Genomic DNA, 44499 nt, shown 5'->3' with positions numbered 1-44499 from the left:
GTCCCGTCCATGGTGACGAGGATGGCCAGGACCGCTAGGTCGGCCACGCCGAGCGCCAGGCCGAGCAATGCCCGGATCGGCCTGCGCGTCCCCCGGGCGAGCGCCAGCGTGGCCATCACGATGGCTGACGGGCCGAGGAAGATGTTCCCCACCAGGAGTCCGGGGAGGCCGAGCACGAACGCCGCGATGGCCATGCTGTCGGCGTCGCCGTAGCCGCGCTTCTTCTTGTCGGTGGCGCCGGGACGTGCGATCTGTTTCTGCGTGGTGAGAGACATGGTGTGTCCTTCAGAAACGTTGCCCGGCGCGGCGTTCGCGGGTGATGAAGGCGGTCAGCCAGGCGACGATCAGTGCTCCCGTTGCCAGGCTTGCGGGAACGGGGAGGTGGGCCACGGCGCCGACCATGACTCCGAAAAGGAGGAGTACGAAGACGATCAGCATGGTGTTGTCCTCATTCGTGGTCGTGCCGGGGATCTCACCGGCTGACGGGGTCGAGGGGCTCTGATGATGTGTCGGTGTGTCCTGTGGCCGCTGCCGGCTGCGGCGTGCGGCGGCCCGGGAGCCACCAGTTCCAGCGGCCCATGAGCCGCATGGTGGCGGGTACCACGATGAGTCGTACGACGGTGGCGTCGAGGAGGACGGCGACGGCCAGGCCGAAGCCGAGCTGCTGAATGGGGACGATGCCGGCGAAGCCGAACGATCCGAAGACCGCCACCATCAGCAGTGCCGCGCCCGAGATGAGGGGAGCGGTGCGGGTGAGGCCGCGGGCGACGGACGCGGTGTTGTCCCCGGTGCGTGTGTACTCCTCGCGGACCCGGTCCAGGAGGAAGACCTCATAGTCCGTGGAAAGGCTGAACAACAGCGTCAGCAGCACCACGGGCACGAAGTTCTGCAGGTAGTTGGTGCGCTCGAAGTGGAGCAGGCCGGTGCCGATGCCGTCCTGGAAGACCAGGACGAGGATGCCGTAGGTCGCCGCGATGGACAGCAGGTTCATCGCGATGGCCTTCAGCGGCAGCAGGAGCGACCGGAACGTCAGCAGCAGCACCAGATAGCCGGCGGCCAGCATCACCATGACGACGCTCGGCAGTCCGCTCTGGATGCGGTCATTGCCGTCGATGCCCACCGCGGTCTCACCGCCGATGGCGACCCCGTAGGAGGAGGGGAGCCTGGCGGCCTCGTCGTGGACGCGGTCCAGGAGGCTCCGTGCCTCGTCGCTGGATGCGTTGACGTTGGGGACCACCTCGAAGACGATGCGGCGGTTGCCGTCGGCGACGTAGTGCCGGACGGTGTCCTGTGCGTCCTTGGGCAGCCGGCCCATGGCGGGGGCGGCGAGAGCCGTGAGGGGAGCCTGAGGTGCGGCGGCCTTCAGGATCGGCAGCGGGGACTGAACGCGAGCGACGTGGGGCAGGTGCTCCAGGCGGGTGCTGAAGTCCACGAGGCCGCCCGTCCCATCGAGCTTGTCCAAGGGCTCCGGTGTGGTGATGACGGCCTGGATCGGGGACGTCGTGCCGATACCGAAGGCGTCCCGCACGTGTTCGTAGCCCACGCGGACCGGTGAGGACTGCGGGAGGATCCGCGCATCCGGGGAGAAGGTGCGCAGCCAGGTGGTCGGCACGGCCAGCGCGAGAAGGGCGACGGCTCCCACCACGAGGAAGACCACGGGGCGGGCCATGACCCTCAGCGCCAGGCGGTACCAGCGGCTGGCCTCCTCCCCGGTCGCGTTCCCCTTGCGGGTCTGAAGGCGCTCCCGTAGCCCCTTGGGCAGTCGCACGCGGCCGGCGTTGATCCGGTGTCCCACCATGTGCAGCAGGACCGGAAGGAAGAAGATCGCCGTGAACACGGAGAAGGCGACGACGAGGACGGCGCCGACGGCGATGGAGAAGATGACGTTCAGGTCGATGAGGAACAGCGTGCACATCGCCAGGAGGACGGTCACGCCGGAGGCGATGACGGTGTGCCCGGACCTGCGCAACGTGGTCGCGACGGCGGCCTCGACACTGTCTCCCCCGGCCAGCTGCTCCCTGAACCTTGTGATCATGAACAGCGAGTAATCGACTCCCACACCGAGTCCGAGCATCGAGGCGGTGTTCTGAGCGAAGATCGACAGCTCGTGGTGCTGTGCGTACGGTTCGATCACCCCGAGCGTGAAGACGATCGCCGAGACACCCACCGAGAGGGCGACCAGGGATGCGGTGACGCTGCGGAACAGCAGCAGCAGGATCAGGATGATCAGCGGCAGCGTGATCATCTCTGCCTTGGCCAGGCTCTCCTGACTGAGGACGTTGGTCTCTCCCCAGAACGAGGCCTCGCCCACCAGGGACACGTCCAGACCCTGATCGCTGTAGCGGTCGGAGAGGTCCCGCTGGATACGGGGAAGCTCGCGGCGCGCGACGCCGTCTTCCAGGTCCATGGCCACGGCGTCCATGACCGTGCGGTGGTCGTCTCCGGTGTAGGGGGCTCGGTTGCCGGGCTGGACGGTGGACCAGCCGAGCATGCCGGCGACCTTCAGATCGTGGTCGTCCCTGACGGCGGTGGCGACGCGGCGCACCCGCTGCTCGAAGTGCGGGTCGTCGTCCTTGTAGCGCTTGTCGTGGATGACGAGGGTCGTCGTGGTCTTCCCGCGGGCCACGAAGCCGTGCTGGAGCTGGTGCAGTGCCGTGGTCGACGCGGTGCCCGGCGGGTACCAGCCGCCGCCGCTGAGGACCTTGGCGACGTTCGTCGCTCCCATGCCTGCGACGGCGAGGGCGACCAGCCACAGCGCAAGGAGCGGCCAGCGGCCTCGCCGGATCAGGCGGGAGGCGCGCTCTGCGACGCCGCCATCGGCCGGCGGGGTGGTGGATCGTGGCTGCATAAGCGGGCCCCCAGGGCGGAGAACTCGGTTGAAAGCCTGATGCGGAGAACTCGGTTGAAAGCCTGATAATGACTGGAGCAGAGTTGCTCACCGACTTACAGTCGGTCGCCGACTCTTGGTCGGTAATTATTCTCGGGAGGTCACATGGCAGTCAAGTCGCGACGTGAGGAATACGCTGCGCTCACCCGTGCAGCGCTGCTGGAGGCGGCAGCGGACCTCTTCGCGAGGGACGGGTTCGATGTCACGTCCGTCGACGACATCGCGTCCGCGGCACGCGTCAGCAAGGGCGCCGTCTACCATCACTTCCCGGACAAAAAGGCCATCTTCGACGAGGTGTTCCGCGTCAGCCAGAAGGAGGTCCTCGCCGGCGTCGAGGACGACCTCTCGGCCGGGCCCGAGGGCACGGACCGGCAACCCCAGCTCGCTGCGGTCAGCGCCGTCCAGGGCTTCCTCGACAGCTATGTGAAGGACGAGCGCAAGAGGTCGCTCCTGAGGCAGTCCGCCGGTGTGCTCGGTGCGCAGCGCTGCCGGGCGATCGACGAAGACCTGGCCCATCCCCTCGTCATAGGTCTCCTCGAGGAACTCGCCGAACGGGGAGAACTCCAGGACGTCTCGATCAAGATGGCCGCCTCCGTCATCTTCGGCACGCTGTGCGAGGCGGCGACCTCGCTGGCCCTTGCCGACGATCCCGAGCAGGCCGGGCACGAGGCGTCACAGGTCGTGATCTGCATGCTGCTGGGGCTCATCAGGCCCGGTTCCTGAAGGAGGCACGTCGCCCGTCACGCGCGGGCTGCGCGGCCCCTGGTTCCCGAACGCCCGAAGCGTCCGAACCGACAGGCCGTGCAGCCCGCGCCCCGCGCTCTGCCCCGAATCGTGATCAGGCACCCGCCAGAGCCACCGCGGGCACCATCGCGCACGCGGTGGCGGTACCGCAGGCCCGCTCCCCCTGATCACGACCGGAGCAGCCCCTAGCCGACCTCCTCCACCGTGGCGACCACGTGGAACGGTGCCGCCCCGGTCCCGGTGATGCGATAGCGGCCCCACAGGTCGGGCTCGGCGAGCTGGGTGTCGACGGGACCGGTCGGCGTGGTCAGCGTGCAGGGAGCCTTGGCGCGGTTGCCGACCGCGTCCTTCAGGGCACCGTGTGCGCCGACGCGGCCGTACCAGTGGTAATGGCCGTCGATGGGCTGGAAGTGGCCGGAGAGCCTGACCTCCACGGAGTACTCGACGCCGTCCAGGGTGATCGTTGCCGGGCCGGCGTAGCCGTCGTCGTCATCTTCGTGGTGTGTCATGGTCAGCTCCCGAGGAATCCGGCTTTGGCCCAGATCTTCTCGCTGGCTCCCCCGATCACGCCGATGGACTTGTAGTAGCCCGTGATCCGCTTCGCGGCCCAGCTGAAGGTCTCCCGTACGTGCGGGTTGGCCATGGCCTCCTTGCGCACGCTGTCGGGCAGGCCGGCCCGCTTGTACATCATCGGGTTGAAGAACTCCGTGGCGAACGTCTGGATCGACAGCGCCAGCATCATGCGCAAGGAGCTCAACTGCACCTTGTTCAGCGTCGGAACGAACCGCTCCAGCTCGCTCCGGGCGAAGCTGATGTGCCGGGCCTCCTCGACGACGTGGATGCGGGACATGGTACGCACCAGCGGTTGGACGGTCTCGTCCCCGGCGACCTCCCGCTGCACGTGGTCGAAGATCTCCTCGGTGAGCAACAGCAGGGCCCACAGTCCCGCTACGGGAACGGCCGCCTTGAGCAGGCGCCCGCTCTCGCGGATCTTCCAGGGTGTCTTGTAGACCTCGCTGCCGATCCGCTCGACCACCTTCGCGAACATGATCATGTGTCGGACCTCGTCGGCCATCTCGACGAGGGCGAACTGCACCTGCGGTGACGCCACGCTCTTGTCGTAGACGTAGCGGGACACCATGTGGAGCAGCATGTACTCGGTCCACACACCGAGCGCGATGGACGACGCCATCTCCTCACGGGAGAGGATGATCTTCTGCTCGGTCGTGAGCCGGCCCCACGTCTCGGTGCCGTACAGGGTGCAGCGCTTCTCCGGGAGGAACCACTTGCCCTCTTCCAGAGGTGCGTCCCAGTCGATGTCGAGGCGTGGGTCGTAGGAGTGCCGGCTGGAGGAGACCAGCAGCTGACGGGCCTTCTTGGTCTGCTTCGCGACTGTGTCGGCGACGATGTCGGACACGCGCTTACCTTTCTGTCGGGAGGGGAGAGTGCTTGTCGGCCCCCTGCCTGCCGGAGCGTGCGAGGGCCGCGAGCTCGCGCAGGCCGCCGAGGAGTGTGAACGGCCACTGGACCGCTGTCGTCCACCGGCCGCCGGCCCGCCGTATCTCGTGGTGGACGTTGACCACCACGTTGCGCCGTACCGGTTCCCCGGCGAGGATCTCGGCCGTCATCCGGGCGCTGAGCGCGCCGAACAGCAGGGACGCGTAGACGAGTTGCGGGACGCTGTAGTCGGCCTCGCCCAGGTGCTCACGTGCGTTACGCAGCATCTCCAGAGGGACGAAGCGCAGCGGCATGACCCTCAGGAGCAGGGACCACACCATTGCCTCGTCGACCGAGGCCGCGGTGATCTTCCCGTCGAAGGGCCGGCTCGTGGCCCTGCGGTAGTCGTAGAAGCGGATGTACTGGGTGCCGGCCATGTCGTACCCGGAGAGCACGGGCCGGCGGTGCTGTGCCGCCGCTTCGTGGAGGCGGAACTTGGACTGCCAGCCGGACCGCTCGGTGACGTCCACACCGTCGATGATCACGGAGCAACCACCGGTCAGGTCGGCCGCGTTGCCCGGTGTGACGCCCTGGGTCACCACCTCCACACGGGCGTGCGGATTGATCGACACGATGCGTTCGGCGGCGACCTCGGCCTTGTGCCGGCCGATGTCGTCGACGGTTGCGTGCTGCCGGTTGAGGTTGTTCAGTTCGAACTCCCCCACGTCGGCCAGGACGAAGTCCTGTACCCCGATGCGGGTCAGGGGCTCCACCGCGGCGCCTCCGGTCGAGCCGCAGCCGGCTATCAGGATCCGGGCCCTCGACAGTGCCTGCTGTGCCTGGTCCGTGATGAAGCCGCGGTTACGCTCGGTCAGCTCCGCGTAGAAGTCCTGCCGAGCCGTGCCGGTCATGCCGCCGCCCCTTCGTCGAGCCTCTCGGGCGCGTAGATGTACTGGACGTTGCCGGACAGCTCGGCCATCAGGCCGCGCAGCCCTCGTATCGGCGACTCGTGGGCCAGGGCCCGTTCGATCGCCGCCACGCGCTCGGCCACTCCGCCCGCGTCCGGAATCCATGCGTAGAAGGGGAGGACCTTCTCGCCCATGTCGTACCGCGGGTACAGCACATCCTGCCGGGACAGTTTCGGTTTGGTGCCCTGGACCAGGCGGACGGTGAGGCCGAGCAGGACCAGGTGGCGCAGGGCGATGTGTTCTTCCACGTCGCCGACGAGCAGCCTGAGGCCGGGGTGCTCCGTCTGTACGGCCATGCTGATGCCGGCCAGCAGCTCGAGCGTGATCGCCAGGTGCATCTGCCGGTCGGTGACGGAGTGCGCGTGGACGAGCCGCTTCACCTCCCGGATCTGGTGGGTGGTCACGGTGGAAGGGTCGTCCAGCAGCTTCTGCAGCCGGATGTCGTGCACCTGCTCCGACGAGAACGGCAGGCGTGCCGGGTCGGTCAGCAACTGTGGCTCCGGATCCTGGCTGTGGGCCAGCGCCACATAGCCGACGATCCGTCCGCTGTCGGTGTGGGTGGTGACGACGTGGATGTCGCGGTGGTGCATTCCCTGTACGGGCTCGCAGAACAGGGAACGGTCGAAGACGATTTTCCGGCTGGCGAATCCGGCGTTCAGGTACTCCGCGAGGCGGAAGCCGGCCAGTCCCAGGAGATAGCGCTCGGGAATGGACTCGGAGTACGCCACCGAAGTGGTGAGGCCGCGCGCCTGGTCGAACTGGTGGAGCGCCGCGCCGCTCTTGCGCAGTTCGTCGGCCAGGCCGCCGAAGGTCAGTCGGCTGTTGAGGCGCAGTACGTCCTCGATGTAACGGTCCTGGACCCCGTTGACCGGGGTGTCGTTCGCCTCGCCGGCCGACAGGCCGCTCGGCACGCTCCACGGACGGAGCATCGGCGCGGGCCCAGCCGCGGTCCGAGGTGCGCCCATCTCGTTTCCCCCTTTTATTACTGCGGTATTTCTTGTGGTGTCGTGCTGCCCGAGCCGGTCAGAAGTCATCTTCCTCGTACAGCGATTGGGTGATGGCAAGCGCGAGGACCTCAGGCGTGCCCTCGTAAATACGGGCTCCCAGGGAGTCCCGGACGAACTTCTCCATGCCGTTCTCACGGAGGTAACCGCGGGCGCCCATCAGCGACATGGCCTCCTGGGCCACCTCGATGGAGACCTGGTCGGCGAAGAGCTTGGCCGCGGCCGGCTGGAACACCGGAGCGGGGATCTCGCTGTCCGCGGCCTGGGCGGCACTGAGGTACATCAGGCGGGACGCCTCGATCTTGGCGGCCATCTCGGCGAGTTTGCGCGCAGTGAACTGGTGCTTGTAGAGGGGGACACCGCCCTGCACCCGCTCCTCGCACCACTTCTTGGCGATGTCGAACGCTCCGCGGGCGACACCGGTGGACAGGGCCGCGACGGTCGCGCGGGCCATGTTCATCTGCTGGATGTTGATGTGCACGCCGTTGCCCTCGCCGCCGACCACGTTCTCGACGGGGACGCGCACGTCCTCGAATACCAGCTCGCTGCCGAGGCAGGTGCGGTAGCCCATCTTGTCGGCGACGGGGCCACGGACGATGCCCGGCGTGTCCAGCGGGACGATGAATGCGGTCATGCCGGTGGCGCCCGGGTGCCCTTCGATGTTGGCGTAGACGGAGCCGAACTCGGCGACCCTGGCGTTGGTGATGAACCGCTTGCGGCCGTTGAGGACGTACACGTCGCCGTCCCTGCGGGCCCGCATCACGTCGCGGGCGTGCTCGGCGTTCTCGGGGATGAGCAGGTCGCAGCCGGCCTGGTCCTCGGTGATGGCGTTGCAGGCCAGGACGGGTTCGTCGCCGGAGAACAGAGGCAGGAAGCGGGACATCAGAGGCAGATCGCTGGAGAGCAGGACCGGCGCCTGCCCGAGCAGCGTGGCGCCGAAGATTAGCGCCGTGCCGGCGCAGGCGGCGGCGATCTCCTCCAGGGCGACGGCGACACCGAGGACGCCAAGGCCGAGGCCGCCGTACTCCTTGGGAACGACGAGCCGCATCAGGTCGGCCTCGTGTCCCTTGCGGACCAGTTCCCAGTCGAAGTCGTCAGCGGCCGCACGGTCGTTCTCGGCGGCGCGGGGCCGTACCTCCTTGTCCACGAACTCGCGGACGCGCAGGCGGAACTCCTGGATTTCGAGCGGCTCGGTGAGGAAGTCGACGGCCTCGGTGGTGGTGGTACTCATGACGCGTTGAGGATCCTTTCGTGAACACACGATCTGGCTGTGCTGTGACGCGGGAGACGCAGGTCAGACGGGCAGCCCCGCGTTGGCGGCGATCTCCGGGTACCGGTCGAACGCGGGCTGCAGCAGGGGTACGAACTCGAGGACCCTGGCGACGCTGCCCTTGATGCGGACCTTTCCGGTGGCGAGGGCCACGGGCATCAGGAGCCTGCCGAGCCACAAGGAGTGAGCGGTGTCGCAGCTCATCTTGATGCGGATGGCCGCCGGCTTCTCGGGACCGCCCTGGTGGACGCCGTCGGGGGTGACGTACAGCTCGACGTCGGGCTTCGTCTGGATCAGGTGCAGCGTAATTCCGGCCTCGCGCATCCGCTCGGTGAACTTCTCGTCCTTCAGCAGGATGCTGAACAGGTCCGTGAAAATACGACGTGCCGTGTCGCTGGACTCGAAAACGGCCATGACGGTTCCCTTCATTCGCGTGTGGATTCGCATGGAGACGCACGGAGGCACAGCACTGCCCGAACATGACAGTGCGTCTAAACACGGTGGTTTCGAAACACGGCGGTTCCGGAAATCGTCCGTGGTGAACCATCAGGGCATGCTGCGTACTCGCGCATCGGCATACCGCACGGCATGCCGGCGCCATCGATCGCGCGCTGTGGCGTCAGACCTGCTGCGTGCCCAGTGTGGTGGGATTCAGTGTCCTGCTGCGGATCTTGGGGCTTCTCTGCCCGTCTCGTCCGTCGTCTTCGCAGGTAGAAGTCGCTCTACAAACATCTACAGCACCCCCGTGCTCCCCGTTCAATGCGCACCGAGCCCCACGGCGTCGACGGCGCGACGGCGTGGGGCTGGAGTCGCCATCCTGGGCCGAGTTACCCCCGTTGCGTACCCAAGTCTGTTATCCGACTCCAAGTCGGTGCAAATTGACTCTCGCAGAGCCACTGCATCAGCGTCAAGTGATTCCGGCTCGCGCGTGGCGGACCCCAAGTCGTTGAAGATCCTTCTATGGTTGGCCGAACTCCGCTGGCCACCGCCTCTGTCGAAACGTTTCCGTCCACTGCCCGTCGGTGTTCCGCAGAACCGGGTGACCACGCAGCGGAAGGCCTTCCGCAGAGACTTCAGGAAAAGTGCGGGGTCGTCGGAGGATACGGGATATTGGCTTCCGTTTCCGCGAAAGGGCCCGCGACCGGCGGGAGGACCAGTGGCCGCATGGGACGGCAGCAGTAGTCCTGCGGCCGGTGCCACGGCGGTCCCTGCTGCGGCCCGAGCGTGATCGTCGGCACCCACCTCCGCACCGCTCTCCGCCCGCCCCGCCGGTATCGCCCGGCCGCCGCGGGAAGAGCTGGGCGCCGACTTGCCGAATCTGTCGTTGCGGAGCACTCACCGTGCAACCTCCCAGTGTCACAGCCAGAGGCGCCGTGGTTACCCAGTTGGCTCCCGTCCGGGCGGCGCTCTCGTCGGCCCACGGTCCGGCTCGGCGTGCCCAAGGAAGGCCGCCTTGTCGCCGGGCAGGCGCAGACGGCCCTGCAGGGTGATCCAACCTCCTCGCCGCCGGCACCCCTGCGATTCAGCATGACCTCACATCTGGCCTGCAGGGAGGACACCCCCAACCGGACACAGGAATCGAGGACGCGACCCTCGCAACATCTGGCGTGGCCAGTGACGGTCGCTGCCGCCCCGTCGGTGTGCGTTCGCATCTCCCCACGACCGGGCCGGCGCCACGACAGCCGGCCAGCCAGCCAGCCACGGCAGTATCCGTATGTGCGCGGAAAATACCGACTCCGCAATCACCACAACCGCCACTCGGTTCCGATCCGCTGCACAAACGGCCACCCTTCTCGCTATTCCTTGCATTGGCGACAGTGGCAGCGGTTGCAGAACTGTGAAATTTCTTACTGTATTGGATCTTTTTCGGCTGGAAGAATCTCCCATCGGGTGCCCCTCCCGGGGAGCCCTGGAACAACTGAACGCCAGGGGGAATTATGGCAGGAGTGACCGATCGCGACGAGTGCGAAGTCGAACGGGATGACGATTCATGGACAGTCCCCGGCTATATCGATTTGAAGAAACTAGGCAAAGGCGGTAGCGGCCGGGTGGTGATCGCCCGTCATGCCGCGACCGGCCGGAACGTCGCGATCAAGTACCTCAACGAGGAACTGTGTTCAAAGGCAGAATTTCGCACCGTCCTGCGAACCGAGGCCCGGCTTCTCAGCGGCCTGACATCGCCTCATGTGACGCGACTCTACGAGTACGTCGAAGCCGAGCAGGGCGCGGCCATCGTCATGGAACTGGTTTACGGCGCCGCACTCCGCGCGCTGCTGAAAAGGGAGGGACCCACCGATACCGAGGCCGCACTCGTCGTGCTGAAAGGATCCCTGCTCGGGCTGGCCGCCGCACACGGCATCGGCGTGGTACACCGCGACTACAAGCCCGAAAACGTGCTGGTGAACTGGAACGGCCAGACCAAGCTGGTGGACTTCGGAATTTCGGCGCGCACTGGAGACCGTCACAACCGGCGCGGCACCTGTGCGTACATGCCCCCGGAGCAGTGGAAAACGGAGGCCGCCACCCCGGCCGGCGATGTGTACGCGGCGACCGCCACCCTCTACGAGTGCCTGACCGGCATGCGCCCCTTCGAGGGGCCGGAACCACTGGACTTCCAGCGCCAGCACGTGCACGAGCCGGTGCCGATGGACCGGGTACCGGAAGAGGTGCGCGGGCTGGTACTGCACGGCATGGCCAAGGACCCGGCGCTCCGGCCCCCGAGCGCCCTCGACTTCCTGCGGGAACTGGAGTGGGTGGCCGAGAACGCGTACGGACCCGACTGGGAGGACCGCGGCCAGAGTCGGCTGGCCGCGGTGGCGGCGGCCCTGATACCGCTGGCGATCTCACGCCTGGACGCCCGTCTGGTGGGCTCCTCGGCCGAACTGGCCCGCACCGTGCTCACCACACGGCGCCGCAGCCGACTGCGCGGGCGGGGCGATGTACTCACCGGCACGGCCGCCGTGGCGGTGGCGGGGCTGCTGAGCCTGATGCCCAGCGGCTGGGCGGGCGGGGCCGAGGCACACGCCGGTGATCACACCCAGGCCGTCACCAGGCTCGACGCGCGGAAAGACACCGGCCCGGCGACGGAGACGCGGGGCACCGAGCACGGCGACACGACCGGGTCGGTCTCGGACTCCGACAGGGCCGGCACTTCTGGCGCTCGGGGCAGCGGCGGCCACGGAGACGCCGGCGCGGACAACGCACCCGCCGATGGCGGCACCCGTTCCGACTCGGGCTCCGGCGGTGTTGACGGGGACAGCGGCACGGATTCCCGCACGCACACGGGTGATACCGGCCCCGACACGGAGAAGGGCACTGGGCAGGGCGACACCGGAACGAACACCGACGGGGGCACCGGCACGGAGAACGGCCACGACCAGGGCGACACGGAGTCCCACACCCGCGAGGGCACCGGCACGGAGAACGGGACCGGTAACGACGACAGCGAGGACCACGACCACGAGGACACCGGCACTCAGGACACCGGCACCCAGGACGACACCGACCACACGCAGGAGAACACCGGCACGGCGAACGACACCGACCACAGCCACACGGACTCCCACGACGACGGGAACACCGGCGAGGGGAACGGCGGGACGGACAACACCGGCAACGAACACGCCGGCGGTGATGGGGGCATGGACTCCCGGACAGGAACCGCGGGCGACGCCGGATCCGACCAGGGTGGCAGCAGCACCGGAGGGAGCACCGACCCGGGTGCGAGGCACGGCCACTCGGACGCGCGGACCGGCGACGGTGATCCCGGGTCGGCGGGCGGCACTGGGTCCGGCAAGGACGTGGGCCCGGGCGGTGGCACCAGCTCGGACGCCAGTGCCGGTTCCCATGGGAACTCGGGCCCCGACTCCAGCACCCTGTCACACAGCACCAGCGTTCAGAGCACCACCGTTCAGAGCACCACCAGTCAGAGCAGTACCAACTCCGGCAACTCCGCCGGCGGCACCGGCACCGCCTCGGATTCGACGCCGGCCGTAACCCCGCGGCAAGGGGTTCCGGCAACCGTGGAAGGCGAGCCCGGCTGACGCGGGGTCTGTTACAGCGAGCCGAACGGAGGGGCGAGGATGACGGACCGCGGCGAGCGCCCGGTGGTGGCGTGGGAATTACCGGATCCGGACCTGCAGCCGACCCTGCAGGACCCGGATGTGCAAACGACCATCAGGGACGTCGGCGACGACACCTACATCCCGACCGTCCTCGACGCCCACTGGACCGATGCCGAGCCCGCGCCCGAGTCTGAGGTCCTGCATTTCGGACCGGGCGTCCCGCCCCTGGGGCTGACGGACACCGCCGTCGACGTCTGGCGCGGCACGGCGAAGCGCAAGAGCCGGAAGAGGCCCCGCGGCCGACTGCACCGGCTACGCAGATACCGTCTGGCGGCGGCCGTCCTGGCCATCGTGCTGGCCTGGTTGTTCTGGCAACGGCAGACGGCGGACCTGCGGATCACCCAGGTGACGGTGCGGACGAGCAGCGTCCTCGGATGCGACGGAACCGCCGAGGTGGTCGCGGTAGTGAACACCAACGGGGCAGCCGGCGCGTTCACCTACGAGTGGAACCGCAGTGACGGCACCTCCTCGGGCCCGCGCGAAGAGCGGCTGGGCAGGGGGCAGGACGAGACGCACCTCCGCCTGCTGTGGACCTTCCACGGCAAGGGCACCAGCAAGGCGACAGCGAGGCTGGTCATCGAGTCCCCCAGCCGGCACACGGCGTCCGCGTCCTTCACCTACACCTGCCGCTGATCCCGGACGGCCGGCCGGTCACCACGCCGGACGAAGGCCCACTCGCCCACCCCGGCCGTGCGGATCACGCCGGATCCCCGGTCCGCATCACGACGTGACGCCCGGCGATCCAGCCGAACGGGCCCAGACGGCTCGTGCCTGCCGGTCGGCCTCGCTGATGTCGGAGCGCACGGGAGGCATCTTGGGGGCGGGCCAGAGCTGCCGACTCCACCCAAGCCCGAGGCCCGAGTGCACATGGACGAAGCGGCCACCATCGCCACGGTCGTCCAGCGCCGCCTCTTCCGGGTCGAGTCGGCCCATCCCCGCTAGCCTGCCAGGCGCCCGGGGTGGGCCATGGCGCCGTCGGTTGCCAGACGTGCATGCAGTTCGACGTCGTAGCGCACGCCGTCGTACTCGAGCTTCTGAAGTTGAACTCCCTCCACAACAAAGCCCGCAGCGTCGGCCACCCGACAAGAAGCCGGATTGTTGACCCGGTGACCCAACTCCAAACGGAACAATCCGGCTTCGTCAAAGGCCCAGTGGACCAGTGAACGGCAGGCGGCTGAAGCGACGCCCTGGCCGCGAGCGGCTGCCGTCGTCCAGTACGACACCCACCCCGTCCGGTGACGCCGATCCAGCGCACCGACCGCCACATTTCCCAGCACGGTGTCCGCCTCGTCGACCACGGCAAACGCAAAGCCCGAGCCCGAGTCCCACTGCCCGGTTCTGGCTGCGAGCCATCGCTCCGCCGCAGCCGGTGACGAAATCGACTCGTCGGCCTGCCATGCCATCAACGGATCGGCGAACGCGGTCAACACCGACCCCGCGTCCGCGGACGACCAACGCCGTAGCCAGAGGCCCTGGGCTGCTTCCAATCGATCACGCATCTGCTGGAGTCTTCCTCAGCCGCGTGGTCTCCCGCCGGCAATTTCGGATCTGCGACCGCCACGACTGCGTGGGCCAGAGCCAGACCGAGTCGGTCACCGCTCACTGCGTACACCTGGCGGATCAGGCGCCGGCGATCCTGTCGAGTTTTCCGCCCTTCGCCTCCTCCACCAGGGAGGCGAACTGGTCGGCGCTCATCTGGACACGCTGCCCGAAGTCGTCCGTGAGCAGGACGCGCCGCTCCGCGGGCGCGTCGGGGTCGACGAACAGTTGCGGGCAGCCGCAGTCGCAGTTGCCACAGAAGGTCGCCACCGGCTCCAGACCGTCTGTCTCGCTCATCATCCACGTCCTTCCTGAGAGTTGTGCGGCCCAGCGACCGCGCCATGCTGCTCCCGGGATACCCGCCGACCAGCGGGGCTACGCAATGTCAGTCGCGAGACGCGGGGCACGGACCGACGGCGCCACGCACCCGTTCACCCTCGTGCTCCTCGTGCACCGCATCCGACGGGAACCAATGACGCCTGCTCTACGACTACCTGAGGGGACACTCTCCGTCGTCCAGGGTGTGGTCGTGACCGACACCCTGACCCTCGGTGTGCTGCTGTTCGAGGACGTCAAGGACCTCGACTTGGTGGGTCCGTGGGAGGTGCTCGGCTTGTGGGCCTCCCCCATCGCGTCGTCTCCCGGGCAGCTCCTGGCCGTCGGGCCGGACGCGGGTGCGGTGGTGGTCTGCTCGAAGGGGCTCCGCCTCGCCGCCGACTGCGGCACGACCACGGCGCCGCCGCTCGACGTGCTCGTCCATCCCGGTGGCCTCGGCACCCGAACTCTGGTGCGCGACGACCGGCATCCCAACTGGCCGCGGGGCCTCCACGAAGGCGGCACAGTCCTGGTGAGCGTGTGTACCGGCTCACCGGTGCCGGCCGCCGCGGGTCTGCCGGCCGGTCGGCCGGCCACCACGCACCACCACTACCTCGACGACCTCACCAAGATCGACGGCTTGGTCGACGGGCGTGCGCGGGACCGGTATGTGGACGACGGCGACGTCATCAGCAGCGCCGGGGTGTCGGCCGGTATCGACATGGCGCTGCACCTGGTGGCCCTGCCCGGCGGTGCAGAGGCGAGCGGAGCGACGCGTGCCGGGATTCAGTACGGGGCCCCTGCCGGCAGGGGCATCTGACCGGGTATCAGCGATCCCCGGACTTCACGGTCCGGCCCTCCTCCGCTCCGGTGTCCTCGCGCGCCACGTGACCGCGCTCCTCTCCACTGCCGCGGGCGAGTGGCTGAGCCGCGTAGGTGATGCGGACGACGCCGTCGGCGTGCTGTGCGGCGCCCGCGCCCCCGCCGAAGACGTCGGCCAGGAGCTGTGGGGACAGCACGTCCAGGACCGGTCCCGCCGTCACGACGGCTCCCTCGTGCAGGACGACCAGGTGGTCGCAGAGGCGGGCGGCCAGGTCGAGGTCGTGCAGAACCGCCAGGGTGGTGACACCAGTGGCCCGGATCAGGTCCAGCAGCTCGAACCGGGCACGGATGTCCAGGTGGTTGGTCAGCTCGTCGAGCACGAGCAGCTGGGGCTCCTGCGCCAACGCCCTTGCCAGCAGCACGCGTTGGCGCTCGCCGCCGGACAGGGAGGCGTAGTCCCGGTCCGCGTAGGGACGTACCCCGCAGCGGTCGATTGCGTCCTTGACGGCCCGGTGGTCCTCGGCGCCGTCGCGCCCCAGCAGCCCGTGGTGCGGGGATCGGCCGAGGGCGACGATCTCGGTGACGGTCAGGCCGGTGGTGTTGCCGGTGGCGTCCTGGAGGACGGCGGCGGTGCGCCGGGCCGCGGTGCGCGCGGACAGGGCCCATACGTCGTCGTCGCCGACTCGGACCGCGCCCTGCGCAGGGCGCAGCGAGCGGTAGACGGCGCGCAGCAGGGTGGACTTGCCGCTGCCGTTGGGGCCGACGAGGCCGACGATGTCGCCCTTGCGGGCTTCCAGGCTCACATCGTGGAGGATCGGGCTGCGGTCCAGGGTGATGTGGAGCTGGTCGACGGTGAGTTTCATGCTTCAGTCCAGGCCCTTGTTGCGGCGCAGCAGCCACAGGAAGAAGGGAGCGCCCAGCAGGGCGGTGAGGATGCCCAGCGGGAGTTCGTTGGGGCGGTTGAGGGTGCGGGAGAGCAGGTCGACGAGGACCAGGTAGAGGGCGCCCAGCAGGGCGGTCAGGGGCAGGAGGCGGCGGTGGTCGGCGCCGAGGGTGAGCCGGACCAGGTGCGGGATCATCAGGCCGACGAAGCCGATGCTGCCGGCGACGGCGATGACGGTTCCGGTCAGCAGCGCGCTGAGCACCAGGAGGACCGCGCGCAGGCGGTTGACGTCGACGCCGAGCGCGGTGGCGGAGTCGTCCCCGGCCAGCAGGACGTTGAGCCTCCGCCCGAAGAGCGTGAGGAGGGCAGTGCCTGCCAGCACCACCACCGCCACCGTGGGCAGTTGGTCCCACTGGGCGCCGGCCACGCTGCCCAGCATCCAGAACATCACCGTCCGCAGCTCGGTCGGGGTCGCCTGCAACTGGACGTAGCTCGTCGCCGAGAGGAAGACGTAGCCCACCGCGACCCCGGCCAGGACCAGCCGCGTGGGGGCCATCCGGCCGCGCTTCTGCCCGAGGGCGAAGACCAGCGCGCCCGCTGCCACCGCGCCGAGGAACGCGGCCGCCGAGACGCCGAGCCCGGCGAGCGCCACGCCTCCGCCCAGGGTGATGACCAGCACCGCACCGAGCGTGGCGCCGTAGGAGAAGCCGAGGACGATGGGGTCGGCGAGCGGGTTGGACACCACTGTCTGCAGCACCGCGCCCGAGACGGCCAGGCCCGCACCGACCAGGGCCGCCAGAACCACCCGGGGAGTGCGGAAGTTCCAGACGATCTGGTCGGTCGCGAGGTCACCGGAGGCACCCTGCCCGGTGACGTGGTGCCAGACGATGCTCCACACGTCACCGAGGGGGATGGTGACCGCGCCGATGCTGATCGCCACGATCATGGTGACGATCAGCGCAACGGGCAGGAGGGTGAAGGCCAGGGTGACCCTCAGCCGGGTCGGCCGGCTCAGAACGCGTCCGGGTGCAGCATCCTGGCGATCTTCTCCACGGCCAGGTCGTTGCTCGGACCGAGGTACATCGAGTCGGACAGGACCACGTACTTGTTCTTCTTGGCGGCCGGCCACTGGGGGAACTCCTTCAGCAGTTTCTTGGCGTAGGCCGCCGGGTGGGGGTCGTTGTAGCCGATGACGACGAGCGCGTCGACGTCGGTCGCGGCGACCTTCTCCTTGCTCAGGTCGGCGAAGGACGTCTTGGAGGCCGACGCGAAGGCGTTGGCACCGCCGGCCTTGGCGAGGATGTCGTTGTAGATGCCCTGGGCGACGACGGAGCTGAAGGCGTTGCCGCCCATGGACATGTTGGAGAAGAGCACCATCACCTTGGGCGCCTTCTTGCCCTTGACCTTGGCGGAGACCTCGCCGATGTGCTTCTCGGTGGCGGCGATCAGTTTCTCCGCGCGGTCGGAGACGTTGAAGATCTTCCCCATGTCGCGCAGCAGGGTGTAGCTGTCGGCGACGGTCATCTTCGAGGTGTCCTGCTTGCAGCCCTGCGGGGACACGTACGTGTTGGCTGCCACCTGCTTCAACTGGTCCCGGGTGGCGAAGCCGTTCTTCTCGTCGAAGCCGTACGAGGTGGTGGACAGCACCAGGTCCGGGCGCAGGCCCAGCATTGCCTCGCGGGGGATGTCGTAGGCGTCGTTGAGTTTGATGTTCCCGGTGGGCAGCGCCTTGATGGCCCTGGCCCGGCCGGGTACCTCGCTCATGCCGTAGGCCTGCTCATTGGCGACGATCTTGTCGCCGAGGCCGAGGGCGAGCAGGGTCGAGACCTCGGCGACCGAGGCGCCGTTCATGACGACCACTCGGCTGGGGGCCTTCTTGAAGGTCTCGGGCCGGCCGCAGTTGTCGATGGTCACCGGGTATCCGGTCTTCGACGCGGCGGCCTCGGTCTGCTTGCCGCCGGCCGTCTCGTCCGTCGAGGAGTCGGCGCATGCCGCCGTGACCAGACAGAGGGCCGCGGCCAGGGCTGTGGCGACCGGCCGTTTGATGGACATGCTGGCTCCTTGCTCGCAGGGCTCGGTGGTGTTCCGTTGCAGTAGTCGTGGCGCGGCGGCGGTGAGTTCCCGGCGAACTCCAACTACTTTGCGCGGGTTGCCGGATGAGGCCGCTGTCCGGCCGTGGCGGGCAGTGTCCCCGTGGTCACGCAGTGGTCGAGGTACCGGAACACCAGGTCCCGGCCGACCGGCGGGCAGGTGATGCCGGTGCCGCGCAGTCCGTTGCGGACGTTGTCGGCGTGGATGTGCCCGAGGCGCAGGTCGGGAGCCCCGCTCCCGCTCGTCTCGTTCGAGTCGAAGAAGGCGAGCGTGGTCGCGGCCACGTCGGCCGAGCGGGGCAGCAGATCACGCCACTGGCTGAGCGGCAGACGTCGTACGGGGTAGCCGTACTCCTCGACCCAGTCGTAGACGTCGCTCAGCCGCACCCTCGGGACGGCCGCGTGGTTGAAGACAGGACCGGCGGTGGTCAGGGCGAGATGCACGAGGGACTTGGCGGTGTAGTCCGCCGGTGTCCAGATCTCGTCCTCGAACAGGTGCGGGACGATCCCTGCCGGGATGCCCGCCCGCAGCACACTCCACAGGAAGTCCCGTGCGTTCACCAGTCCGGTGCCTCCAGGTCCGACCACGCGGCCCAGGCGGTGCACGGTGACGGGCAGTCCTCGTTCGGCGGCCTGTTCGAGGAGCCGTTCCGAAGCCCACTTCGACTGCTGGTAGCCGTACCGGAGACCGGGGTGGGGCGCCAGAAACGTCTCCCGCACCTCTGGACTGTGGCTCACGGGCGGGGTCACGGACAGCGTGGAGACGTAGTGGAGGGGGATCGCCCGGGGGGCGGCCAGGCGCAGCAGGTCCCGGGTGGACTCGGTGTTGACGGTGCGCAGGGTGCCGTACTCCCGCATGATGCTGACCGTCGCGGCGTTGTGGAAGATCGCGTCGCAGGTGTCGGCCAGTTGGCTGAGGTCCTCGGGCGCCAGGCCGAGCCCCGGGCGGGCGAGGTCGGCGGGGAGTGCGCTGATGCGCTGCCTCGCGTCTTGGGGGAGCGCGAGGTGGTGCTGCGCCAGGGCCTGGTGGACGCGGTCCATGGCCTCGTCGGTGGTACGCGCGCGGACGGTGCAGACGACTTCGGCGTCCGTGGTGGCGAGGAGTTCCGCCAGCAGGTGCACTCCGACGAATCCGGTGGCGCCGGTCAGCAGGATGCGCCGGAGTGCGTCCGGACGGTGGCCGGTACCGGGCCTGATGTCCGGCTCGAGGACGGTGTCGGTGGCCAGGGCCGCCGGGAGTCCGGTCGCAGCGGGCGACCGGTCGTCGAGGAAGCGGGCGAGTTCGGCGGCGGTGGGGTACTGGAAGAGCCAGGCGACCCGTATGTCGCGGCCCAGTTCCACGCCGAGCCGGTTGGCGACCTGGATGGCCTGCAGTGACTGGGCTCCCAGGTCGAAGACGTCGTCCTCGGCGGTGGCGTCGTCCGCGCCCAGGACGTGCTGCCAGACGGCGACGATCGTCCGCTCCAGCGGGCTTCCGGCGGTCGGAGCCTGTGGGGCGCAGGGTGTGCTCAGCGCGGCCCTGTCGATCTTGCCGGACCGGGTGCGGGGCAGGCGGTCGTGGAGTTCGACGGCGGAGGGGATCATCGCCGCGGGCAGCTTGGCCCTCAGATGGGCCCTCACCTCGGAGGCCGAGGGAGCCGGAGGGTCCGTGACCAGATGGGCCGCGAGGCGCCGCGTGCCGTCCGGCAGTGTCTGCCCGACGACCGCGGCTTCGCGGATCCGCGGATGGGTCACCAGCGCGCTCTCCACCTCGGCGGGATGCACACGATGACCGCTGATCTTGAACTCCTCGTCCGCCCGGCCGAGGAACCGAAACTGCCCGTCCTCGCCGATGCGCACGAGGTCGCCCGTGCGGTAGGCGCGGGGTGCGCCGGGGAGCTCGGCGAGAGGGGCGAAGCGGGTGGCGTCGGGGGCGCCGGACCCTCGGTAGCCGAGGGCCAGGTTGTCGCCCAGGAGGTACAGCTCCCCGTCGACGACGGCGGCCCGGGTGCCGGGCAGCGGCAGTCCGATGGGTACGTCGCCGGGGGCGAGCTCAGGATCGTGCAGGTCGGCGACGGTGGCCACGACGGTCGCCTCGGTCGGGCCGTACGTGTTGAACAGCTCGACCGACGTGCCGACGGCCTTGCGCCAGCGCTCGACCCGTTCCGGGAGCGCCGCCTCGCCGCCGATGACGACCGCCCGCACGCCTTCGGGAAGGGCCGGGGCTCCCGTCGAGAGCGTGTAGGCGAGTTCGTGCCAGTACGCGGTGGGCAGGTCCAGCACGCTGACACCCAGGCGTGCGCAGTCCTCCAGGAACCGTGGGACCGATTCCGTCATCTCCTCGGTGCGGACGACGAGGGTCCCGCCGACGCAGAGGGTGAGGAAGATTTCCTCCACGCTGGCGTCGAAGTGGAGCGGCGCGAACTGCAGTACCCGGTCCTCGCGGCGCAGCCCGTAGCGGTGGGTGGCGCCCGCCACGAAGTGCGCCAGGGCGCCGTGGCTGATCTCGACGGCCTTGGGGCGGCCACTGGACCCGGAGGTGTGGATGACGTAGGCGAGGCTCCGGGGTGACGGCGGTACCGGCGTGGGGCCGAGGGGCGCGTCCGGCTGGTCGGGTGTGAGGACGGGCCTGCCCGCGAAGGCGCTCGCTCGGGGTGCCGTGGTGAGGACCAGGGCGGGCGCGGCCTCGTTCAGCAGCTGAGCCGTCCGCTCGGCGGGGGCATTCGGGTCGAGCGGGCAGTAGGCCGCGCCCGACAGCAGTACGCCGAGGACGGCGGTGACGGCGTAGATGCCCCGGGGCAGCGCCACGGCCACCAGATCGCCCCGTCCGACGCCCCTGGCGGCCAGGCGGCGGGCCATGTCGCGCGCGCTGCCGAACAGCCGGGCATAGGTGATGCTGTCGCCGTCGTGTTCCACGGCGACGGCTCCGCCCCTGCGGGCGGCATGGTCGGCGATCAGGCTGAGCGCCGGGCGGGCGGGGGCGGGCAGCGGACCGCCGTCCAGAACCGGTGCGGAGGCCGGGCGCAGGGGCCGGTCGGGAGCGGCCATCGCGTCGCCGAGCAGCGCGAGCAACCCGTCCTGGAACGCGCCGACTTCGGCTGCCTCGTACAGCTCGGGGTTGGCGTCGACCGCGATCCGCACACCGGTGCCGTCGGACCGGTCGTACACGTTGACCGCGAGGTCGTCGACGGGACCGGCGGAGACGTTGTGGACGGTGCTGCGGTGTCCGGCGAACCGCAGGTCGTACTCGAACGGCATGATGTTGACGCCGGGCCCGGACAGCCTGCGCTGACCGCCCACCAGCTTCAGGTCGCGGCGCAGCTGTTCGTAGCGGTAGCGCTGGTGCGGCAGACCGGCGCGGAGTTCGCGGGACACGCGGGCCGCGAGGTCGCGCAGGCTGTCGTCGGCGCAGACGGCGACGCGCAGGGGCAGGATGTTGCGCACCATGGCCGGGACCCGCAGCGACACGGAGCCGAGGCGGCCCATGGCCGGCAGGCTGAGGACGATCTCCTGCGCCCCGGTGAGGCGGTGCAGGTGGGCCACGGTCGCCGCGAGCAGCACCTCGGACCAGGTGACCGACAGCTCGCGGGCGACGGAGCGCAGTGCGTCGGCCTGGGTGGTGTCGAGGTCGGTGACCCGCCGGTGGAAGGTGCGGGCGGGCAGCGCCGACCGGCCCGCCGGGGTGGCCACCGGGGGGCGGTCGGCGTACCGGTCGGTCCAGTAGGCGCGGTCCTTGGTGTGGCGGGGGGACTCCAGGTAGGCGCGTTCCTCGGCGCGGACGGATTCGAGGGTGCCGAATCCGCTGTCGGGGACGGGTTCGCCCGCCATGAGGGCGGTGTAGACCTGGGCCACACGGCGGGCCACCAGAGAGAGGCCGAAGCCGTCGAGGGCGATGTGGTGGACGCGGTGGTACCAGAGGTGGCGGTCTTCTGCGGTCCTCAGCAGGGCGTGGCCGAAGACGGGGCCGCGGGTGAGGTCGACCGGGCGGGCCATGTCCGCGGCCATCCACGCGAGGGCGGCGGCGTGCGGGTCCGGTTCGGCGGTGAGGTCGGCCGTGTGCAACTGCCAGTCGCCGGCCGGGGTGTCGGCCTGCCGGGGACGGCCCTCGTCGTCCGTGCCGAAGGTGACGTTGAGGGCTTCCGTCTCGCCGACGACGAGGTGAAGCGCGGCGTCGAAGACGGAGGCGTTCACCGGGCCCTCGATGCGCACGTACTCGGCCGTGTTGTAGGCGGGGCTGTCCGGGTCGAGCTGCTGGCCGGTCCAGATGCCTTCCTGGGCGGCCAGCAGAGGGTGGCGGCGCGCGGACTCAGGTGTCGGCACGTGCGGCACCTCCCCGGCGCTCGGTCAGCAGCTGCCACCACTGGGCGAAGGAGGTGCGCTCGGCGAGGTCCACGAAGCTGACGTCCGCGCCTGCGGCCTGCCACCGTTCGAGCAGCGTGGCGATGCGCAGGGAGTCGAGGCCGGCGTCCAACGGGTTCTCCTCCAGGTCGACTTCGTCGGGCCGCAGGTACAGGAACTCCGCGAGGTCGGCGCGGAAGCTCTCCGGGGTGAGGGATTCAGGCATGGGTTCTCTCTACGACGGGTGGCGGCGGCGTCAGTTGACCTTGCGGGCGGAGTCGCCCCAGAAGCGGTCGCGCAGTTCGCGGCGGAGGATCTTTCCGCTGGGGTTGCGTGGTACGTGGTCGATGAACTCGTAGGCCGAGGGCAGCTTGAAGGCGGCGAGGCGCGGGACGAGGAAGGTGTGCAGGTCGCGCGGGCTCGGCTGCTCCCCCGGGACGGGGACGACGAACGCGTGGACCCGTTCGCCCCAGCGTTCGTCGGGAGCTCCGACGATCACCGCCTCGGCCACACCCGGGTGGTGCTCCAGCACGTTCTCGATCTCCGCCGGGTACACGTTCTCACCGGCGACGAGGATGGCGTCCTTGATGCGGTCGCGGATGAAGATGTAACCGTCCTCGTCGACGTAGCCCGCATCCCCGGTGTGGATCCACCCGTCGACGAGGGTTTCCGCGGTCTTGTCGGGCAGGCCCCAGTACTCCACCATCCGGGCCGGGGTGTACAGGCAGACCTCGCCGATCTCGCCCGGCGGCAGTTCCCTGCCCGTGTCGTCGATCGCCTTGGCACGGACGCCCGGATAGGGATGGCCGGCGGCCTGCATGCGGGGTCCGCCGGGGACGTGGTCGGCCGGCGGCAGACACACGGCGGTGTTGCCGGTCTCGGTGAGCCCGTAGATCTGCGCGAACTCGCAGTCCAGTACGGCGAGGCTCTCCTCCAGCAGGCTCTCGGAGATCGGTGAGCCGCCGTAGACGGCCTTGCGGAGCGTGGTGAAGTCCTTGGCACCGACACCCGGTTCGGTGAGCATCATGCGGAGCATGGCAGGAACGACACAGGCCGTGGTGATGCCGAGGTCGCGGATCAGGTCGACGGCCCGGCGGGCGGCGAAGGCGCGCATCGCCACGATCGTCGTGCCCGCGTTGAGGTTCTGCGTGGCCCACCACAGGCCGCCGATGTGGAAGCCGGGGATGCCGACGAGTGCGATGTCACCGTCCCGCCAGTCGATCCAGTCGAGCCCTTCGCTCGTCAGGGCCTCACGGATGGCGAAGAAGCTGCGATGGGCGAGGACGACGCCTTTGGGCAGGCCGGTGGTGCCACTGGTGTAGAGCTGGGCGACGGGAGTGGCGGCGGTGGCGTCGAACTTCGTGTCGCTGTCGGGGTGTTCGTCCTTCCACACCGTGAAGTCCGGGCCGAGGGGTACGACCGTCCCGGGCGGGGCGGTCGGCATGCGGTCCACGATCGGCGCGAACTCCGGTTCGAGGAACAGGAGCCGGGTGCCGGAGTCCTGGAGGATGTGGCTGACCTCGGGTGCGGTGAGCCGCCAGTTGACGGGGACCAGGACGGTGCCGCTCTTGGCGCAGCCGAAGAGGATCTCGTAGTAGTGCTCGGACTCCTTGCCCAGGTACGCCACTCGGTCGCCCTCGGTCAGTCCGGCGGCGCGGATGGCGTGGGCGATGCGGTTGCTCTCGCGGTGCAGTTCACCGTAGGACAGGCTGCGGCCCTCGCAGAGCACGGCCGGGGTGTCGGGCCGGCGGTCGGCGTGGAAGCGGGTGGTCTGGACGAGCGTCTCCATGGGCGATCCCTTCGGTGGCTCAGCGGACGTTGACGAAAGCGAGAGTCGCCTCGCCGTCGCACCGGCCGCCGTCGGCGTCCCAGTAGCGGTACGAGGTCTCGGCGTGCAGGAACGGTTTGCCGCCGCTGGGCTCACGTCGGCTGACGGACAGGAACCTCATCTCCCCGAAGAAGGAACGGGGGTTGACGGGACGCCGGAAGGTGCCCGCGAAGCGGGCGATGAGGATGTCCGGGAGCTGGTGTCGCCAGAAGTCGTCCAGGGTCCAGTTCTCGAACCCGGCCAGGAGTCCCTCTTTCACGGACTTCGCGACGAGGTAGTACATCATCTGGTTGTAGGCGATGTTGACCTCGACCGAGTTCAGGTGGCCGGTGTCGTCGATGTAGCAGGACTCCGGGATCGCGAACTCGCACACCGCCGTTGTGCGTTCGGGGCCGACGGTGACGTCGGCGGCCTTCAGGTACTTGCAGTGTTCCTTGTACGGCACCAGCACCCGCGCGAGCAGGTCGACGTCGGTGACGTACGAGCGGTCGACGGCGGGTGTGGTCATGGCACCCGTATCCCGTCGTGCAGCTTGCGCTCGTCGTGGACGGTGACGCGGTAGGAGACGGTCGGCTCCGGGGTGGTGGTGTGCCGGGCGCGGTGGATGAGGCTGCGGTTGTCCCAGATCAGCAGGTCGCCCTGCTCGAAGCTCTGCAGGTGGATGTTGTCGTGTTCGAAGGTGTCGTCGAGCTGGCCGGTGGCCTCGAATAGGCGGTGCAGCAGGCCGTCGTCCAGCGGGTTGGCGTGCGCGTCCTCGATGCCGACGGTGAAGCCCTCGCTGATGTACAGGACCGTTTCGCCCGTGAGGGGGTGGATGAACGTGGTGGGCTGGAGGACGGCCGGGGTCTTGCGCTCCACCTCTTCGATGATCTCGGAGAGCGGGCGGTAGACGTCGTGCGGGCGGATCTTGAAGTACTTGCGGACCGAGTGCCGGCAGTGGGTGTCGGCGACCTCCTTCTTGAGGTCCTCCGGCAGCTTCGCGTAGGCCCTGCCCATGTCGATGAAGTACGTACCGCGGTTCCGCTGCGGAATGACCTGGGGGTAAATGAGGGTGATGCCGAAGGGGTCGGGCATGAACTGGTAGTCGGCGTGCCAGAACTTGCCGGTCTTCGGTACGCCCACCTGCTTGCCGTTCTCCGGGACGTTGGAGGAGACGAATATCTCCCGGATCTCGGGGTGGTGGTACATCGGCTCGTAGTACGTCTCGGGACGCCCGAGCCGCCTGCCGAGGTCCAGGAACTGCTGGGGGGAGAGGTCCTGGCCCTTCAGGACGGCGATCTTCTTCGTGTAGACGGTCTGCTTGAGCGTCTCGATGTCCGTGTCGGACGCGGTGGCGTGGTCGAAGTCCTCGACCGTGGCGCCGAGGGCCGCACCGAGCTGTTCGGAGATCTTCATGAGCGTCGTCTTCCTTCGTGAGGGGAGGTCAACCGGCCTGTTTCAGCGCGCCCGTTTTGCATCGATCAGGGCGGCGGTGCGGCCGAGGGTGAGGGTGCGCCGCAGCTCGCTGTCGTGCACCGTGACGCCGAGGTCGCGTTCGATGCGGATGCTGATCTCGACCATCGTCAGCGAGTCGACGTCCAGGTCGGCGAAGGTGACCTCGGGGGTGAAGCGGTCGGCCGGGGCGTCGTGCAGCTTCGCGAGGATCTCCACCAACTGGTGGTAGGTGGTCGTGCTCATGAGGTGGGTTCTTCTCCTCGGTCGTACGGGTGGGCCGATACGGGCAGTTCGGGCCAGGTCAGCAGGCAGGAGCCCCAGGTGAGGCCGCCGCCGAAGGCGGTGAGCAGGAGCCGGTCGCCGGGGCGGATCGCCTGCCGGGCGGCCGCGTCGGCGAGGGCGAGCGGGATGGAGGCGGCGCCGGTGTTGCCGACGGAGTCGACGTTGGTCACGCAGCGCTCCCGGGGCAGGCCCAGGTCGTCGGCGACCGAGTGCAGGATGCGCAGGTTGGCCTGGTGGGGCACGAAGTGGTCGACGTCGTCGATCTTCCAGCCGGACGCGTGCAGGACGGATCGCGCGGACCCGGCCATACGGGTCACCGCGTGGCGGTAGACCTCGTTGCCGCGCATCGCGAAGTGCCGGTCGCGGCGCTGCACTTCGCCTCTGGTGGAACGCTGGCGGGAACCGCCCGCCGCGATCGTGATCAGATTCTCGTGCGCGCCGTCGCTTCCGAGGTCGAACCGGCCCACGGCACCCGGTTCCCGGGCCGTACCGGCACGCAGGACCACGGCCCCGGCGCCGTCCCCGAAGATGATCGCGTTGGCCCGGTCGAGCGGGTCCACGATCGTGGAGTAGGTGTCCGCGCCGATGAGCAGGACCCGTTCGGCGACGCTCGAGGTGATCAGCCCGACAGCCGTGGCCAGTCCGTACACGAACCCGGTGCACACCGCACCCACATCGAAGGCGGCCGCTCCGGCCAGACCGAGCCGGGCTGCGACCGTCGGCGCCGTGGCCGGACACGGGCGGTCCGGGGTGGTCGTGGTGACGATGACCGCGTCGACGGAGTCGACTCCGGCATGGCGCAGGGCTCGGCGCCCGGACTCCACGGCCAGGTCCGACGTCGCCTGGCCGGGCTCGACCACATGACGGCGCCGGATGCCGGTCCGGGTGCGGATCCAGGCGTCGTCGGTGTCGAGTCGCTCGGCGAGTTCGTCGTTGGTTACCACGCGGGACGGCACCCATCCGGCCAGTCCGCACAGGACGGCAGCAGGTGGGCTGGGAGCATTACTGGGCACGGCTGTTCTCCAGGTGTGGGAGTTCCGGGGGCGCCCGGACGAGCCCGGGACGGCAGGAGAGGTCTAGGGACCCGCGGTCTTCGTGCGCACGGCCAGGGTCAGGGGTACGGCGCAGGCGATTCCGGCCGCTATCGCGAACACGGCGGCCCTTATCCCGGCCAGCGGGGCACCGTCCGCCGGGTGGTGCCCGACGGCTCCCGCCAGCGCCACCAGCACCGCGAGACCCACCGCGCCACCGACCTGGAGGCTGGTGGAGACGAGGCCCGACGCCACGCCCTGGTCCTCGGGGGCGACACCGGCGGCAGCCGTGATCCACATGCCGGTCCAGGCGGATCCCTGGCCCAGGCCCAGCAGCACGATGCCCGGCAGCAGCAAGGGGTACGACCCGTGCTCGGTGAGCGCAAGACCTAGGGCGGCCGCTCCCAGCGCGCCGAGTGCCATGCCTCCGACCAGCATGCGCCGCACGCCGACGGCCGCGACGGCCCGCTCGCCGGCCTGGGTTCCGGCAGCGACCACCACCGCCGGGACGAGGAAGGCGAGGCCGGTCGCGAACGCGCTGTATCCGCGCACGTTCTGGAAGTACAAGGTCAGGAAGTAGGGCAGGGAACTGAAGGTAGCGCTGTACACGGCGGTCACGGCCATCGCTGCGACGAGCCCGCGACGCCTGAACAGCCGGGTCGGCACCAGGGGATCGCACGAGCGTGTCTCGACGACGGCGAAGAGCGTCAGGAGGGTCGGCGCGAGCACCGCACTCACCAGCGCGGAAGCGCTGCTCCAGCCTGCCGCGGGCGCGTGCACCAGCAGGAACACCAGGAGGGTGATGCCTCCGGTCCCGGTCAGTGCCCCCGCCAGGTCGAATCTCCGCGTTCCGGGCCGGGGGACGTCCGCAGGGAACAGGATCCTGCCCGCCCACGCGATCGCCACTGCCACGGGGACATTGACGAAGAACACCGACGGCCAGCCGAACGCCTCCACCAGAACTCCGCCGAGCAGGGAGCCGAAGCACAGTCCGCCCGCTCCCGCGGCCCCCCACACCGCCAACGCCCGGTTCCGGTCGGGTCCTTCGGCGTAGATCGTGTTGATCAGGGACAGGGTGGCCGGGAACAGCAGGGACCCGCCGATGCCCTGGACCGCCCGCACGGCGACCAGCGCACCCGGGGTCTGGCAGAACCCGCCCACCAGTGAGGAACCCGCGTAGATCAGTGCCGCGGCGACGAACGTCCGGCGCCGGCCCAGCAGATCCGCGGCTCGGCCGCCCAGCAGCAGGAAGCCGCCCGTCGTCACGACGTACGCGCTCACCACCCACTGCAGGTCGTGCTCCGGGAAGCCGAGGCCGGCGCCTATGTCCGGGAGAGCGACGTAGACGATGTTGTAGTCGAGGGCGATGACCAGCTGAGCCAGCGCCAGGAGAAGAAGAGGCAGTCGTGCCGGCACCGTCCGGTCCCCCCTCACCGATAAAGAAGAAGATTTAAATGGAGACGAATATCGAATCCGTCGATCATTTTCGGTCACGATAGCACCCCGAGGAGAACTTGAGAATGGCCGCCCCGCATACTCCCCCAGGGCCGGATATTCACCTTTCAGGGCAGCATTGAAAACCGACAGTGCAAAACTGCCGGTTCTTTTTTCAGGAGTTTCAGGCGGTCAGCTTTCCCCCATCAGTCGCCTGATTTCCGAGATGAGCGTCACCAGCGCCCGCCGTTCCGGAATGGTGGTTTCCGGGTGCCACAGGTCCACGAGGAGGCAGGTGCGGGGACGGTCGCCGTCGTTGCGCGCCGCATGCTCGAAGGAGTAGTCGAAGAGCAGACAGTTGCCCTCCTGCCAGGAACGGGTCTCACCGGCGACGGTGATGCTGCACCTGTCGGGGATGTCCACGGCGAGATGCAGGTTGATGCTGAAGTTCCACAGATCGCAATGCGGTGCTATGGATGCTCCGGGCATCAGGGTGGAGAAGTGGCACTCCAGGAGAGGGCAGATCTTCTCCGTGTCGACGGCGAACTCTTTGAGTACCTTGTGGGCGGTGGGGGCGGTTGCCGTCGATTCCTCGACCAGTGCACCGTCGCGGTAGAGGTAGAGAGCCTGCCAGTCCTTCTGCCGGGTCAGGTAGTGCTCGTAGTCGGAAAACGCCTCCCGCCGTAGCGCCCACGCCGAGTTCAGCTCGGCCTTGATGACCGGATGAGCGGATTCCAGCGCCTCGATGACGGGGGTCAGTTCCGGGTAGGCCCAGGGATCGTGCCACGGGGTGGGAGACAGCCCCGGCAGGACCCACTTGGCTCCCTTCTGGAGGGGATGGCGTGCCCCTCCCCCGCCGGGCTCCAGCATCCGTTCCACCCTGCTGAGGGATTCCGCACCGTGTTCGCTTCTGATCACCGCGAACGCGTTCTCTATCTCGGGTGTCATGAGGCCCTCCTGGCCGAAGCCGCGACCGTACTTGTGCCGCGCCGTCGCATCAGTAGTCGGACAGGAGACCGAGTGAGTTCCCGCGACTTTCGGTCAATGTGCCGCGCCCGTACGGGAATTGCCGCCTCCGCTCGTCCCGGGGGCCACGAGGGTCGAGCCGGCCCCTTCGTGCCGGTCGGCCGCTGCGATGTCCACCACCCGGTCGCAGAGAGAGATGAGCGCCGGGTCGTCGGTCGCGACGAGCACGGTGACGGGCGCCTCGGCCAGCAGTCGCGCGAGGGCGTGCCGGTCGGCGTCTTCCAACCCCGTGGTGGGACGGTCCGCCACCAGCACGCCCGCTCCCTCCCTCACGCAGTCGATCGCGCGCGCCACGTCTGCACTTCTCCGCGCGCGAGGGAGCCCGTCGGGCGGTCCGACAGCCGGCCGCCCCCCGGCCGGTCCTCGCTGCACGAAGTCACCGCCGGTCCTGCGCCGGGCGCCCCCGTCGTGTCGGCGCGCACCACTGGGCCGGGCGCCACGTTCACACACGGAAGCCACGCGCAGGCCCTGGTGCGCCAGGCCCGTTCGGCGGGGTTCCGGTTGTCCCGCCCGGCCACGGTGATCCGACCGCCGCTGACCTGCTGGAGCCCGGTCACCGCACGCAACAGCACCGTACGGGCCAGGGCCGACACGCCGGTCAGCACGACGTGCTCCCCGGCACGTACGTCAAGGTGCAGCCCCCGGACCTCGGTCGCACCCGCTCGCCATCGGACGTCACGCAGTCGCACGTCCAGTGCGACCGGATCGTCCGAGGGCCAGCAGAGCCGCTGCTGAGCGCCGTGTGATCGCCATCTGCTCTGTCCCACGTCCCAGTAGTCGTACGACCGCCCTGCCGAGTTCCCGGCCGCCCCACGACAGTCCTGGGAACCTACGGCCACCGGCCACCGACTACTCCTGTGTGACCTGGAACACGAAATGCATCGCCGTTTCCCTCAGAAGAGTTGCCGGTCCGGTTCTGGCTCCCCTCGGTGCGTGCGGCGGAGCACTGGCTCTGCTGGTCGCCTACACGGGCAGCGGAGCGGCAGGGGATCCGCCTGCGAGGATCACCGTGGTGGACGCGCGGCTCGTCGCCCCGGCCGGGACCGCCTCCGCCGTCGCCTACTTCGAGATCCGGAACACCGGTGCCGTCGGCGACACGCTGCTCTACGCCGACTCCCCGGAGGCGGGCATCAGCATGATCCGTACAACCGGCCCGGGACGGAACGACCGGGTGCGGTCCGTCCCGGTCCCGGCCGGCGGCCGCGTGCGGATGGCTCCGGGAGGTATCGGCGTCGTCATCCTGGATCCCCCGGCCCTGGCCCCCGGGGCGACGGTCGATTACAACCTCTGGTTCCGGTACACGGGCAAGGTCGCCGTGCGGACACCAGTGGTCGCCGGCGCGAAGTGAAGTGCCCGTCCGCGGCGGGCGCCGGCGCCACCTCCCAGGTTCGTCCGGAGGTGACGCCGACGTCACTGCCCTCAGGCCGCCGTGGCGGGCGCGCGGCGGGCGGGCTGCTCCACACCCGCGTCCTGGCCGGGGCCGTCGGCCTCGACCAGCAGCCCCACGAGCGTCATCCGGGCGCGGGCCACGCGGGAACGGACCGTGCCCAGCGGGCAGCCGACGATCCGGGCCGCCTCTTCGTAGGACAACCCCACCACCTGGGTCAGAACGAAGGCCTCACGACGTTCGCCGGGGAGCGTCTCCAACAGGTCGAGGAGCGCGATGCCGTCGTCGAAGCCCGGCAGACCGCGCGGCTGGGCGCACTCCACAGCCGTCTGCCAGTCATGTGTGTCCGCCGTCCGGGGCCGGACGGCGGCGCGGCGAAAACTGTCGACGACCGCGCAGCGGGCGATGGACAGCAGCCAGGTACGGGCCGAGGCGCGCCCCTCGAAGCGATGCAGGCTGCCGAGGGCGCGCACGAACGTGTCCTGGGTCAGGTCGTCGACGGTCTGGGGATCCGCGCCCAGGTGGGCGACGTAGCGCAGCACGTCCGAGTGCAGGGCGCGCACGAACCGTTCGGCGGCGTCCGGGTCACCGCTTCGGGCGGCCAGCGCCCAGGCGGTCGCCGACGCGTCCGCCGAGGCCTTGCGCGTTCGCGGAGCAGGCAGCACAGAAGTGATCACGAGGTGTCCTTCTCAGGTCATCCGGGGCCGGCCCAGGGTGAGGCCATGGCTCTCCGGCGAATGGCGTGCGGCCGTACGGGTGGTACGGCGGTGCCCGGGGCTCGCGCAGGCTCGTGTTCGCGCAGGTTCCTCAGGAACCGTTTGCGACACGGCCGATGAACTCTTCTGAGGAAGGCTCAGGCGGCTTGCTGAGAAAGAAGAGGGGAAGCCCCGGTGGTTCCGGCTGTCTCAGGCGACAGCAGCACCCACGGGAGGCCCCCGGGAGGTGATCGCGTAACAGAGAAGGAGTCGTGCCAGGGTCCGGCGACCGGAGTCGCGGCGCCGACGCACCGGCGTACGGCTTGGCGGCACGGGCAGGTCGAGCAGCATCCGCAGTGGTGCCACCAGGCGGGCGGCGACGGCCCGCAGGATGCGGAAGACCGCGCGCTCGCCGTACGCGAGCCACAGGCCGCACAGGACCGCGGCCAACAGGTGGGCGGCGAACATGCCGAATGCGCCGCCGCCTCCCATGCTGTGCATGCCGTGACTGCCGTGCCCCGTGGCCGCCATGTCCATCGCGTCCACGTGCACGGAGCCCATGTCCATGGACCCCATGCGCATGGAGCCCATGTCGGACGCCATGTCCGGTGAACCCGCGTTCGGACCGGAAGCGTGCGACTGGGCCAGGGAGAAGGTCTCGTGGAGCACCGCTTGGACCGCGACCACCACAGTGACGATCAGTGCGCGTCCGCGCTCACGGCCGGCGAGGCACCATCCGGCTGTACCCGTCCCGGCAGCAGCAGCCGCCATGGCCCACCAGGGCACCGGGGCACCGGACATCATCACGTGGCCCAGGGCGGCAAGCAGCACGCAGACGGCGGCGAACACTCCCGCCCGCAGCGTGCGGCACCACCCTCTGACAGTCATGACGCGCCTATCTTCGCACCCGTGGTCCGGTCGTCGTCAGGGGGTACGTACGGACTCCTGCCCCCGGACTCAACCAGAGAAGGGTGACACACAACACACCGGCAGGGCGGGAACTCCACGGGCATCGGCAGCGACTTCTGTAACGCGACGGCTCCACGGCGGATGCCGCTAGAACGTCACCGTCCCGGGCCGGACCACGACGGCGGGCAACGTCACCTGCCCGCTGCGGCCGAACTTCAGTGTGAAGGACACGAGGTCGCCGGCCCGCCACTCGCCGGCCGGGGCCGCCACCGTCAGGTCCACCCCATAGGGCGACATGGTGAGGCTCTCACCCGCCGGTATCTCGATCGACCCGACCGGGGCCCGGTAGGCCGTCGCGCCGCTCCCCATGCGATGACGAGCCAGACCGACTCCGCCGGGAGCGCGGGGTGAGGTCACGCCCACCAGACGGTCGGCCGAACCGCCCTCGTTGGTGATGCGGAAGAACGCCGCCGTCTCGGAGGAACCGTCGCCCGGAAGGAGGACGCGTCCCTCGGTGACGCGTATGCGGGCCGGACTGCCCGCGTTGCCCGCGCCGACCCAGGTGGTCAGGCCCGCCAGGGCCAGGCTGGACGCAGCGACGGGCACGAGGACGGCAAGGAGGGTGTCCGTCAGTCGTCGGCGGTGGGTGAGCCGGGCCGACAGACGGGTGAGTATGTCGTTCACCGGTGGCCCGCCCTCTCTTGCCGTCGCCCGCGCGCCGGGGTGGGAGAAGGCTGCCAGGCGCGCAGGCGCAGGCTGTTGCCCACCACCAGCACCGAGCTGGCCGACATGGCGGCCGCGGCCACCATGGGGTTGAGCAGACCGACCATGGCGAGCGGCACGGTGACGACGTTGTAGCCGAAGGCCCACACCAGGTTGGCCCGGATCGTGGCGAGCGTGCGCCGGGCGAGCCGGACGGCGTCCCCGAGAGCCTCGATGTCGCCACGCACCAGCGTCAGGTCGGCCGCCCCGATGGCCACGTCCGTACCGCTGCCCATCGCGATGCCCAGATCGGCTCCGGCGAGCGCGGCGGCGTCGTTCACGCCGTCGCCGACGACCGCGATCCGGCCGCCCTCCTCCTGCAGCCTCCGCACCAGCGCCGCCTTGTCCTCGGGGGTGCAGCGGGCGTGCACCTCGTCGATGCCCAGCGCGTCGGCCACGGCCCTGGCGGGTGCCTCGCGATCGCCGGTGGCGAGGACCGGGCGGATTCCCAGCCTGCGCAGCCGGTCCACGGCACGGTAACTGCCGGGCCTGACGACGTCGCCGATCGCGATCAACGCCTCGGGCATCCCGTCCACACGCACGACGACCGGTGTGTGCGCGGCGGACTCCGCCGCCGCCAGGGCCTCCGCCAGAGCGGTCGGCAACTCGCCGTCCGGCACCAGTACTTCCACCGCGCGGTCGTCCACGCGGCCGCGAACCCCCTGCCCCGGAGTGGCCGCGAAGTCCCTCACGGCCGGCAGCGGTTCCTCGCTCCCCGTCCGTCGCGCGTACGAGGTGATCGCCCGCCCCAGAGGATGCTCCGAGCCCTGCTCCACCGCACCGGCCAGGCGGAGGACGGCCTCCTGGCCGAGTCCGCCGGGCGCGGCGGTCACCCGTGCGACGGTCATGTGCCCGGAGGTCAGAGTGCCTGTCTTGTCCAGGACGACCGTGTCGACGTGCTGAAGCGCCTCCAGCGTCTGCGGGCCGCTGACCAGTACGCCCAGCTGGGCCCCGCGGCCGGTGGCGGCCATCAGGGCGGTCGGCGTGGCCAGGCCGAGCGCGCAGGGGCAGGCCACGACGAGCACGGCCACGCATGCGGTGATCGCCGCCTGCGGGTCGGCTCCGGCGCCGAGCCAGAAGCCCAGCACGGTGACGGCGACGGCCAGTACGACGGGCACGAACACCCCGGCCACCGCGTCGGCCAGCCGCTGTGCCCGCGCCTTGCCCGCCTGGGCCTCTGTCACCAGCCGGGTGATCCGGGCCAGCTGTGTGTCGGCACCGATCGCGGTGGCACGGACGAGCAGCAGACCGCCGGCGTTGACGGCCCCGCCGACCAGCGCCGAGCCGGGCCCCACCTCCACGGGTTCAGTCTCCCCGGTGACGAGGGACAGGTCCACGGCGGAACTGCCCTCCACCACCCGGCCGTCGGTGGCGACCCGCTCTCCGGGACGCACCACGAAGACCTGCCCCACCCTCAGCTGCTCGATCGGGACGGAACGCTCGCCGTGCTCGTCGCGCACGGACACCTCTTTGGCCGCGAGCCCTGCCAGCGACCGCAGGGCGGCTCCGGTCCCCCGCCTGGCCCGCGCTTCCAGGAACCGACCGGTCAGCACGAACAGCGGGACGCCGACCGCGGCTTCCAGGTACACGTGGGCGGCACCGTCCGACGCGGACGGCAGCAGGCTGAACGGCATCCGCATGCCGGGATCACCGGCTCCGCCGAGGAACAGGGCGTACGCCGACCACGAGAAGGACGCCACCACGCCGAGCGAGACGAGGGTGTCCATGGTGGCCGTGGAGTGGCGCAGCCCCCGTACCGCCCGCACGTGGAACGGCCAGGCGCTCCACACCGCGACCGGGGCCGCCAGCACGAAGCACAGCCACTGCCAGTTGCGGAACTGCAGGGACGGCGCCATCGACAGCACCAGGACGGGGACGGCGAGCAGCGCCGTGACGAGCAGGCGCTCGCGTTCCTGCCGGGCGGCGGCCCCGGCCCCGTCTTCGTCACCGGCTGTCCCGTCGTGTCCCTCCGGCGCGGGAGGCTCGGGGAGCGATGCCTCGTAGCCCGCCTGTTCGACGGCCGTGACGAGGTCCTCCGGCGGGATGCCCGCCGGATGACTGACCCGGGCGAGTCCGGTGGCCAGATTGACGGTCGCCGTGACCCCCTCGAGCTTGCCGAGCTTCTTCTCCACCCGCCGCACGCAGGCGGCGCACGTCATCCCGCCGACCGTCAGGTCCGTGACCACGAGCGGCGACGCCGGTTCGGCACCCATCACTCACCGCCCCCGTGCATCCCGGGCATGTCCCCCGTGCCGGCGCCGCCTCCGCCGTCACCCCCGTCGCCGCCGGTCCCGGCCCCGGTGCCGTGTATGCCAGGGGCCACCGGGCCGGCGGCCGATCCCACGGCGTAGGACACCGTGAAGACCAGCGCCAACAGCAGCAGGAAGCCGCAGAGTGCGGGCGGCGGCATCAGCTTGCGGGGAACCACGTCCGTGGTGCGGGACGAGTGTCGGGACTCGGCCATGCTCGGCCTTCCTGGTCGCGTCGAGCCGTCGTACGGCGGAGAGCTGTTGCAGCCGTACCGCTGTAGGAGTCGGACGGATCACCAGCCGAGTTCCGACATCGAATTATGACGTGCGCCACATGGAGGACACGTGTGCGCTACGCGTCCCCGCCCATGCCGGACCTGGTGCGCACGACCGCGAACGCGGCGGCGGCCAGTCCCAGTACGCCCACGACCAGGCCGGCGACGCCGAGACTCCGCGCGGTCGAGTCGTCGGCCGACTTCGATCCGGAGCTCGCGGCGCTCTTCGGACGCGCGGACGAGGACGCCGACGTGGCATCGCCCGCCGCCGCACCCTTGGCGGTGAGTTTGAGGACCGGCGCCGGGTTCTCCGGCTCGTCGTCGCCCTGCTGTGCCTCCTCGATCCAGCGCACCGTCTTGCCGTCGGAGTAGGACTGCAGGGTCTTGAAGGTCAGCTGGTCGGTGTCGTCGGGCAGCTGGCCGAAGGCGACATTGAAGTCCTCGTAGTGACCGGGGTCGATCTTGCCGCCGGTCCAGGTGACCTCCGAAACGGCGTCGGTGATGGTGCCGTCGTCGGTCTTGACCGGTGTCTTGAGCTTGGTGTTCGTGACCTTCGCGGTCCAGCCGTCCTGCGGGGAGACGAGCACGCCGAGGACGGGGTGGTCGGTGGGGAGGAAGACCTGCACCTTGGTGGTGCTCGCGCCGTCCTCCTCGTTCGGCACGCGGAAGGTCAGGACACCGTCCGTGGCTCCCTTGGCGTAGCTCTCCGGGTGGACGGTGACATGCGCGGACGCGACGCCCGCGGCGGCGAGGAGCCCGGCGGCGGTCAGAGCCGTGACGGTGCCGGCGCGGCGCACAGTGGTGCGGTTCGGGGACATGAGTGGATCGATCTCCGTACTGAAAGGCGGGTGTGTCGGGAACGGGTCGTGTACGCCGTCCCCGCAGGCGGCCCCCGCCGGTGAACGGCGTACCGCAGCCGCACCCCCCTCAGTGACCGGGACTCCGCGCCGAGCCCCCTGGCGTTCTCGGGTGTGCACGCAATGCGTCGCGCCCCTCCGACCACCTGCCACCATGCGGCAAGCCCGGGCAGGAACGAGATCGCCCGCCGCAGCAGCGACCACAGTGCGGCCTCCCCCCGCCGCAGCCACCACGTCAGCACGAGGGCGGCTCCGACATGCGCGGCGGTCGCGTGAGGCGTCACCGCCTGCGCATGACCGTGGGTCATCCGCATCCCGTCCATGACCATCGCGGCGTGATGGGGCCCGGTGGCGTGGAACAGGAGGTGCAGACCGCCCTGGGCGACGAGGGTCACGCCGCCGATGCCCGCCAGCGACCGCTCACGGCCGCCCAGCAGACACGCGCCCAGGAACACCGGTACGAACCCGGCAACCTGGGTCCACACCGACGGGGCAGCGCCCGTGGCCAGGGCATGGCCACCGGCGGCGAGCAGCACGCACAGCACGGCGAACACCGCCGCGCGCACGCTCCGCACTGCCAGGGACACACTCACGGCGGTAGATGCTGCCATGTGTCCCGGGCATCCCTCCCCTAGCCTGGGCATGCGTACCTCCGCCCGCGACTCACCCGGCCCTGTCTGCTCCCTCTCTACGAGTCGGAGACGGAGACCGTTCAGTTCCCGCATCCCTGCGCAGAGGACCGGTCGCAGAAGACCGGTTGTGGAAGACCGGTTGTGGAAGACCGGTTGTGGAAGACCGGTCGTGGAAGTGCCGGCACCGTTCGGGCACTCGCCATTTCGGGTCGCCGTCACGAGAGGCCGGTGCACCCATTGCGCCCGAATATCCGAATACGGAGACAGGGGACGGGTGGAGACCAGTTTCTGCGCCCCGGGGACACAGACGCTGCGGCAACGACGGCCGGCACCCGAAGTCGAACCCGGTACTGCCGCCTGATCGGCACGACCGGTCCGACACCAGCACCCGCCGGGGCCGCCGGACCGCACGGTCCCGCTCCCGCCCGTGACGAACTCGCCGGAGCGCGTCCTCCAACGACCCTGTCGGCAGCCGCTGAAACCCCGCACGTCGAATGGCATTCGGTGCCCGACCGGGCTGCCCGGACGCGGTCCGCGTGGGGCAGAACTCGCCGTCCGCATCTCAGGTGCACCTGTCGGCGCCTCACCTGCCCGGCCCCGAGCACACTGATCCCAGCAGGCCGGGAGGCCAAGCGTGCCTCGCCTACCGTGACCGCGGGAAACACGTCGTCACCGGCACGGCCCTGACGTAATCCTGGCCCTCGTAGTAGCCCTTCCACACCGGGACGCGGGTCTTGCGGGTGCGCCGGGCAGGCGTACCGCCGGGGACGACGAGGATCGCCGCAGCCGGATGGCGGGTGCCGGGGCTGATGGTCAGAGGCCGAAGGCTCCCCCCTCGATGAGGATGAGCAGGCCGATGGCGATCAGGACCACGGGCAGGAGGACGTGGCCCCAGCGGCTGAGGGCCTTGGCGATGACAGGCCGGGTGGCGAAGTGCTTCCCGGCGAAGCACCAGACGGCGACCAGGAGCAGGAAGACGATCGCGTAGAGCTCATGCCGCCGATGCCGGCGGTGGCGAACACGGGGACGTAGACACCGATGTTGTCGCCGTCGTTGGCGAACGTGACGCCGGCGACCTCCAGCGGGTTCGGCCCTCCGTTCTTGGCCTCGCCCTCGTCGTCTTCACCGTCCTGGTGGTTCTTCCATACTCGCCGTCCTGCCTTGATGCCCAGGGCGAGCGGCAGGAGACCGAGGTAGGGGATTGCGGACTCGGGCAGGAAGGTCGCGCCGAATGCGGCGGCGACGGCGACGGCGAGGATCGCGGTGAAGCCGAGATACTGGCCGATCACGATCTTGCGGGTGGACCCACGCTGCCCTGCGCCCTGAGCGAAGAACAGCGACAGGATCAGGATGTCGTCGATATTGGTGACGGCGAACAGTCCCGCTGCCTGTCCAATGACGCCCAGGCTCACTGGGATTCTCCGCTTCGGTGAAGGATTGCTGGAAACGGCCGAGTGCAGAGGGGGCGGTTTGCCCTGCTGAGCGGCAGTGCAGCACTCGCGTACAGGGCAGCAGCCGCAGGCGTTCGGTTCGGTGCGGTACGCCGCAGCCCCTCAGTAAAGGCTTGGTGTGAGCCTGGTATGACGACGGCGTCTCCACCAGGTACGCAACCGGCTCGGGGAACACGCAGCGTAGGGTGCCTCGGCGGGCCGGATGTCCGGTATGCCGTGGAGGGAGATCACGATGGGAAGTCTGCCGGAGCTCACCACGGGACGGCTGTTCTCCTCATGGCAATGGGATCTGCCAGCACTGCTGCTCGTCACCCTTCTGGGCACCCTGTACGGCTGGGGCGTGCTGCGGCTGAGGCGCCGGGGCGAGCACTGGCCAATGGCCCGTTGCGCCGCCTTCGCGTTGCTGGGTCTGGGCACACTCGCCGTGGCCACGATGTCCGCGCTGGCGGTCTACGACCACGTGTTGTTCTGGCCGGCAGCGGTCCAGAACATTCTGCTCGACCTGGTCGCGCCGTTGGGCCTGGCGCTCGGCGATCCGCTGGGCCTGGCCCTGCTGGCCCTGCCCGAGCGCGGCGCCGGGCGCGTTCAGAGCGTGGTGAACGCGCGTCTGATGCGCCTGCTCACCTTCCCGCTGGTCAGCACGGCCTTGGTGCTGGTGACCGAGCTGACGGTGTATTTCACGCCGTACTTCGAGACCGCTCTCCGCGTCGGCTGGCTGCACGAGCTGATGTACCTGCACCTGTTGCTGGCCGGCTGTCTGTTCGTCGTCCCGGTGCTCACCCGGGAGGACGCCCTGCCCGCCTGGTGCACGCATCCGGTGCGGGCGGCGCTGGTGTTCCTCGACGGGGTCATCGACGCCGTGCCCGGCATCGTCGTCATGACCCATGGCACGCTGATCGCCGGGTCCTGGTATCTGCATCACGCGCCGTCCTGGTCACCGGATGTTCAGCGCGACCAGCAGCTCGGCGGGGGCGCGATGATCAGCATCGCGGAGCTCGTGGCGCTGCCCTTCCTGCTGGCGATTCTCGCGCAATGGGCGCGCACCGAGCGTGCCGAGAGTCTCGGTCTGGACCGCCGTCTGGAAGCGGAACTGGTTCCGGCGGCACCCACGGCGGGAGGTGGCGGGGAGGAGGCGGACCGCGTGCGTCCGTGGTGGGAGACGGAGAACAGCACGGTCGCCCAGCGCATCAGGCAGCAGCGCTGAGAGAGGCGGGCCGCTCTTACCGAAGGTGACCGGCACGGTGCGTGGCAGTAACCGCAGCGGGCGTATGCCGCCCCGGCGAAGTACTGCTCGCCCGGGACGTACTCGACCACCAGCTCGTCGACGTCGACGGCGTGCAGGTCACCCGCGCCGCCGACCTCTACCTGGCCCCGCTCTCGGACCGGGTCGTGCTGGTCGGGGTGGACGTCTCTCTGCCGACCCTGTTTCGGAGGCTCGGCCCCCGCCGCTGGCAGGTCCGCCCGACTCCGGAGCGGGTGCTGGACTGGCAATCCGTCGCCCCGTTCGCCGAGCACGCCACCGACGGACCCGCCCAGGTCCAGCTGCGTGCCTCCCGGCACGGGCTGCACCAGCTGCGTCCGGCCGACTTGGCCGACCTGCTCGAAGACCTCGGCAGAGCAGAGCGTCAGCAGCTGCTGCACATGCTGGAGCCGGCCACCGCGGCGGACGCGCTGGAGGAGATGGAGCCGGCCGAGCTGGAGAACCTGCTGCGCGAGGCCGAACCGGAGCATGCGGCCCGGCTGGTGGAGGAGATGGAGTCGGACGAGGCCGTGGACGCGCTGCGCGACCTGCACGAGGACGAGCGCGAGCGGCTGCTGGAGGGCATGCCCGCCGACCGGGCCTCGCACCTGCGCCGACTGCTGACCTACCCGGAGGGAACCGCCGGCGGTGCGATGACCACGCTGCTGGTGACCGCCCGCCGTGAGCAGAACGTCGCAGAGGTACGGGCCGTGCTGGCCGCGCAGGCCGAGCACCGTACCGAGATCGATGCCATCGCCGTTCTGGACGACGACGGCCGCCTCGTCACCGACATCGCCCTGTTCGACCTGGCGGTGGCCGAGGACAGCACCAAGGTTGCCGACCTGACCGGCTGGCTGGCCCAGTTCGGGCCGCCGGTAACCGTTCCTCCCGGCACCCGCCTGTCCGAGGCGGCCGAGCAGCTGGTGGCCGCCCGCGTCTCCTCGCTCCTCGTCGTCGACGACTCCGGCCGCCCGTTGGGCCGCATCCTCGCCGACGACGTCCTGGACACCTTGCTGCCCGAACGCGGGCGCCTGCACTTCCGGAGGTTCCTGCAGTGACCGCCCGCGACCTCGACACCACGGTGGCGACTCCGGAAGCTCCCGCCGCCGGGACGGTCCCCGCCCGTCGCACCGGCTGGCGCCGCATCACCATGGTCGCGGCGATCGCAGGCCCGGGCCGGGTCGCCGCGAACGCCGGCAACGACGCCGCAGGTATCGCCACCTACGCCTCCGCCGGGTCCCAATTCGCCTACGGCACGCTGTTCTTCATGGTGCTGGTCACCATCGCCCTGGTCATGGTCCAGGAAATGGCCGTACGCCTCGGCGCGCACACCGGCAAGGGCCTTGGTGCCCTGATCCGCGAGCAGTTCAGTCTCCGCCTGACCGCGCTGGCGGTGTTCTGCCTGCTGCTGGCCAACACCGGTCTGGTCGTGAGCGAGTTCGCCGGCATCGGCGCCGCCTTCGAGCTCCTCGGGGTGCCCAAATGGGCGGTGATCCCGCCGGCCGCGATTCTGCTGTGGTCGCTGGTCCTGTTCGGCTCCTACCGGTGGGCCGAACGCATCTTCCTGATCATGTCGCTGGCGTTCTTCGCCTACCCGATCGCGATGATCCTCGGCCATCCGCACTGGGGGGAAGTCGGCAAGCACCTGGTGGTGCCGCACGTGGAGCCGAGCAAGGACTTCGTCCTGCTCGCGGTCGCCCTGATCGGTACGACCGTCAGCCCCTACATGCAGTTCTACGCCGCGGCCGGTGTCGTGGACCGGGGCGCCAAGCCCGAGGACTACCGGCTGATCAAGCTGGACGCCATGCTCGGCGCGGTGTTCGCCTGCATCATCAGCCTGACGATCATCATCGCCACCGCCGCTGCGATCGGCGGCACCGGTCCGCTGGCCTCCGCCGCCCAGGCCGCCGAAGCCCTCAAGCCGGTGGCCGGGCAGAACGCCGAACTCCTCTTCGCCCTGGGCCTGATCGGCGCCTCCGCCCTCGCAGGCGCGGTCGTCCCGCTCTCGGCCAGCTATGCCATAGGAGAAGCCGCCGGCGTCGAACGCTCTGTCTCCCGCAGCTTCCGGGACGCACCCTTGTTCCTGGGCCTGTTCACGGCGCAGATCGTCCTCGGCGCGGTGGTCGCCATGACCCCGGTCGACGTCATCCAGCTGCTCATCGGCACCCAGGTCCTGCAGGGCCTGATCAGCCCGATCGTGCTGGTCTACCTGCTGGTGCTCACCAACCGACGTTCCCTGCTCGGTGCGGCGGCCAACGGTCCCCGCTACCGGATCGGCGCCACCATCGTCGTCGTCGGCGTCGCGGGCATGTCCACCATCCTGCTCGTCCAGACGGTCCTCGGCTGGTTGGGACTCGGCTGACCGACCTCCCCGATACCTGAGGAGGAGCTTCCACCATGAAGCAGTACGGGCCGTATCCGGTGGCCACCGCCCTCCTCGCCCGGATTGCCTCCCTCACCTTGTTCATCCGCCGTCGATCCCCAGCCCGTCCGTCGACACCAGGCAGACCTCCATTCGGGTGCGGCCATCCGCGCCCGGTGGTCGGCGAAACACACCACCTCGTCACTCACCCGAAGGGAGCAACCACGGACCGATGTCCCCTTGCCCCCATTGGGCCGTGCCCCATTCGGAGTTGCGTCCACACGGGGGACATGAGGCTGTGGGAGTCGTGTCCTGCCGGATCTCACCCTCAGGAGGAGATATGGGCACGAGGAACAACGGCCAGCCGGCCGACAAGCTGAGCGTCGTTTTCACCGTCCGAGTGATCGAGGGCGGCGAGCAGGGCTTCCTGGATCTGTACGACCAGCTCCGGAAGTCAGTCGCCCGGACCCCCGGCCACATCGTCGAGAGGCTGGGAGCACCCGTGGACGACTCCCGGCAGTGGGTCATCACCAGCGAGTGGCAGACGGCCGAGCACTTCTTCGCCTGGCAGCAGAGCGCGGAGCACCGCGCACTGGTGGCTCCGCTGCGCCAGTGGGTCGACTCGACGCAGTCGCTGCGGTTCCGAGTCGTCAAGGAGACCAAGGGGGTGACGTCATGACGCGCACCGCCAACGGCCCCGTCGCCGTACTCGGGCTCGGCACGATGGGCACCGGCCTGGCCACCCGCCTCCTCGACCGGGGAATACAGGTCCGGGTCTGGAACCGTACCCCGGGGCGGGCCGAACCGCTTGCCGAGGCAGGCGCCTTCGTCGCCCCACACCCCGCCGACGCCGTCGAGGGCACGAGCGCCGCCATCTGCGTCGTCGCCGACGGCGAAGCCCTCGGCTCCGTGCTGCACGGACCCGACGGCGTGCTGGCCAAGGGCGCCTACCCCGGCGTCCTGATCTGCGCCAGCACCGTCTCCCCCGAGGAGGTCCTCCAGATCGCCGGGGACATCCCCTCGGTCGTGGACGTCGGCATGCTCGGCAACCGCGACCATGCCCGTGACGGCGAGCTGCGGCTCTTCGTCGGCGGCGAGGAGCAGTCGTTCGACGCCTGCCGCCCGCTGCTGGAGATGCTGGGCAAGGAGGTCGTCCATCTGGGCGCACTCGGTTCCGGCATGCGGATGAAGCTGTGCCTCAACCTGCTGATGGGCGTGGAGGTGCAGGCCCTGGCCGAGGTCACCGAATTGGCGGCCGCCTGCGGACTCGACCGGCAGCTGGTCCTCAAGACCGTCGCGGGCAGCGGTTTCGCCTCTCCGGTCATGGCGTTCAAGTCCAGGCGCCTGGGTTCCGGCCGCTTCGAGGAGCCGGACTTCCGGCTGCGGCTGATGGCGAAAGACCTCATGCTCGCTACCAAGCAGGCGGCGACAGTGGGCCTGAGTCTGCCGCTGGCGACCGCCGCGGCAGAGACCCACGTCCGTGCCACCGAGCAGGGACTGGGCGATCAGGACTGTGCCGCAGTCACCCGCGCACTCACACCGAAACCGGGTAGCGACACGTGATCATCGACATCCACGGGCATCTCTCCCCGCCGGAGGCGGCCAAACGCTTCCCCATGCCCCCGAGCCTGACCGACGTCGACGGCATGCTTGCCGCCCGCGCCGAGGCCGGCATCGACCTCACCATCATCGGCAGCCCCGTCGGCGCCGGAGCGATGGCGCGAGTACCGGGCGTGGACAACTACGCGCAACCACGAGACCGGCTGCGCAGTTTCCACGCCTGGATGTCGGGGCTGATCGCCAGGTTCCCGGACCGGTTGCGCGGCTATGTGTACGCCAACCCGTTCGGGGACGACGATCACCTCGAAGGGGTGCGGGAGACCTTGGAGGATCCGGCCTTCGTCGGCCTGATCACCACGTCCAGCGTGCACGGGGAGCTGCTCGGCTCCCCGCGCGCCGACCCCTTCTTCGCGCTGGCGGCGGAGGCGGGGGCGCCGGTCCTCGTGCACGCCCCGGCCGAACCGGTCGGCACGGAACGGGTCGACGAGATCGGCTTCGTCGAGCAGATCGGCCGGTTCGACGACGTCACCATGGGCATGGCCATGATCGCCTTCGCGGGGTGGCTGGACAAGTACCCGGATCTACGGCTGATCGGCGCGACCGGCGGCGGCGCGATGGCGCTGCTGCCGGCGCCCGCAGACGACCCGGCTCCGGGCCGGAGGCCCGTATCCGCCCCGTCCCAGGA

Annotated in this window: 42 protein-coding genes and 1 pseudogene; 11 read left to right on the top strand and 32 right to left on the bottom strand. The window is 69.8% G+C overall.

Annotation, left to right across the window (positions count from 1 at the left end):
- From AB0H32_RS22825 to AB0H32_RS22815, 3 genes are all read right to left on the bottom strand, one after another.
- Nucleotides 1–275 (bottom strand): DUF4190 domain-containing protein (locus tag AB0H32_RS22825; RefSeq protein ID WP_361123593.1); only part of this gene is annotated, 275 nt, incomplete at its 3' end.
- A 10-nt stretch (nt 276–285) separates the two neighbouring features.
- Nucleotides 286–438 carry a hypothetical protein gene (locus AB0H32_RS22820; protein WP_361123590.1) on the bottom strand — a complete coding sequence of 51 codons (153 nt, stop codon included), beginning with the start codon at nt 436–438 and terminating at the stop codon, nt 286–288.
- A gap of 34 nt (nt 439–472) precedes the next feature.
- Nucleotides 473–2848 (bottom strand): MMPL family transporter, encoded by a 2376-nt coding sequence (locus AB0H32_RS22815; RefSeq protein WP_361123587.1) that lies wholly within the window; start codon nt 2846–2848, stop codon nt 473–475.
- A 144-nt stretch (nt 2849–2992) separates the two neighbouring features.
- Between AB0H32_RS22815 and AB0H32_RS22810 the strand changes: the two genes are divergently transcribed.
- Nucleotides 2993–3610: a TetR/AcrR family transcriptional regulator gene (locus tag AB0H32_RS22810; protein ID WP_361123584.1), complete on the top strand. Its 618-nt coding sequence runs from the start codon at nt 2993–2995 to the stop codon at nt 3608–3610.
- Nucleotides 3611–3816: 206 nt separating this feature from the next.
- Here the strand turns inward: AB0H32_RS22810 and AB0H32_RS22805 are convergent, their stop codons facing one another.
- The 6 genes from AB0H32_RS22805 to AB0H32_RS22780 all read right to left on the bottom strand — a co-directional run bounded on the left by AB0H32_RS22805 (nt 3817) and on the right by AB0H32_RS22780 (nt 8724).
- Complete coding sequence (locus AB0H32_RS22805; RefSeq protein ID WP_361123581.1) at nt 3817–4140, bottom strand: DUF4873 domain-containing protein; 324 nt, start codon at nt 4138–4140, stop codon at nt 3817–3819.
- Nucleotides 4141–4142: 2 nt separating this feature from the next.
- The gene (locus tag AB0H32_RS22800; protein WP_361123578.1) at nt 4143–5048 is read right to left on the bottom strand and encodes a diiron oxygenase; all 906 of its coding nucleotides are present in this window, start codon (nt 5046–5048) and stop codon (nt 4143–4145) included.
- Nucleotides 5049–5052: 4 nt separating this feature from the next.
- Nucleotides 5053–5979 (bottom strand): ThiF family adenylyltransferase, encoded by a 927-nt coding sequence (locus AB0H32_RS22795; protein WP_361123575.1) that lies wholly within the window; start codon nt 5977–5979, stop codon nt 5053–5055.
- A complete protein-coding gene (locus AB0H32_RS22790; RefSeq protein WP_361123573.1) occupies nt 5976–7001 on the bottom strand; it encodes a hypothetical protein in 1026 nt (341 codons plus the stop codon). Before AB0H32_RS22790 ends, AB0H32_RS22795 begins: the two co-directional genes overlap by 4 nt.
- 58 nt (nt 7002–7059) lie before the next feature.
- A complete protein-coding gene (locus AB0H32_RS22785; protein WP_361123570.1) occupies nt 7060–8271 on the bottom strand; it encodes an acyl-CoA dehydrogenase family protein in 1212 nt (403 codons plus the stop codon).
- Between the two features lie 63 nt (nt 8272–8334).
- The gene (locus tag AB0H32_RS22780; protein WP_361123567.1) at nt 8335–8724 is read right to left on the bottom strand and encodes a hypothetical protein; all 390 of its coding nucleotides are present in this window, start codon (nt 8722–8724) and stop codon (nt 8335–8337) included.
- A 1523-nt stretch (nt 8725–10247) separates the two neighbouring features.
- Here AB0H32_RS22780 and AB0H32_RS22775 point away from each other — a divergent pair.
- Both AB0H32_RS22775 and AB0H32_RS22770 read left to right on the top strand, forming a co-directional pair.
- A complete protein-coding gene (locus AB0H32_RS22775; RefSeq protein WP_361123564.1) occupies nt 10248–12353 on the top strand; it encodes a protein kinase in 2106 nt (701 codons plus the stop codon).
- 39 nt (nt 12354–12392) lie between these two features.
- The gene (locus AB0H32_RS22770; protein WP_361123562.1) at nt 12393–13067 is read left to right on the top strand and encodes a hypothetical protein; all 675 of its coding nucleotides are present in this window, start codon (nt 12393–12395) and stop codon (nt 13065–13067) included.
- A 305-nt stretch (nt 13068–13372) separates the two neighbouring features.
- On the opposite strand, the gene AB0H32_RS22765 is transcribed toward AB0H32_RS22770, so the two are convergent.
- Nucleotides 13373–13933 (bottom strand): GNAT family N-acetyltransferase, encoded by a 561-nt coding sequence (locus tag AB0H32_RS22765; protein ID WP_361123559.1) that lies wholly within the window; start codon nt 13931–13933, stop codon nt 13373–13375.
- A 121-nt stretch (nt 13934–14054) separates the two neighbouring features.
- Nucleotides 14055–14270: a hypothetical protein gene (locus AB0H32_RS22760; protein ID WP_361123556.1), complete on the bottom strand. Its 216-nt coding sequence runs from the start codon at nt 14268–14270 to the stop codon at nt 14055–14057.
- Between the two features lie 232 nt (nt 14271–14502).
- On the opposite strand from AB0H32_RS22760, the gene AB0H32_RS22755 reads away from it, so the two are divergent.
- A complete protein-coding gene (locus tag AB0H32_RS22755) occupies nt 14503–15108 on the top strand; it encodes a DJ-1/PfpI family protein (protein WP_361123553.1) in 606 nt (201 codons plus the stop codon).
- A 7-nt stretch (nt 15109–15115) separates the two neighbouring features.
- Here the strand turns inward: AB0H32_RS22755 and AB0H32_RS22750 are convergent, their stop codons facing one another.
- From AB0H32_RS22750 to AB0H32_RS22690, 13 genes are all read right to left on the bottom strand, one after another.
- The gene (locus AB0H32_RS22750; RefSeq protein WP_361123550.1) at nt 15116–15973 is read right to left on the bottom strand and encodes an ABC transporter ATP-binding protein; all 858 of its coding nucleotides are present in this window, start codon (nt 15971–15973) and stop codon (nt 15116–15118) included.
- Nucleotides 15974–15976: 3 nt separating this feature from the next.
- Nucleotides 15977–16939 carry an iron ABC transporter permease gene (locus AB0H32_RS22745; protein WP_361123547.1) on the bottom strand — a complete coding sequence of 321 codons (963 nt, stop codon included), beginning with the start codon at nt 16937–16939 and terminating at the stop codon, nt 15977–15979.
- A 65-nt stretch (nt 16940–17004) separates the two neighbouring features.
- Nucleotides 17005–18045 carry an ABC transporter substrate-binding protein gene (locus tag AB0H32_RS22740; protein ID WP_361123544.1) on the bottom strand — a complete coding sequence of 347 codons (1041 nt, stop codon included), beginning with the start codon at nt 18043–18045 and terminating at the stop codon, nt 17005–17007.
- 83 nt (nt 18046–18128) lie between these two features.
- Nucleotides 18129–22382, bottom strand: coding sequence for an amino acid adenylation domain-containing protein (locus AB0H32_RS22735; protein ID WP_361123541.1), 4254 nt, complete (start codon nt 22380–22382; stop codon nt 18129–18131).
- Complete coding sequence (locus tag AB0H32_RS22730) at nt 22369–22626, bottom strand: phosphopantetheine-binding protein (RefSeq protein WP_361123538.1); 258 nt, start codon at nt 22624–22626, stop codon at nt 22369–22371. The genes AB0H32_RS22735 and AB0H32_RS22730 overlap by 14 nt, the downstream gene beginning before the upstream one ends.
- A gap of 30 nt (nt 22627–22656) precedes the next feature.
- Nucleotides 22657–24189: a long-chain-fatty-acid--CoA ligase gene (locus AB0H32_RS22725; protein WP_361123534.1), complete on the bottom strand. Its 1533-nt coding sequence runs from the start codon at nt 24187–24189 to the stop codon at nt 22657–22659.
- A 19-nt stretch (nt 24190–24208) separates the two neighbouring features.
- The gene (locus AB0H32_RS22720; protein WP_361123531.1) at nt 24209–24736 is read right to left on the bottom strand and encodes an FcoT family thioesterase; all 528 of its coding nucleotides are present in this window, start codon (nt 24734–24736) and stop codon (nt 24209–24211) included.
- Nucleotides 24733–25623, bottom strand: a complete 891-nt coding sequence (locus AB0H32_RS22715) for a TauD/TfdA family dioxygenase (protein ID WP_361123528.1) — start codon at nt 25621–25623, stop codon at nt 24733–24735. Before AB0H32_RS22715 ends, AB0H32_RS22720 begins: the two co-directional genes overlap by 4 nt.
- 42 nt (nt 25624–25665) lie before the next feature.
- Complete coding sequence (locus AB0H32_RS22710) at nt 25666–25905, bottom strand: acyl carrier protein (RefSeq protein ID WP_361123525.1); 240 nt, start codon at nt 25903–25905, stop codon at nt 25666–25668.
- Nucleotides 25902–26957 (bottom strand): beta-ketoacyl-ACP synthase III, encoded by a 1056-nt coding sequence (locus AB0H32_RS22705; protein WP_361123522.1) that lies wholly within the window; start codon nt 26955–26957, stop codon nt 25902–25904. Before AB0H32_RS22705 ends, AB0H32_RS22710 begins: the two co-directional genes overlap by 4 nt.
- A gap of 63 nt (nt 26958–27020) precedes the next feature.
- On the bottom strand, nt 27021–28391 hold the full coding sequence (locus AB0H32_RS22700; protein ID WP_361123519.1) for an MFS transporter: 1371 nt from the start codon (nt 28389–28391) through the stop codon (nt 27021–27023).
- Nucleotides 28392–28601: 210 nt separating this feature from the next.
- Entirely contained in the window at nt 28602–29357 is a 756-nt protein-coding gene (locus AB0H32_RS22695) for an aspartyl/asparaginyl beta-hydroxylase domain-containing protein (protein ID WP_361123516.1), read from the bottom strand.
- Nucleotides 29358–29450: 93 nt separating this feature from the next.
- A complete protein-coding gene (locus AB0H32_RS22690) occupies nt 29451–29729 on the bottom strand; it encodes a hypothetical protein (protein WP_361123513.1) in 279 nt (92 codons plus the stop codon).
- 718 nt (nt 29730–30447) lie between these two features.
- Here AB0H32_RS22690 and AB0H32_RS22685 point away from each other — a divergent pair.
- Nucleotides 30448–30783, top strand: coding sequence for a copper chaperone PCu(A)C (locus AB0H32_RS22685; RefSeq protein ID WP_361123510.1), 336 nt, complete (start codon nt 30448–30450; stop codon nt 30781–30783).
- Between the two features lie 71 nt (nt 30784–30854).
- Here the strand turns inward: AB0H32_RS22685 and AB0H32_RS22680 are convergent, their stop codons facing one another.
- The 8 genes and pseudogenes from AB0H32_RS22680 to AB0H32_RS22645 all read right to left on the bottom strand — a co-directional run bounded on the left by AB0H32_RS22680 (nt 30855) and on the right by AB0H32_RS22645 (nt 38613).
- Nucleotides 30855–31499, bottom strand: a complete 645-nt coding sequence (locus AB0H32_RS22680) for a sigma-70 family RNA polymerase sigma factor (RefSeq protein ID WP_361123507.1) — start codon at nt 31497–31499, stop codon at nt 30855–30857.
- A 228-nt stretch (nt 31500–31727) separates the two neighbouring features.
- Nucleotides 31728–32405: a hypothetical protein gene (locus tag AB0H32_RS22675; RefSeq protein WP_361123505.1), complete on the bottom strand. Its 678-nt coding sequence runs from the start codon at nt 32403–32405 to the stop codon at nt 31728–31730.
- Nucleotides 32406–32573: 168 nt separating this feature from the next.
- Nucleotides 32574–33110, bottom strand: coding sequence for a copper chaperone PCu(A)C (locus AB0H32_RS22670; RefSeq protein WP_361123502.1), 537 nt, complete (start codon nt 33108–33110; stop codon nt 32574–32576).
- Nucleotides 33107–35401, bottom strand: coding sequence for a heavy metal translocating P-type ATPase (locus AB0H32_RS22665; RefSeq protein WP_361123499.1), 2295 nt, complete (start codon nt 35399–35401; stop codon nt 33107–33109). Before AB0H32_RS22665 ends, AB0H32_RS22670 begins: the two co-directional genes overlap by 4 nt.
- Nucleotides 35401–35652, bottom strand: a complete 252-nt coding sequence (locus AB0H32_RS22660; RefSeq protein WP_361123496.1) for a hypothetical protein — start codon at nt 35650–35652, stop codon at nt 35401–35403. Before AB0H32_RS22660 ends, AB0H32_RS22665 begins: the two co-directional genes overlap by 1 nt.
- Before the next feature lie 137 nt (nt 35653–35789).
- A complete protein-coding gene (locus AB0H32_RS22655) occupies nt 35790–36530 on the bottom strand; it encodes a YcnI family protein (RefSeq protein WP_361123493.1) in 741 nt (246 codons plus the stop codon).
- On the bottom strand, nt 36479–37180 hold the full coding sequence (locus AB0H32_RS22650; RefSeq protein WP_361123490.1) for a hypothetical protein: 702 nt from the start codon (nt 37178–37180) through the stop codon (nt 36479–36481). Before AB0H32_RS22650 ends, AB0H32_RS22655 begins: the two co-directional genes overlap by 52 nt.
- Nucleotides 37181–38014: 834 nt before the next feature.
- Nucleotides 38015–38613 (bottom strand): annotated as a pseudogene (locus tag AB0H32_RS22645) (cadmium resistance transporter).
- A gap of 271 nt (nt 38614–38884) precedes the next feature.
- Here AB0H32_RS22645 and AB0H32_RS22640 point away from each other — a divergent pair.
- The 6 genes from AB0H32_RS22640 to AB0H32_RS22615 form a co-directional block, all read left to right on the top strand.
- Nucleotides 38885–39856, top strand: a complete 972-nt coding sequence (locus AB0H32_RS22640; RefSeq protein ID WP_361123487.1) for a cytochrome c oxidase assembly protein — start codon at nt 38885–38887, stop codon at nt 39854–39856.
- 41 nt (nt 39857–39897) lie between these two features.
- On the top strand, nt 39898–40950 hold the full coding sequence (locus tag AB0H32_RS22635) for a CBS domain-containing protein (protein ID WP_361123484.1): 1053 nt from the start codon (nt 39898–39900) through the stop codon (nt 40948–40950).
- Nucleotides 40947–42254 (top strand): divalent metal cation transporter, encoded by a 1308-nt coding sequence (locus AB0H32_RS22630; RefSeq protein WP_361123481.1) that lies wholly within the window; start codon nt 40947–40949, stop codon nt 42252–42254. Before AB0H32_RS22635 ends, AB0H32_RS22630 begins: the two co-directional genes overlap by 4 nt.
- A gap of 340 nt (nt 42255–42594) precedes the next feature.
- Nucleotides 42595–42933, top strand: a complete 339-nt coding sequence (locus AB0H32_RS22625; protein ID WP_361123478.1) for an antibiotic biosynthesis monooxygenase family protein — start codon at nt 42595–42597, stop codon at nt 42931–42933.
- Nucleotides 42930–43817: an NAD(P)-dependent oxidoreductase gene (locus AB0H32_RS22620; protein WP_361123475.1), complete on the top strand. Its 888-nt coding sequence runs from the start codon at nt 42930–42932 to the stop codon at nt 43815–43817. The genes AB0H32_RS22625 and AB0H32_RS22620 overlap by 4 nt, the downstream gene beginning before the upstream one ends.
- Nucleotides 43814–44499: amidohydrolase family protein (locus AB0H32_RS22615; RefSeq protein ID WP_361123472.1), on the top strand; the 686-nt coding region annotated here is incomplete at its 3' end. The genes AB0H32_RS22620 and AB0H32_RS22615, both read left to right, overlap by 4 nt.

Origin of the sequence: Streptomyces sp. NPDC020362, assembly GCF_040642095.1 — a bacterium.
GTDB lineage: Bacteria > Actinomycetota > Actinomycetes > Streptomycetales > Streptomycetaceae > Streptomyces.
The sequence above is the reverse complement of the archived record's forward strand: the minus strand, read 5'-3'. Positions and strand labels throughout refer to the sequence as shown.

What these genes read in the sequence shown, in the direction of transcription:
- AB0H32_RS22820 (WP_361123590.1), bottom strand. Translation starts at nt 438, where the DNA reads ATGCTGATCGTCTTCGTACTCCTCCTTTTCGGAGTCATGGTCGGCGCC.
- AB0H32_RS22815 (WP_361123587.1), bottom strand. Translation starts at nt 2,848, where the DNA reads ATGCAGCCACGATCCACCACCCCGCCGGCCGATGGCGGCGTCGCAGAG.
- AB0H32_RS22810 (WP_361123584.1), top strand. Translation starts at nt 2,993, where the DNA reads ATGGCAGTCAAGTCGCGACGTGAGGAATACGCTGCGCTCACCCGTGCA.
- AB0H32_RS22805 (WP_361123581.1), bottom strand. Translation starts at nt 4,140, where the DNA reads ATGACACACCACGAAGATGACGACGACGGCTACGCCGGCCCGGCAACG.
- AB0H32_RS22795 (WP_361123575.1), bottom strand. Translation starts at nt 5,979, where the DNA reads ATGACCGGCACGGCTCGGCAGGACTTCTACGCGGAGCTGACCGAGCGT.
- AB0H32_RS22790 (WP_361123573.1), bottom strand. Translation starts at nt 7,001, where the DNA reads ATGGGCGCACCTCGGACCGCGGCTGGGCCCGCGCCGATGCTCCGTCCG.
- AB0H32_RS22785 (WP_361123570.1), bottom strand. Translation starts at nt 8,271, where the DNA reads ATGAGTACCACCACCACCGAGGCCGTCGACTTCCTCACCGAGCCGCTC.
- AB0H32_RS22780 (WP_361123567.1), bottom strand. Translation starts at nt 8,724, where the DNA reads ATGGCCGTTTTCGAGTCCAGCGACACGGCACGTCGTATTTTCACGGAC.
- AB0H32_RS22775 (WP_361123564.1), top strand. Translation starts at nt 10,248, where the DNA reads ATGGCAGGAGTGACCGATCGCGACGAGTGCGAAGTCGAACGGGATGAC.
- AB0H32_RS22770 (WP_361123562.1), top strand. Translation starts at nt 12,393, where the DNA reads ATGACGGACCGCGGCGAGCGCCCGGTGGTGGCGTGGGAATTACCGGAT.
- AB0H32_RS22765 (WP_361123559.1), bottom strand. Translation starts at nt 13,933, where the DNA reads ATGCGTGATCGATTGGAAGCAGCCCAGGGCCTCTGGCTACGGCGTTGG.
- AB0H32_RS22760 (WP_361123556.1), bottom strand. Translation starts at nt 14,270, where the DNA reads ATGAGCGAGACAGACGGTCTGGAGCCGGTGGCGACCTTCTGTGGCAAC.
- AB0H32_RS22750 (WP_361123550.1), bottom strand. Translation starts at nt 15,973, where the DNA reads ATGAAACTCACCGTCGACCAGCTCCACATCACCCTGGACCGCAGCCCG.
- AB0H32_RS22745 (WP_361123547.1), bottom strand. Translation starts at nt 16,939, where the DNA reads ATGATCGTGGCGATCAGCATCGGCGCGGTCACCATCCCCCTCGGTGAC.
- AB0H32_RS22740 (WP_361123544.1), bottom strand. Translation starts at nt 18,045, where the DNA reads ATGTCCATCAAACGGCCGGTCGCCACAGCCCTGGCCGCGGCCCTCTGT.
- AB0H32_RS22730 (WP_361123538.1), bottom strand. Translation starts at nt 22,626, where the DNA reads ATGCCTGAATCCCTCACCCCGGAGAGCTTCCGCGCCGACCTCGCGGAG.
- AB0H32_RS22725 (WP_361123534.1), bottom strand. Translation starts at nt 24,189, where the DNA reads ATGGAGACGCTCGTCCAGACCACCCGCTTCCACGCCGACCGCCGGCCC.
- AB0H32_RS22720 (WP_361123531.1), bottom strand. Translation starts at nt 24,736, where the DNA reads ATGACCACACCCGCCGTCGACCGCTCGTACGTCACCGACGTCGACCTG.
- AB0H32_RS22715 (WP_361123528.1), bottom strand. Translation starts at nt 25,623, where the DNA reads ATGAAGATCTCCGAACAGCTCGGTGCGGCCCTCGGCGCCACGGTCGAG.
- AB0H32_RS22710 (WP_361123525.1), bottom strand. Translation starts at nt 25,905, where the DNA reads ATGAGCACGACCACCTACCACCAGTTGGTGGAGATCCTCGCGAAGCTG.
- AB0H32_RS22695 (WP_361123516.1), bottom strand. Translation starts at nt 29,357, where the DNA reads ATGACACCCGAGATAGAGAACGCGTTCGCGGTGATCAGAAGCGAACAC.
- AB0H32_RS22675 (WP_361123505.1), bottom strand. Translation starts at nt 32,405, where the DNA reads ATGACTGTCAGAGGGTGGTGCCGCACGCTGCGGGCGGGAGTGTTCGCC.
- AB0H32_RS22665 (WP_361123499.1), bottom strand. Translation starts at nt 35,401, where the DNA reads ATGGGTGCCGAACCGGCGTCGCCGCTCGTGGTCACGGACCTGACGGTC.
- AB0H32_RS22660 (WP_361123496.1), bottom strand. Translation starts at nt 35,652, where the DNA reads ATGGCCGAGTCCCGACACTCGTCCCGCACCACGGACGTGGTTCCCCGC.
- AB0H32_RS22655 (WP_361123493.1), bottom strand. Translation starts at nt 36,530, where the DNA reads ATGTCCCCGAACCGCACCACTGTGCGCCGCGCCGGCACCGTCACGGCT.
- AB0H32_RS22650 (WP_361123490.1), bottom strand. Translation starts at nt 37,180, where the DNA reads ATGGCAGCATCTACCGCCGTGAGTGTGTCCCTGGCAGTGCGGAGCGTG.
- AB0H32_RS22640 (WP_361123487.1), top strand. Translation starts at nt 38,885, where the DNA reads ATGGGAAGTCTGCCGGAGCTCACCACGGGACGGCTGTTCTCCTCATGG.
- AB0H32_RS22625 (WP_361123478.1), top strand. Translation starts at nt 42,595, where the DNA reads ATGGGCACGAGGAACAACGGCCAGCCGGCCGACAAGCTGAGCGTCGTT.
- AB0H32_RS22620 (WP_361123475.1), top strand. Translation starts at nt 42,930, where the DNA reads ATGACGCGCACCGCCAACGGCCCCGTCGCCGTACTCGGGCTCGGCACG.